This is a genomic window from Arthrobacter sp. MMS24-T111 (assembly GCF_054888995.1).
In genome coordinates this window covers 3,128,789-3,186,459 of the sequence record NZ_JBTZRO010000001.1, presented here as the reverse complement: position 1 = coordinate 3,186,459, position 57,671 = coordinate 3,128,789, and the positions used below count along the sequence as shown (strand labels likewise).

At 64.9% G+C, this 57,671-nt stretch carries 51 protein-coding genes and 4 pseudogenes (2 of these 55 running past the window's edge); 30 read left to right on the top strand and 25 right to left on the bottom strand.

The features are described 5' to 3' along the window. Positions 1-816, bottom strand: partial view of a PAC2 family protein gene (locus ACX5I6_RS14965; protein ID WP_018761337.1) — the 5' portion only. 90 nt of this gene lie to the left of the window's left edge; 816 of the gene's 906 nt are visible here — the first part of the coding sequence; it begins with the start codon at positions 814-816; the stop codon falls past the left edge of the window. A 151-nt stretch (positions 817-967) separates the two neighbouring features. Here ACX5I6_RS14965 and ACX5I6_RS14960 point away from each other — a divergent pair, with 151 nt between their 5' ends. From ACX5I6_RS14960 to ACX5I6_RS14875, 18 genes and pseudogenes are all read left to right on the top strand, one after another. Further along, positions 968-1,699, top strand: a complete 732-nt coding sequence (locus ACX5I6_RS14960; protein ID WP_461840980.1) for an HAD family hydrolase — start codon at positions 968-970, stop codon at positions 1,697-1,699. Further along, a pseudogene (locus ACX5I6_RS14955) lies at positions 1,692-2,881 on the top strand (site-2 protease family protein). The gene ACX5I6_RS14960 and the pseudogene ACX5I6_RS14955 overlap by 8 nt, the downstream one beginning before the upstream one ends. 99 nt (positions 2,882-2,980) lie before the next feature. Continuing rightward, a complete protein-coding gene (locus ACX5I6_RS14950; protein WP_461840979.1) occupies positions 2,981-4,045 on the top strand; it encodes a tRNA (adenine-N1)-methyltransferase in 1,065 nt (354 codons plus the stop codon). Between the two features lie 82 nt (positions 4,046-4,127). Continuing rightward, entirely contained in the window at positions 4,128-5,879 is a 1,752-nt protein-coding gene (gene arc, locus ACX5I6_RS14945; RefSeq protein WP_461840978.1) for a proteasome ATPase, read from the top strand. Beyond that, a complete protein-coding gene (dop, locus tag ACX5I6_RS14940) occupies positions 5,876-7,549 on the top strand; it encodes a depupylase/deamidase Dop (RefSeq protein ID WP_461840977.1) in 1,674 nt (557 codons plus the stop codon). The genes arc and dop overlap by 4 nt, the downstream gene beginning before the upstream one ends. Positions 7,550-7,633: 84 nt before the next feature. Further along, positions 7,634-7,837, top strand: a complete 204-nt coding sequence (locus tag ACX5I6_RS14935; protein ID WP_018761343.1) for a ubiquitin-like protein Pup — start codon at positions 7,634-7,636, stop codon at positions 7,835-7,837. A gap of 79 nt (positions 7,838-7,916) precedes the next feature. After that, on the top strand, positions 7,917-8,738 hold the full coding sequence (gene prcB, locus ACX5I6_RS14930; protein ID WP_018761344.1) for a proteasome subunit beta: 822 nt from the start codon (positions 7,917-7,919) through the stop codon (positions 8,736-8,738). 1 nt (position 8,739) lies between these two features. Further along, a complete protein-coding gene (gene prcA, locus ACX5I6_RS14925; RefSeq protein ID WP_461840976.1) occupies positions 8,740-9,450 on the top strand; it encodes a proteasome subunit alpha in 711 nt (236 codons plus the stop codon). A gap of 9 nt (positions 9,451-9,459) precedes the next feature. Continuing rightward, on the top strand, positions 9,460-10,824 hold the full coding sequence (gene pafA, locus ACX5I6_RS14920; RefSeq protein ID WP_461840975.1) for a Pup--protein ligase: 1,365 nt from the start codon (positions 9,460-9,462) through the stop codon (positions 10,822-10,824). A gap of 113 nt (positions 10,825-10,937) precedes the next feature. Next, positions 10,938-11,906: an FKBP-type peptidyl-prolyl cis-trans isomerase gene (locus ACX5I6_RS14915; protein ID WP_018761347.1), complete on the top strand. Its 969-nt coding sequence runs from the start codon at positions 10,938-10,940 to the stop codon at positions 11,904-11,906. 66 nt (positions 11,907-11,972) lie between these two features. Then, positions 11,973-12,368 (top strand): FKBP-type peptidyl-prolyl cis-trans isomerase, encoded by a 396-nt coding sequence (locus tag ACX5I6_RS14910; protein ID WP_285243018.1) that lies wholly within the window; start codon positions 11,973-11,975, stop codon positions 12,366-12,368. Positions 12,369-12,471: 103 nt separating this feature from the next. Then, positions 12,472-14,457 (top strand): helix-turn-helix transcriptional regulator, encoded by a 1,986-nt coding sequence (locus tag ACX5I6_RS14905; protein WP_461840974.1) that lies wholly within the window; start codon positions 12,472-12,474, stop codon positions 14,455-14,457. A 9-nt stretch (positions 14,458-14,466) separates the two neighbouring features. Next, complete coding sequence (locus tag ACX5I6_RS14900; protein WP_461840973.1) at positions 14,467-14,814, top strand: hypothetical protein; 348 nt, start codon at positions 14,467-14,469, stop codon at positions 14,812-14,814. 32 nt (positions 14,815-14,846) lie between these two features. After that, a complete protein-coding gene (gene tatA, locus ACX5I6_RS14895; protein WP_018761351.1) occupies positions 14,847-15,119 on the top strand; it encodes a Sec-independent protein translocase subunit TatA in 273 nt (90 codons plus the stop codon). 48 nt (positions 15,120-15,167) lie between these two features. Continuing rightward, entirely contained in the window at positions 15,168-15,962 is a 795-nt protein-coding gene (gene tatC, locus ACX5I6_RS14890) for a twin-arginine translocase subunit TatC (protein ID WP_461840972.1), read from the top strand. 20 nt (positions 15,963-15,982) lie between these two features. Beyond that, positions 15,983-18,907 (top strand): DEAD/DEAH box helicase, encoded by a 2,925-nt coding sequence (locus tag ACX5I6_RS14885; RefSeq protein WP_461840971.1) that lies wholly within the window; start codon positions 15,983-15,985, stop codon positions 18,905-18,907. Between the two features lie 57 nt (positions 18,908-18,964). Beyond that, positions 18,965-20,614 carry an amidohydrolase gene (locus tag ACX5I6_RS14880; RefSeq protein ID WP_461840970.1) on the top strand — a complete coding sequence of 550 codons (1,650 nt, stop codon included), beginning with the start codon at positions 18,965-18,967 and terminating at the stop codon, positions 20,612-20,614. Between the two features lie 95 nt (positions 20,615-20,709). Beyond that, positions 20,710-21,453: a polyprenol monophosphomannose synthase gene (locus tag ACX5I6_RS14875; RefSeq protein WP_461840969.1), complete on the top strand. Its 744-nt coding sequence runs from the start codon at positions 20,710-20,712 to the stop codon at positions 21,451-21,453. 73 nt (positions 21,454-21,526) lie between these two features. On the opposite strand, the gene ACX5I6_RS14870 is transcribed toward ACX5I6_RS14875, so the two are convergent. From ACX5I6_RS14870 to ACX5I6_RS14850, 5 genes and pseudogenes are all read right to left on the bottom strand, one after another. Further along, positions 21,527-21,874, bottom strand: coding sequence for an RNA polymerase-binding protein RbpA (locus ACX5I6_RS14870; protein WP_018761356.1), 348 nt, complete (start codon positions 21,872-21,874; stop codon positions 21,527-21,529). 237 nt (positions 21,875-22,111) lie between these two features. Then, a complete protein-coding gene (locus ACX5I6_RS14865; RefSeq protein ID WP_109044588.1) occupies positions 22,112-23,056 on the bottom strand; it encodes an SPFH domain-containing protein in 945 nt (314 codons plus the stop codon). Positions 23,057-23,078: 22 nt separating this feature from the next. Beyond that, a complete protein-coding gene (locus ACX5I6_RS14860) occupies positions 23,079-23,552 on the bottom strand; it encodes an NfeD family protein (protein ID WP_285246109.1) in 474 nt (157 codons plus the stop codon). A 128-nt stretch (positions 23,553-23,680) separates the two neighbouring features. Beyond that, positions 23,681-24,562, bottom strand: a complete 882-nt coding sequence (locus ACX5I6_RS14855) for a putative RNA methyltransferase (RefSeq protein WP_461840968.1) — start codon at positions 24,560-24,562, stop codon at positions 23,681-23,683. 65 nt (positions 24,563-24,627) lie between these two features. After that, positions 24,628-25,307 (bottom strand): annotated as a pseudogene (locus ACX5I6_RS14850) (peptide deformylase). A gap of 53 nt (positions 25,308-25,360) precedes the next feature. Between ACX5I6_RS14850 and ACX5I6_RS14845 the strand changes: the two are divergent. Continuing rightward, a complete protein-coding gene (locus ACX5I6_RS14845; protein ID WP_285246112.1) occupies positions 25,361-25,771 on the top strand; it encodes a nuclear transport factor 2 family protein in 411 nt (136 codons plus the stop codon). A 23-nt stretch (positions 25,772-25,794) separates the two neighbouring features. On the opposite strand, the gene ACX5I6_RS14840 is transcribed toward ACX5I6_RS14845, so the two are convergent. Genes ACX5I6_RS14840 through ACX5I6_RS14830 form a run of 3 tightly spaced genes read right to left on the bottom strand, consistent with a single transcriptional unit; the run spans position 25,795 to position 28,854 of the window. Continuing rightward, entirely contained in the window at positions 25,795-26,952 is a 1,158-nt protein-coding gene (locus ACX5I6_RS14840) for an FAD-dependent oxidoreductase (RefSeq protein ID WP_461840967.1), read from the bottom strand. Next, positions 26,945-27,640 carry a class I SAM-dependent methyltransferase gene (locus tag ACX5I6_RS14835; RefSeq protein ID WP_461840966.1) on the bottom strand — a complete coding sequence of 232 codons (696 nt, stop codon included), beginning with the start codon at positions 27,638-27,640 and terminating at the stop codon, positions 26,945-26,947. Before ACX5I6_RS14835 ends, ACX5I6_RS14840 begins: the two co-directional genes overlap by 8 nt. 14 nt (positions 27,641-27,654) lie before the next feature. Next, positions 27,655-28,854 (bottom strand): type III polyketide synthase, encoded by a 1,200-nt coding sequence (locus ACX5I6_RS14830; RefSeq protein ID WP_461840965.1) that lies wholly within the window; start codon positions 28,852-28,854, stop codon positions 27,655-27,657. A 531-nt stretch (positions 28,855-29,385) separates the two neighbouring features. Between ACX5I6_RS14830 and ACX5I6_RS14825 the strand changes: the two genes are divergently transcribed. Next, the gene (locus ACX5I6_RS14825; RefSeq protein WP_461840964.1) at positions 29,386-29,787 is read left to right on the top strand and encodes a DUF3054 domain-containing protein; all 402 of its coding nucleotides are present in this window, start codon (positions 29,386-29,388) and stop codon (positions 29,785-29,787) included. A 129-nt stretch (positions 29,788-29,916) separates the two neighbouring features. Beyond that, the gene (locus tag ACX5I6_RS14820) at positions 29,917-30,198 is read left to right on the top strand and encodes an Lrp/AsnC family transcriptional regulator (RefSeq protein WP_018761366.1); all 282 of its coding nucleotides are present in this window, start codon (positions 29,917-29,919) and stop codon (positions 30,196-30,198) included. Between the two features lie 6 nt (positions 30,199-30,204). On the opposite strand, the gene trpD is transcribed toward ACX5I6_RS14820, so the two are convergent. Next, entirely contained in the window at positions 30,205-31,260 is a 1,056-nt protein-coding gene (gene trpD / locus ACX5I6_RS14815) for an anthranilate phosphoribosyltransferase (protein WP_461840963.1), read from the bottom strand. Positions 31,261-31,408: 148 nt separating this feature from the next. On the opposite strand from trpD, the gene ctaE reads away from it, so the two are divergent. From ctaE to qcrB, 4 genes are all read left to right on the top strand, one after another. Beyond that, entirely contained in the window at positions 31,409-32,047 is a 639-nt protein-coding gene (gene ctaE, locus ACX5I6_RS14810; protein WP_196803315.1) for an aa3-type cytochrome oxidase subunit III, read from the top strand. Between the two features lie 86 nt (positions 32,048-32,133). Next, complete coding sequence (qcrC, locus tag ACX5I6_RS14805; protein ID WP_461840962.1) at positions 32,134-32,922, top strand: cytochrome bc1 complex diheme cytochrome c subunit; 789 nt, start codon at positions 32,134-32,136, stop codon at positions 32,920-32,922. A gap of 99 nt (positions 32,923-33,021) precedes the next feature. Then, positions 33,022-34,092, top strand: coding sequence for a cytochrome bc1 complex Rieske iron-sulfur subunit (gene qcrA, locus ACX5I6_RS14800; RefSeq protein WP_285246119.1), 1,071 nt, complete (start codon positions 33,022-33,024; stop codon positions 34,090-34,092). Beyond that, positions 34,070-35,740, top strand: a complete 1,671-nt coding sequence (gene qcrB, locus ACX5I6_RS14795) for a cytochrome bc1 complex cytochrome b subunit (RefSeq protein ID WP_461840961.1) — start codon at positions 34,070-34,072, stop codon at positions 35,738-35,740. Before qcrA ends, qcrB begins: the two co-directional genes overlap by 23 nt. 106 nt (positions 35,741-35,846) lie before the next feature. On the opposite strand, the gene ACX5I6_RS14790 is transcribed toward qcrB, so the two are convergent. Further along, complete coding sequence (locus ACX5I6_RS14790; protein ID WP_461840960.1) at positions 35,847-36,617, bottom strand: GntR family transcriptional regulator; 771 nt, start codon at positions 36,615-36,617, stop codon at positions 35,847-35,849. Positions 36,618-36,798: 181 nt separating this feature from the next. Here ACX5I6_RS14790 and ACX5I6_RS14785 point away from each other — a divergent pair, with 181 nt between their 5' ends. After that, positions 36,799-37,080, top strand: coding sequence for an HPr family phosphocarrier protein (locus tag ACX5I6_RS14785; RefSeq protein WP_461840959.1), 282 nt, complete (start codon positions 36,799-36,801; stop codon positions 37,078-37,080). Between the two features lie 63 nt (positions 37,081-37,143). Here the strand turns inward: ACX5I6_RS14785 and ACX5I6_RS14780 are convergent, their stop codons facing one another. From ACX5I6_RS14780 to ACX5I6_RS14760, 5 genes are all read right to left on the bottom strand, one after another. After that, positions 37,144-37,545 (bottom strand): cytochrome c oxidase subunit 4, encoded by a 402-nt coding sequence (locus tag ACX5I6_RS14780; RefSeq protein ID WP_018761374.1) that lies wholly within the window; start codon positions 37,543-37,545, stop codon positions 37,144-37,146. After that, complete coding sequence (gene ctaD, locus ACX5I6_RS14775) at positions 37,542-39,269, bottom strand: aa3-type cytochrome oxidase subunit I (protein WP_018761375.1); 1,728 nt, start codon at positions 39,267-39,269, stop codon at positions 37,542-37,544. The genes ACX5I6_RS14780 and ctaD overlap by 4 nt, the downstream gene beginning before the upstream one ends. Positions 39,270-39,279: 10 nt before the next feature. Further along, positions 39,280-40,152, bottom strand: a complete 873-nt coding sequence (ctaC, locus tag ACX5I6_RS14770; RefSeq protein ID WP_461840958.1) for an aa3-type cytochrome oxidase subunit II — start codon at positions 40,150-40,152, stop codon at positions 39,280-39,282. A 185-nt stretch (positions 40,153-40,337) separates the two neighbouring features. Further along, complete coding sequence (locus ACX5I6_RS14765) at positions 40,338-40,727, bottom strand: HesB/IscA family protein (RefSeq protein ID WP_133831571.1); 390 nt, start codon at positions 40,725-40,727, stop codon at positions 40,338-40,340. Positions 40,728-40,885: 158 nt separating this feature from the next. Further along, the gene (locus ACX5I6_RS14760; RefSeq protein ID WP_461840957.1) at positions 40,886-42,325 is read right to left on the bottom strand and encodes a M20/M25/M40 family metallo-hydrolase; all 1,440 of its coding nucleotides are present in this window, start codon (positions 42,323-42,325) and stop codon (positions 40,886-40,888) included. Positions 42,326-42,418: 93 nt separating this feature from the next. On the opposite strand from ACX5I6_RS14760, the gene ACX5I6_RS14755 reads away from it, so the two are divergent. Next, on the top strand, positions 42,419-43,021 hold the full coding sequence (locus ACX5I6_RS14755) for a DUF3043 domain-containing protein (protein WP_461840956.1): 603 nt from the start codon (positions 42,419-42,421) through the stop codon (positions 43,019-43,021). 71 nt (positions 43,022-43,092) lie between these two features. On the opposite strand, the gene ACX5I6_RS14750 is transcribed toward ACX5I6_RS14755, so the two are convergent. Then, positions 43,093-44,163: a quinone-dependent dihydroorotate dehydrogenase gene (locus tag ACX5I6_RS14750; protein WP_461840955.1), complete on the bottom strand. Its 1,071-nt coding sequence runs from the start codon at positions 44,161-44,163 to the stop codon at positions 43,093-43,095. A 93-nt stretch (positions 44,164-44,256) separates the two neighbouring features. On the opposite strand from ACX5I6_RS14750, the gene ACX5I6_RS14745 reads away from it, so the two are divergent. Next, entirely contained in the window at positions 44,257-45,216 is a 960-nt protein-coding gene (locus ACX5I6_RS14745) for an alpha/beta hydrolase (RefSeq protein ID WP_461840954.1), read from the top strand. On the opposite strand, the gene ACX5I6_RS14740 is transcribed toward ACX5I6_RS14745, so the two are convergent. The 3 genes from ACX5I6_RS14740 to leuA form a co-directional block, all read right to left on the bottom strand. Then, the gene (locus tag ACX5I6_RS14740; protein WP_461840953.1) at positions 45,207-46,055 is read right to left on the bottom strand and encodes an isoprenyl transferase; all 849 of its coding nucleotides are present in this window, start codon (positions 46,053-46,055) and stop codon (positions 45,207-45,209) included. The genes ACX5I6_RS14745 and ACX5I6_RS14740 overlap by 10 nt on opposite strands. A 2-nt stretch (positions 46,056-46,057) precedes the next feature. Then, positions 46,058-46,810, bottom strand: coding sequence for a DNA repair protein RecO (gene recO / locus ACX5I6_RS14735; protein WP_285246128.1), 753 nt, complete (start codon positions 46,808-46,810; stop codon positions 46,058-46,060). An 85-nt stretch (positions 46,811-46,895) separates the two neighbouring features. Continuing rightward, the gene (gene leuA / locus ACX5I6_RS14730; protein WP_461840952.1) at positions 46,896-48,635 is read right to left on the bottom strand and encodes a 2-isopropylmalate synthase; all 1,740 of its coding nucleotides are present in this window, start codon (positions 48,633-48,635) and stop codon (positions 46,896-46,898) included. 252 nt (positions 48,636-48,887) lie between these two features. On the opposite strand from leuA, the pseudogene ACX5I6_RS14725 reads away from it, so the two are divergent. Further along, a pseudogene (locus ACX5I6_RS14725) lies at positions 48,888-50,838 on the top strand (M13 family metallopeptidase). A gap of 105 nt (positions 50,839-50,943) precedes the next feature. Here ACX5I6_RS14725 and ACX5I6_RS14720 read toward each other — a convergent pair. The 5 genes and pseudogenes from ACX5I6_RS14720 to ACX5I6_RS14700 all read right to left on the bottom strand — a co-directional run bounded on the left by ACX5I6_RS14720 (position 50,944) and on the right by ACX5I6_RS14700 (position 56,452). Further along, positions 50,944-52,530, bottom strand: a complete 1,587-nt coding sequence (locus ACX5I6_RS14720; protein WP_461840951.1) for an LCP family protein — start codon at positions 52,528-52,530, stop codon at positions 50,944-50,946. A gap of 91 nt (positions 52,531-52,621) precedes the next feature. Next, positions 52,622-53,581, bottom strand: coding sequence for a GTPase Era (gene era, locus ACX5I6_RS14715; protein ID WP_018761387.1), 960 nt, complete (start codon positions 53,579-53,581; stop codon positions 52,622-52,624). After that, a complete protein-coding gene (locus ACX5I6_RS14710) occupies positions 53,565-54,896 on the bottom strand; it encodes a hemolysin family protein (protein WP_285246132.1) in 1,332 nt (443 codons plus the stop codon). The genes era and ACX5I6_RS14710 overlap by 17 nt, the downstream gene beginning before the upstream one ends. Further along, complete coding sequence (gene ybeY / locus ACX5I6_RS14705) at positions 54,893-55,366, bottom strand: rRNA maturation RNase YbeY (RefSeq protein WP_018761389.1); 474 nt, start codon at positions 55,364-55,366, stop codon at positions 54,893-54,895. Before ybeY ends, ACX5I6_RS14710 begins: the two co-directional genes overlap by 4 nt. After that, positions 55,363-56,452, bottom strand: a pseudogene (locus ACX5I6_RS14700) (PhoH family protein). The gene ybeY and the pseudogene ACX5I6_RS14700 overlap by 4 nt, the downstream one beginning before the upstream one ends. A gap of 419 nt (positions 56,453-56,871) precedes the next feature. On the opposite strand from ACX5I6_RS14700, the gene ACX5I6_RS14695 reads away from it, so the two are divergent. Then, positions 56,872-57,671, top strand: partial view of a GerMN domain-containing protein gene (locus ACX5I6_RS14695; RefSeq protein WP_461841727.1) — the 5' portion only. It continues 85 nt past the right edge of the window; 800 of the gene's 885 nt are visible here — the first part of the coding sequence; the start codon lies at positions 56,872-56,874; its stop codon lies beyond the right edge, outside the window.

The following is a 57,671-nucleotide window of genomic DNA, read 5'->3' as shown; positions in this document are numbered from 1 at the left end:
CTTGGCTTCCTCCAACTGGCGTACGTAGGCGGCGATCTCCGGGTCCTCCGTGGCCAACTCATCCACACCGCGCTCCCACGCCTCTGCCTCCTCGGCCAGCTCATGGGTATCCAGGGGAACCTGGAGGAGTTCCTCAATCCGGTGCAGGAGAGCGAGCTGGGCCTTGGGTGACGGCGCCTGGGCCACATAGTGCGGTACGGCAGCCCACAAGGACACGGTGGGAATGCCGGCCAGCAGGGACACCTCGGACAGCACGCCGACAATGCCCACTGGCCCTTCGTACTGGGAAGCTTCCAAGTCCATCCGCTCCCGGAGCGGGGCGTCGTCGGAGGACGTGCTCACCGGAATCGGGCGGCTGTGCGGGACATCCGCCAGGAGCGCTCCGACGAGGACCACGTAATCCACGTGCAGCGCTTCCGCATGAACCAGCAGCTCAGCGGTGTAGGCGCGCCATTTATAGGATGGCTCGGTGCCCTGCACAAAGATGACATCCACATTGGAATTTGGCGCGCTGGCCTTGTAGATCCGGGTGGAAGGCCACTTGATCTTCCGTTCGCCTGCCGCGTTCCGGCGGACGGTGGGGCGCGTGAACTGAAAGTCGTAGTACTCGTCAGCATCGATGGATGCCACTTTCTTGCCGCCCCACAATTTGTTCAGATAGCGCAACGAATCGCTGGCCGCTTCTCCGGCGTCGTTCCACCCTTCAAAGGCGGCAAGCATCACCGTTACGCGCTGTCCGTCTGCCACCGGCTGGAGGAACCGTTCCCGCTCGGGTCCGGCACCCTCTTCCGCCGTGGCTCCCTCGAAGCTATTCATTTCTTCACCCTACGTCCAAGGTGCTTGGTCGTGCATGGATTGAAGCGCCGCAAATCCCCGTAAACCCGTCCTTGTGGCACCCCTGCCGCGTCATATTCGCCAAGGGCGTAGCCCACAGCCTCCGCCCAGCCACGCCCCGTAGACTGGCTATATGTCAATACCTGCCGCCAGTTCACCGCTCAAGGCCGTCCTGTGGGATATGGACGGGACCATCGTGGATACCGAGCCGTACTGGATCGCCGCTGAGCGGGCACTGGTTGAGGCGCACGGAGGTACTTGGAGCCACCAGCAGGCCATGCAGCTGGTTGGACAGTCATTGACTTTTTCTGCCGGACTGTTGCAGCAGGCGGGTGTGGAGCTGGAAATCCGTGAGATCATCGACGCCCTGACCGCCCAAGTCATCAGCAGCGTCCAGCAGCAGGTGCCGTGGCGGCCCGGTGCCCGTGAGCTGTTGGAAGAACTCCACCAAGCCGGGGTGCGGTGCGCCCTGGTCACCATGTCCGAAGGCCCACTTGCCCGGGAGGTGGTGGCCAACCTTCCCAGGCCCTACTTCGAAGTGCTGGTCACCGGTGACACCGTCACCCAGGGCAAGCCGCATCCGGAGGCCTACCTGACGGCAGTGGAGTTGTTGCAGGAAGCCGACCCCGAGCTCGGCATCCACCATTGCGTCGCGCTGGAAGATTCCGTGCCGGGCGTGGCTGCAGCGGTTGCCTCCGGGGTCGCAACGGTGGCAGTGCCGCACATCGTTCCCCTGCCCGACCATGACAGCTACGAACTCTGGGACTCCCTGGCCGGCCGGTCACTGGGAGAGCTGGAAGCCCTGCTGGTGGGTGCGGGTTCCCATGGCCGCGCGGCACCCGCCCCGGGTGATCCCCGTGGCTGACCACAGCGCGAAGCCCGGCACTGGCCAGGATGCCCCCGCACGCCGCGAGGGGATCCCGCTGGGACGGATCGCCGGCGTCCCCGTGGTCCTTGCCTACTCATGGTTCGTCATCGCAGCCTTTACCGTAATCGTGTACGGACCGGTCCTGGCACGGAACAACCCCGTGCTGGGCGCCAGTGCCTACGTCGTCGCTTTCGCCTACGCCGTCCTGTTGCTGATCTCTGTGCTCGTGCATGAACTGGCCCACGCCCTCACCGCGAAGATCTACGGCTGGCCCACCCAGAAAATCGTCCTTAACCTCTGGGGCGGCCACACCCAGTTCGAGAGCTTCACAGCGTCCCCGGGACGCTCCGTAGTGGTGGCCCTTGCCGGACCGGCGGCCAACTTCATCCTCGCCGGGGGTGCATGGCTGGTGCTTGGCACCAACAGCCTCGGGAGTGTCGCCGAGATCCTGACAAACATCTTCATGTGGGCCAACTTCCTCATCGGTGTCTTCAACGTCCTTCCGGGCCTTCCGCTGGACGGAGGCCGCATGGTCGAGTCCATCGTCTGGAAAGCCACCGGCAGCCAGGCGAAGGGCACCGTGGCCGCCGGCTGGGGCGGACGGATCATCGTCCTCGCCATCGCCTACTGGTTCCTGGTACGCCCCTTACTCGCCGGTGACCGCCCCGACTTCAGTTTCCTGATGATCACCATCCTTGTGGGTGGCTTCCTGTGGATGGGCGCCTCGGCATCCATCCAACAAGGGACACTGCGCGGCAGGCTCCCACTGGTCAGTGCCGCGGCTTTGTCCATGCCCGCTGCCGGCCTGCCCGCCACCGCAACTGCCGGAGACGCCGTCCGCCTCTCCGAAGGCGGGGCAAGGGCAGTGGTGGTCTGCGGACCGGACGGACGGCCGCAAGGCGTGGTGGACCCGGAGGCACTCAACTCAGTCCCCGCCGCCGCGGCGGATTCGACGCCGATTGATGCCGTCTCCTTCCCGCTTGCGGGCGGCGCGTACGTTCCTGAGTGGTCCAAGGGGCAGAGCTGGTCCAGTTCCTGTCCCAGGTTGCGGGCCGCCACTACGCCGTGGTGGACCACAACGGACAGGTCACCGGGCTGTTGACGCAGGAAGCCGTCCTCGCAACCATCACAGGCAAGAGTCTGAGAAACGATAGCTACCCTCAGGGCCAGAACCGGTAGAGTTACCTGCCGGTCATGCATTGCCGCCGCCAACGCCAACTGGAGCCCCGAGGGGCCAAGGGAGCGGCACAACCAGGTTTACAGGAGCGAGGAAAAATCATGAGCAGCGAAACTGCCGTCAACGACGCCAAGGGCGCAGCACAATCCGGTGTTGCCGCCAGCGGCTCGCAGCCGGTGGGAGCCGCCCGTCGCCGCGGCCCTTTCCGCGAGGGCGAACGCGTCCAGCTGACTGACGAACGCGGCCGGATGAACACCATCACCCTGGAGCGTGGCGGCGCCTTTCACACGCACCGCGGCTTCCTGAACCACGACGAGATTATCGGCCAGGTGGATGGTTCCGTCGTGGTGAACAATGTGGGCCAGCAGTACCAGACACTGCGCCCGCTGCTTTCCGACTTCGTCCTCTCCATGCCGCGTGGCGCCGCCGTCGTCTACCCCAAGGACGCAGGCCAGATCGTCACCATGGCGGACATCTTCCCCGGCGCACGCGTGGTGGAAGCCGGCGTCGGCTCGGGTGCCTTGTCCATCTCCCTGCTGCGTGCGGTCGGCGACAACGGCTACCTCCACTCCTTCGAACGCCGCGAGGAATTCGCCGACATCGCCCGCGGCAACGTGGAAACCATCTTCGGCGGCCCGCACCCTGCGTGGCAGATTTCCCTCGGCGACTTCCAGGAGGAAGTGGTCAAGGCCGAGGCCCCCGGCTCCGTCGACAGGGTGGTCCTGGACATGCTGGCACCGTGGGAATGCCTCGACGCCGTGGCCACGGTCCTCGCACCCGGCGGCGTGTGGATCAACTACGTAGCCACCGTCACGCAGCTCTCCCGGACGGCCGAGGCCATCCGCGCCGACGGTCGCTTCACGGAACCCGATGCCTGGGAGTCAATGGTCCGCGGCTGGCACCTTGAAGGCTTGGCCGTTCGCCCCGACCACCGCATGGTGGCCCACACCGGTTTCCTCCTGGTCACCCGCCGGCTCGCCGACGGCGTCACCGGCATCTCCGTGAAGCGCCGCCCTTCGAAGACCGAATTCAACGAAGAAGACGTCAATGCCTGGACCCCCGGTGCCGTAGGGGAGCGGGCGGTGTCGGACAAGAAACTCCGCCGGGCCGCCCGGGACGCCATTGCCGGCACAAATGTCGTGGACACCCCCGAGGTTACGAACTAGTCCATATTTCGGGAGTCTCCATCCCTACCCGCCCTCTTGGGACTAATGTCTTAAGAGAAGCGCAGGAAGGGGCTGATACATCATGGAGACTCCAAACCAGGACTCCGGACGTACACCGGCAGAGCAGTCTGCCGCCAACGACCTCTCGGTTGCTGACCGCCAGGTCAACATACTTCGGGACAAGCTCAGGCACATCGACCGCCAGCTCGCAGCGGCAACCCAAAACAACACCAAGCTGGTCACCATGCTTGAGACCGCGAAAGCGGAAATCCTGCGGCTTAAGAACGCCTTGGACCAGGAAGGACAGCCGCCGTACAGCTTCGGCACCATCCTCCAAATCAACCCGAAACGGCAGCCCGCCCCCGGCAACAGCGGCCAGGCTGCCACCGAGGAATCGGTGGACATCTTCAACGCGGGCCGGAAGATGCGCGTGGGCATCAGCCCGCTGGTCAACATCAACCAGCTTGCGGTCGGCCAGGAAGTGCTGCTGAACGAGGCACTCCTGATCGTCGCGGGGCTGGGCTACGAGCGGGCAGGTGAGCTCGCCACCCTGAAGGAAATGCTCGGACGGGACCGCGCCCTTGTGGTTGGCCGCGCGGACGAAGAACGCGTTGTCCGGCTCTCCGGTGCGCTCCTGTCCGAAAAACTGCGGGTCGGCGATGCCCTCTCCGTCGATTCCCGGACCGGATACGCGCTGGAGAAGGTTCCCCGCTCAGAGGTGGAAAACCTTGTCCTCGAGGAAGTTCCGGACATCACGTACGAGGACATCGGCGGCCTTGGCCCCCAGATCGAGCAGATCCGGGACGCCGTGGAACTGCCGTTCCTGCACCCGGACCTCTACCGGGAGCACGGCCTCAAGGCTCCCAAGGGCATCCTGCTGTATGGCCCTCCCGGCTGCGGCAAGACCCTGATTGCCAAGGCCGTTGCCAACTCGCTCGCGGCCCGCGCCGCGGAGCGGTCCGGGAATGTCGACCTGAAGAGCTACTTCCTGAACATCAAGGGCCCGGAACTCCTCGACAAGTACGTTGGCGAGACCGAGCGGCACATCCGCCTGATCTTCGCCCGCGCCCGGGAGAAGGCCTCGGACGGCAGCCCCGTCGTGGTGTTCTTCGACGAAATGGACTCGCTGTTCCGCACCCGCGGCACCGGCATTTCGTCCGACGTCGAAACCACCATCGTGCCCCAGCTCCTCAGCGAGATCGACGGCGTCGAGCGCCTGGACAACGTGATCGTCATCGGCGCATCCAACCGCGAGGACATGATCGATCCCGCCATCCTGCGGCCCGGCCGGCTTGACGTGAAGGTCAAGATCCAGCGGCCCGATGCGGAGGCAGCGGCCGACATCTTCAACAAATACATCACTCCGGACCTGCCGTTCCACGAATCAGACCTGGCCGAACACAACGGTGATGTCCAGGCCACCGTCGACGCCATGGTCCAGCGCACCGTGGAGGCGATGTACTCCACCGACAAATCCAACGAGTTCCTGGAGGTCACCTACGCCAACGGTGACACGGAAATGCTGTACTTCAAGGACTTCAACTCCGGTGCCGTGGTGCAGAACGTGGTGGACAGGGCCAAGAAGTATGCCATCAAGGACCTGCTGACATCACACCAGAAAGGTCTCCGGATCGAGCACCTGCTGCGCGCGGTCGTGGACGAATTCCGCGAACACGAGGACATGCCCAACACCACCAACCCTGACGACTGGGCGCGCATCTCCGGGAAGAAGGGCGAACGGATCACCTATATCCGGACCATCGTCCAAGGCAAGGCCGGGCAGGAGCCCGGGAAGTCGATCGAAACCATGCCCACCACGGGACAGTATCTATGACGGGTGGATCAGGACCCGCCGTCGGGGGCGCCCTCCCTGCCGGCGGGGCCATGCGGGTCATGGGCGCGGAAACCGAGTACGGCATCCATGCTCCCTCCGCACCCTCGGCCAACGCCACCATGATGAGTGCCCGCGTGGTCCAGGCCTACGCCCAGGTCACCCGGCAGCGGGCCGCCGGGGGAGCGGAAACCCGGTGGGACTACACGGATGAAGAACCCCTGCATGATGCCCGGGGCTGGACGGTGGACCGCGGATCGGCGCACCCCAGCCAGCTGACCGACCAGCCGCCGGTGCTTGACGCCGAGTCCGTAGCGTTGGCTTACGGCCGCGAGGAACTTGAGCTGGACGGCCAGGACGAGTCGGGGTCCCTGCTGATGAACATGGTCCTTGGCAACGGGGCACGGCTGTACGTTGACCATGCCCACCCGGAGTACTCAAGCCCCGAGGTGACCAACCCGCGCGACGCCGTGGCCTGGGACGCAGCGGGCGACCTCGTCGCCCTGGCCGCGGTTCGGCGCCTGGCAGCCGACCCTGCCCTGCCCCAGGTCAATCTCTACAAGAACAACACCGACAACAAGTCCGTTTCCTATGGGTCGCATGAAAACTACCTCATGCCCCGATCCGTGCCATTTGGCGACATTGTCCGCGGACTGACACCCTTCTTCGTGAGCCGGCAGGTGGTGTGCGGAGCCGGACGCTTGGGTCTGGGCCAGGACAGTTCCACTCCCGGTTTCCAGGTCAGCCAGCGGGCCGACTTCTTTGAGGCGGAAGTCGGGCTGGAAACCACCATCCGCAGGCCCATCATCAACACCCGGGACGAGCCGCACGCCACCGCGGACAAGTATCGGCGCCTGCACGTAATCATTGGGGATGCCAACCTCAGCCAAGTCTCCAACTACCTCAAGTTCGGTACCACCGCACTGGTCCTCAGCCTGATCGAAGCCGGGCTGGCACCAAAAATCGAGGTCTACGAGCCTGTCACCGCACTGAAGACGGTCAGCCACGACACGTCGCTGACCGCCAAGCTGCGCCTCCTGGACGGCCGTCGGGTGACGGCGCTGGACCTTCAGTGGATGTACCACGAGGCCGCCGCAAAACTTGCGCAGGACACCGGTGTGGGCGACGCCCTGGACGGCGACGGCCACACCCACAACGTCCTGGAACGGTGGGCCACCGTCCTGACGCAGCTGGACAACGACCGGACGGCGGCCGCGGGGTCCGTGGAGTGGCTGGCGAAACTCTCCCTGCTGGACGGCTACCGCCAACGCGACGGACTGGAATGGAGTGATGCCCGGCTCGGCTTGGTGGATCTGCAGTGGTCTGACATCAGGCCTGAAAAGGGCCTGTACTACCGCATGCTCGCCAGGGGCCGGATGCAGCGTGTGGTGGACGACGCCGCCATCGCCGCCGCAGTGGCGGAGCCTCCGGAGGACACGCGGGCGTTCTTCCGCGGCAAGTGCATCAGCAGCTTCGGCAAGGACGTCGTGGGCGCCAGCTGGGATTCGGTGATCTTCGACGTACCGGGTTACGGACGGCTCCAACGCGTGCCCACCCGGGAGCCCTTGAGGGGAACCAAAGAGCTGACCGGAGCGTTGTTTGAGCGCTACCGGGAAGCAGGACCGTTCCTGGGAGAACTGCTGGGACACAACAGCACTCCGCCTGCGGCGTAAACCGCGCCGGAATGCCCGTCCCGTGGCAGGATGGGGATATCGGAGGATCCGCCGGATCCGCCGGAAGAACGAGGAGGGAAACCGATGGCAGGCCAGGAGCAACAGCAGCCGCAGTCACGTGACAGCCAGGTCGAAGACGACATTCCCGAGGCACCCCCGGCACCGCCCGAGGCGCAGGCATCGGCGTCGACCGAAGGCGTGGACGACCTCCTGGATGAAATCGACGGCGTGCTGGAATCGAACGCCGAAGAATTCGTCCGGGCCTTCGTCCAAAAGGGCGGCCAGTAACCCGGACTGATGGGTGGCGGAAGCCGCGGCCGGCCGGAATCTGTACCGACGTTGAGGTACCACGTTCAAGGAGTGATGAGTGCAGGAATCAACCGCCAACCAGGTAGCCGCCAACGCCACCTCGTCCTTTACCGAGCATCTGCAGCGGGACCGGCCGGAGCTATTGCCCTTTAGCCGGTCCTTCTCCGGCAGCGCGTCAGCGGCTGCCCCCGTGCAGGTTCCCCACGCCACCACGATCGTAGCGATGAGCTACACCGACGGTGTCCTGATGGCGGGCGACCGGCGGGCCACCATGGGCAATGTCATTGCCAGCCGGCACATTGAGAAGGTTTTCCCCGCCGACCGCTTCTCGGTCCTTGGCATCGCCGGAACCGCAGGCATTGCGATCGACCTGACCCGGCTCTTCCAGGTTGAACTTGAGCACTACGAAAAGATCGAGGGCACCCAGCTCAGCCTTGAGGGAAAGGCAAACCGGCTGGGCGCCATGATCAGGGGCAATCTGCCCATGGCATTGCAGGGCCTGGCAGTGGTACCGCTCTTCGCCGGCTTCGACACGGGCGCCAACGTGGGCAGGTTGTTCTCCTATGACGTCACCGGGGGCAGGTACGAGGAACACGAACACCACACGGTGGGCTCGGGTTCAGTCTTCGCCCGCGGGGCCTTGAAGAAGCTTTGGCGGCCCAACCTCACCGCCGCCGAGGCGCTGTCCGTGGCCGTGGAATCCCTATACGACGCGGCGGACGATGACTCCGCCACCGGCGGTCCGGATACCGTCCGGCAGTTGTGGCCGGTGGTCTATACCGTGGACAGGACGGGCGCCCGGCGGGTTCCGGACGCCGAACTATCGGCCGCGTCGCGGAACATCATCGAATCCCGCACCATCGCCGGACGGGAGGCCTGAGATGACGCAGCAGTTCTATGTCTCGCCTGAACAGCTGATGAAGGACCGCGCGGACTTCGCGCGGAAGGGCATCGCCCGCGGCCGCTCGGTGGTGGTGATCAGCTGCGCGGACGGCATCGCCTTGGTCGCCGAGAACCCTTCCCCGTCACTGCACAAGATCGGCGAGATTTACGACAAAATCGCTTTCGCAGCCGTAGGGAAATACAACGAATTTGAAAGCCTCCGCCAGGCAGGTGTCCGCTACGCCGACGTTCGCGGCTACTCCTATGACCGCGAGGACGTCACCGCCCGCGGGCTGGCCAGCGTGTACGCGCAAAGCCTCGGAGCAGTCTTCACCGCCGAGCAAAAGCCCTTCGAGGTGGAGCTTGCCGTCGCCGAGGTGGGCCCCACCCAGGCCGACGACCACCTGTACCGCCTGACCTTCGACGGCTCGATCGCAGACGAACACAGCTTCGTCGTCATGGGTGGGCAGGCCGAGAAAGTCTCCTCCGCCATCGACGCCGGCTGGCAGGCCTCCCTGGGGTTCGCCGACGCCGTCCGCCTGGCCCTGAAAGGGCTGACCCCCGCCCCGGACACGGACCAACCGCCCACCCCGCTGCCCGCAAGCGCCCTCGAGGTGGCGGTCCTGGACAGGCATTCCGAAAGCTCCCGCGGGACACGGCGCGCCTTCCGCAGGCTGAACGACGCGGACATTACGGCATTGCTGGCCTAGGAGGACCACATGGACAAGAGAATCTTCGGCATCGAAACCGAATTCGGGATCTCGTATTCAAGCCCGGATTCGAGGCCTCTTGCTCCTGAAGAGGTGGCGCGGTACCTCTTCCGTAAGGTGGTCAGCTGGGGCCGCTCATCCAATGTTTTCCTCACCAACGGCTCCCGGCTCTACCTCGATGTTGGATCCCACCCCGAGTACGCCACCGCCGAGTGCGATGACCTTGCCCAACTGATCGCCCACGACCGTGCGGGTGAGTTGATCCTCGACGACCTCGTGGACGAAGCCCAGGCGAGGCTTGCAGCAGAAGGCTTCAACGGCACCGTCTACCTGTTCAAGAACAACACGGACTCCGCCGGGAACTCCTACGGCAGCCACGAGAACTACCTCATCCCGCGGCGCGGCGAGTTTTCCCGCCTCGCCGAGATCCTGATTCCCTTCCTGGTGACCCGCCAGCTCATCGCAGGGGCCGGAAAGATCCTGAAGACGCCGCACGGGGCCACGTACGCGTTCTCCCAACGTGCCGACCACATCTGGGAGGGCGTCTCCTCGGCCACCACCCGGTCGCGTCCCATCATCAACACCCGGGACGAGCCGCACGCGGATGCCGAGTTCTACCGTCGGCTCCACGTCATCGTCGGGGACTCGAACATGTCAGAGGCCACAGCGCTCATGAAGGTGGGCACCGTGGACCTGGTCCTGCGGATGATCGAGGCAGGCGTGATCATGCGCGACATGCGGATGGAAAACCCCATCCGGAGCATCCGCGAAATTTCCCATGACCTCAGCGGAAGGGCACTCGTGCGGCTCGCCAACGGCCGCCAGCTCGCCGCCCTTGAGATCCAGCAGGAGTACCTCACCAAGGTCACCGCTTTCGTCCAGGAACATGGCGCGCACAACCCGCACGTTCCAGTCATCCTGGACCTGTGGGAACGGACCCTCCACGCGATCGAAACCGGCGATACCAGGAGCATCGATACCGAAATCGACTGGGCCATAAAGAAGAAGCTGATGGACAATTACCGCGAACGCCATGGCCTGGGCCTGGAGGCGCCCCGCATCGCCCAGCTCGATCTGACGTACCACGACATCTCCCGCAGCCGGGGCATCTACTATCTGCTGCAGTCCCGCGGTGCCGTGCGCCGCATCGTTGACGATACCGTCATCAAGGGAGCCGTGGACGCGCCGCCGCAAACCACGCGCGCCAAGCTGCGGGGCGACTTTGTCCGCCGGGCCCAGGAGTTGGGACGCGACTATACGGTGGACTGGGTGCACCTGAAGCTCAACGACCGTGCCCACCAGACCATTCTCTGCAAGGATCCGTTCCGCAGCGTGGATGAGCGCGTGGATGCCCTGCTGGACTCTATGGGCTGACGTCCAGCTTCAGGGTCTATTCTGGATAAGGTCCTTTTAACGGGACCTTCCACGGCATTGTCCGCTGCCATGCGGACTGCCGTATCCATCTTGCCCCGACGAAAGTTTCCTACGTGCGCCGACTACTAGCAATCCTCCTTCCCGGCCTGCTGCTGCTGACCGCCTGTGGAGGCACAGCTTCACAGCCTGAGCCCACCAGCCAGTCTGCCGGGGAGACTGCAAAGTTCGACTCCCTCAAACTCACGGACAACGGGGACAAGAAGGCCCCTGGTGTGGACTTCGACAAGCCCCTGTCCGTCACCGAACCGACCATCAAGGTCGTTTCCCAAGGCAGCGGCGACGCCGTCAAGGCAAACCAGGTAGCCAAAATTTCAATCCTGGCCCTGAACGGCACGGACGGATCCCAGCTGGAGGACACGTTCCCCAGCGAGCCCGAGAGCCTCGAGCTGACCGACGACCTCAAGACCAGCAGCCCGGTCATCTACAACGCGTTCGTTGGCGCGAAGGTCGGATCCAGCCTGGCCTTGGCCGTCCCCGGCCAGCAAAGTGCCCCGTCGGCAAGCCCCAGCCCGTCCGACGGCGCCAGCCCCAGCCCTAGCGCCGCAGCTGATCCCACCCAGTTGCTGATCATCAAGGTCATTTCCGCTGCCGACTCCACGCCCGTCCTGGACAAGCCCCAAGGCGAGACCGTGACGCCGCCTCCCGGCCTGCCCACCGTGACGGAAAAAGACGGCAAGCCGGAAATCAACGTTGCGGGTGCCCCCGCGCCCACATCCCTCGTATCGCAGGACCTGATCAAGGGCACGGGCGCCACCGTCAAGGAATCCGACACCCTGACCGTGAACTACGTTGGCGTCAACCTCGCCGACGGCACAAAGTTTGATTCCAGCTTCGACCGCGGCCAACCGGCAACCTTCCCGTTGACCGGTGTCATCAAGGGCTGGACCCAGGGCCTGGCCGGCAAGACCGTAGGCTCCCGTGTCCTGCTCGTCATCCCCAAGGACCTGGCTTACGGCGACGCCGGCCAGGGCCAGGCGAAGGGTGACCTTGTCTTCGTAGTGGACATCCTCGGGGTCAAGTAGCAACACTTACAAGGAGGCCGCATCCTTTCGCGGCACCCACCAGAACACTCACGCAGAGGAGCAAGCATGTCGTTTGGACAGCGGGAATTCGACCGCCAGAAGCCCGAGATCGATTTTCCGGAAGGCGACGTCCCCACGGAACTGGTCATCACCGACCTCATTGAGGGCGACGGCCGGGAAGCCCAGGCTGGCGACACCGTCTCCACCCACTACGTTGGCGTCGCCTGGTCCACGGGTGAAGAATTCGACGCCTCTTGGGGCCGCGGCGCACCGCTGGACTTCCGGGTCGGCGTCGGCCAGGTCATCCAAGGCTGGGACCAGGGCCTGCTGGGCATGAAGGTCGGCGGCCGCCGCCGCCTCGAAATCCCCTCAGAACTGGCATACGGTTCCCGTGGAGCCGGTGGAGCGATCAAGCCCAACGAGGCACTGATCTTCGTGGTGGACCTCGTCGGGGTCCGCTGACTTTCAGCACACCGCACCAACCACAGGCGCGGCAGCACAGGGATGTTTCCCGGTGCTGCCGCGCTTTCGGTTTTAGGCGGAGGAGTTTAGTAACGTAGCCAAGGTGTCCGTATCCCGCACTGAACGACTCCTCAACCTGCTGATCGCGCTCCTGAACACCCGCTATGGGCTGCGGCGCAGTGAACTCCGGGAAAAGGTCTACCATGATGCTTCCGGCAACGACGTGGCATTTGGACGGATGTTCGAGCGCGACAAGAACGACCTGCGGGCAATGGGCTTCGAGGTTGAGACCCTCACGGACACCGGCTGGAGCGAAGACGATCCCGCCACCACGCGCTATCGGATCGGCAAGGAATCCAACAGGCTCCCCGACGTCCAGCTGGGACCGGAGGAATGGACCGTCCTGCTGCTCGCCTCGCAGCTTTGGGAGCGGGCCGCCCTGGGCACGGCGGCACAGAGCGCACTGCGCAAAATCCAGGCCTCCGGGAGGCTGGCGGACGTTGAACTGCCCGCCGGTGTCCAACCCCGGATCAAGCCCGCCGGGCAGGCCTTCGATGACATCGTGGCCGCCATGCATGCCCGGCATCCCGTCAGCTTCACTTACTTGGCCGGCAGCACCGGCAAGGAGGAAGAACGGGTGGTGGAACCCTGGGGCCTTGGCAGCCGCTTTGGCCAGTGGTACCTGATGGGGCTGGACCGCACCCGCAACGCCCCCCGGCATTTCCGCCTGTCCCGATTCACCAGCGCCGTCACGGTAATGAGCAAAGACCAGTACGCCCCGCCTGCGGACTTCAGCATCCGCGCCGCCTTGGACCGGCTGCCTGAATTGCCGCAGCGCACCGCCGTCGTGGACGTCAGGAAGGGGCGCCTCCTCGCCCTGCGCAGCCGTGCCGGAGCCGCCGCAATGCAGGTGCCGGGCGGACGGCCCGCCGACGGCTTTGACCGGCTTGTGCTGGAGTACAGGGATCCGGAAGTGCTGGCCGAGGAACTCGCCTCCTACGGGCCGGACGCGCTGGCAGTGGACCCGGAAGACCTCGCCGCTGCCGTGCGCCGCCGCCTTAGGGCCGCCGCCGCCTTCAGCGCCGCACCTGTCCCCGCGTACACGTTCGTCGACGTCCCCGCCCGGGCCGCCCGCAAGGGAACCTCCGAGGACCAGCTCAAGCGCATGCTCCAACTGGTCCCCTTCCTGGTCCACAACCAGGGCCTGCACATCCAGGATGTCGCAAAACATTTTGGGATCACCCGCGAGGAGCTGGAGGCTGATCTCCAGATCCTCATCTGCTCCGGGCTGCCCGAGGGTTACCCGGATGACCTGCTTGATATCCAGTGGGAAGACGGCCACGTCTTCATTTCCCAGGATCTGGACCTGAAGCGGCCCGTCCGATTCACCGTGGAGGAAGCCTGCGCACTGCTGACCGGCCTCGAAACGCTCAACGGCTTGCCCGACCTGCCAGGCGGAGGGGCATTGGAATCGGTCACCCTCAAGCTGCTCGCCGCAGCCGGTGAGGAGGGCCTCCAGGCGGCCTCCATCGCCGGCCCACAGGTGGCACCTGCAGACGCCCAAACCCATGCCACCGTCCGGCAAGCTATTGAAACCCGCTCCCAACTCCGGCTGACCTACCTCTCGCCCCAGCGGGACGCGGTCACGGTCCGGGATGTCGATCCCCTACGGCTCTATTCACTGGACAACACCTGGTACTTCGAAGCCTGGTGCCACAGTGTGTCAGGGCTCCGGAACTTCCGCCTGGACCGGGTGCAGGAGGTACACCCCAACGGCGCACCTGCCGGCGGCCACGCCACGCCCCGCGGCGGGGTGCCCGCCAAACTCTTCACCCCCAACGACGACGACACCACAGTGGTCATCCAGCTCACCCGGCAGGGGAGGGGCCTGGCGGACGACTACTACGCGGAGCGCACCGCGGAATTGCCCGACGGCGGCCTGGTGGCCGAGATCAGGTTTGGCAACACCGCCTGGCTGCCCATGTTCGTGGCCCAGCACGGGGGCACGGCCAGGATCCTGGCGCCGGCGGAAGTTGCCGGTGCGGCGAGGGAATGGCTCGCGGCGTCGCTGGCAACCTACGGCGGATAGACTTCCAGCATGCCTTGGTGGTCCTGGATCCTGATTTGGATAGCGCTTGTTGCGGTGTCCCTGCTGTTCTATGTCCTGTTGGGCATCCGCCTCTACCGCCAGTTCATGGCCACGGTAAGGGACCTCAGCGATGCTGCCGTAAGGCTGGGAAGCCTGGGTCCGGCCGGGTTGCCGGAGGAACACTCCGCTCCATCAGGTGTCGCGCCGGGTTCGGCTGTTTTTGCCTCGCCCGCTGTCATGAGACATGATTACGAGGCATCCAAATCGGCCAGGCAGGAAGAACGCCGCCGCCGTCGAGTGCAGCGCAAAAAGGACCGGGGCCAGCCGCAGGCGCTCGGAGATCTCGACTTCACATAGAAGTAGGATGTATTTAGAGGAAAGGATTTCCCGTGGGAAGACTCTTTGATGGCCCCTGGCCAATCGTCATTATCATCGTCGTAGCTTTGCTTCTTTTCGCCGCCCCCAAGCTTCCGGCCATGGCCCGCAGCCTGGGCCAGTCAATGCGGATCATCAAATCCGAGGTCAAGGAAATGAAGAACGACGGCAAAGCCGAGCCCGCCGAGCCCTCCGGGCCGGTGGAAGGCACCATCGTGAACCACCCCAAGGCGAAGCCCGGTGAGCCGACAGACGGCACTGACGTTCCGCCGTCGACCCGCGCCTGACCTCCCGTGGCACTGTCGCGGGCCCGTAAAGCCAATCCAGAGGGACGGATGTCCCTCTGGGAGCACCTCAAGGAGCTGAAGAACCGGCTGATCAAGTCGGCCATTGGCGTTGTCGTCGGCGGCATCGGGGGCTGGATACTTTACGATCCGCTGTTGAAGGCCCTGGCCGAACCGGTCAACAGGATCTCCGATGAGACCGGTGGCCTGGCCGCCATCAACTTCGGGACCATCGCCTCACCCTTTGACTTCAAACTCCAGATGTCGCTCCTCATCGGGGCAGTGATTTCCAGCCCCATCTGGATCTACCAGCTGTGGGCGTTCATCACTCCCGGCCTGACATCCAAGGAACGCCGCTACACCCTCGGCTACATGGCCGCCGCCATCCCGCTGTTCCTTGCCGGCATCTGGGTGGGGTGGCTGGTGGTTCCCCAGGTGGTGCATGCGCTGACGCAATTCACCCCCGCAGGCTCCTCAAGTGTGATCGATGCACGCACCTACATCGAATTCGTCACGCGCATGGTGCTGATGCTGGGCCTCGCCTTCCTGGTTCCGGTGGTCCTGGTCGGCGTCAACATGGCCGGACTTGTGGCCGGCCGCACCATCCTCAAGGCGTGGCGAATTACGGTGTTCCTCGTTTTCGTCCTGGCAGCCATTGCCGCCCCGGGCGCGGATGCCATCTCGATGTTCATGCTCGCCGGGCCCCTGCTGGCATTATTCTTTGCCGCCATCGGGATCTGCATCATGAATGACAAGCGGCGGGAGCGCCGCCAGGCCAAACAGGTTGCCGAAACAGAAGCCACCGCAGACGTAGCCACCCCGAGCAGTGAACTCAAGAAGCTCTAGCCTGCCGCTAGGCTTGGGATATGTCTTCCAACACCGGGCCGTTCTCCACCGGGCCCACCGATTCAGAAGAGCTGTCTCCCGCTGAAAGGTACCGCGCCAGCGCCGAACGCAGGGCTGAGGCCGCCACGTACCTGGGACAGTTTTCCGGGACCCTTGAGTTCGAGCTTGACGACTTCCAGCGGCAGGCCTGCCGTTCACTGCAGGAAGGCAGGGGAGTCCTGGTGGCGGCCCCCACCGGCGCCGGCAAAACCATCGTTGGCGAGTTTGCCATCTACCTGGCCCTGCAACGGGGCCTGAAGGCGTTCTACACCACGCCCATCAAGGCGCTCAGCAACCAGAAATTCAGCGAACTCGCCGCCAAGTACGGCGCGGACAACGTGGGGCTCCTCACCGGCGACACCAGCATCAACGGCGACGCGCAGGTGGTGGTGATGACCACCGAGGTCCTCCGGAACATGCTGTATGCCGACTCGGCCACGCTGGGCGACCTCGGCTACGTGGTCATGGACGAAGTGCACTACCTGGCCGACCGGTTCCGCGGGGCGGTCTGGGAAGAAGTCATCATCCATCTGCCCAGCGAGGTCCAGGTGGCTTCGTTGAGCGCCACGGTCTCCAATGCCGAAGAATTTGGGGCATGGCTGGATACCGTCCGCGGCGACACAGACATTATTGTCTCGGAGCACCGGCCGGTCCCGTTGTGGCAGCACGTCATGGTGGGCCGCCGGATCATGGACCTCTTCGCCGGCGAAACCACTTTCGACGAGATCGCCCCGCCGGGTGGGGACGGGATCGATGAGGTGCCCCCGCAGGCCAAACCCCGCGAAGACGCCAAGGGCCGCGGCTTTGACGTCAACCCTGAACTGCTTGATGTGGCGCGCCGCGAAATCCAGCAGAGCTTCCGGAGCCGGCAGGGGCCGGGTAAACGTGGCCAGCGAGGCCGGCGCGGAGATGACCGTCCGGTCCGTGGCGGCGAACCCGCAGGGGTTCGCAGGGCCAGCCGTCCCCAGGTGATCGCCAGCCTCGACCGGATGGACCTCCTGCCGGCCATCACCTTCATCTTTTCCCGTGCCGGGTGTGAGGGGGCAGTCGCCCAGTGCGTCGCATCCGGCCTGTGGCTCACCACGGAAACCGAACAACGGATCATCGCGCAGCGTGTTGACGAAGCCGGGCAGGACATTCCCCCGGACGATCTCGATGTCCTGGGTTTTTGGACCTGGCGGGACGGACTGCTCAGGGGCTTCGCTGCCCATCACGCCGGAATGCTGCCCACCTTCAAGGAGGTGGTGGAAAAACTCTTCGCCGACGGACTGGTCAAGGCCGTCTTCGCCACGGAGACCCTGGCCCTGGGCGTGAACATGCCCGCGCGTTCGGTGGTGCTGGAGAAGCTGGACAAGTTCAACGGTGAGGCCCATGTGGACATCACCGCGGGTGAATACACCCAACTCACCGGCCGCGCCGGCCGGCGCGGCATCGACGTCGAAGGCCACGCGGTGGTGCTGTGGCAGCCCGGGGCTGATCCGACGGCGGTCGCCGGCCTCGCCTCCCGGCGCACCTACCCGCTGAACTCGAGTTTCCGGCCCACCTACAACATGAGCATCAACCTGCTTGCACAGTTTGGCCGGTCCCGGGCCCGCGAAATCCTCGAATCGTCGTTTGCCCAGTTCCAGGCCGACCGTTCCGTGGTGGGCCTGGCCAGGCAGGTCCGAAGCAGGGAAGAATCCCTCGCCGGCTACGCCAAATCCATGACCTGCCACCTGGGCGACTTCACCGAGTACGCCCGGCTGCGGAGGGAATTGTCGGATGCCGAGAACGCCACGTCCCGGACCAAGTCCCGGGTGCAGAAGTCGCTCAATGACGACTCGCTTGCCCGGCTGCTGCCCGGTGACGTGGTCAACGTTCCGGGTGGACGCGCGCCAGGACCCGCCGTCGTCCTTAGTTCCGACCACGGCAGCCGCGAACCGCGGCCGGCCGTCCTCACGCTGGACAACCAGCTCCGCCGGATCGGCACGGACGACCTCGAAGGTCCCATCGCGCCCGTAACCCGGATCCGGATCCCCAAGTCCTTCAACGCCAAAGTGCCCAAGTCACGCCGGGACCTCGCCTCCTCGGCGCGGAATGCGCTGCGGGAGAACCGCCCACCCGCTCCCGGCCAGAACCGCAACCACGACTTCGGCCGGGGCGCGGCGCTGCCCAACCAGGAAAAGCGCATTGCCGACCTCCGGCGTGCCCTCCGGGCGCACCCCTGCCACGGGTGCAGCGAACGCGAAGACCACGCGCGGTGGTCCGAGCGCTGGTGGAAGCTGCGGCGGGAAACGGACGGGCTGGTCCGGCAGATCCAGGGGCGCACCAACACCATCGCCAAAACCTTCGACCGGGTCTGCGACGTGTTGTCCGCCTACGGCTACCTGGAAGACACGGGAGACGGCCGGCTGCTCATCAGCCCCGATGGGCAGCGGCTGCGCCGGATCTACGGCGAGAAAGACCTGCTCATCTCCCAGTCCCTGCGGTTGGGCGCCTTCGACGACCTCGACGCCACGGAGGTGGCAGCACTGGCCAGCGTGCTGGTGTACCAGGCCAAGCGGGAGGACCGGGGACTGCGGCCACGGATGCCCAGCGTCTCCCTGGAGACCGCCGTGGACATTGTGGTCAGGGAGTGGTCCGCCCTGGAGGACGTGGAGGAGGAGAACAAGCTTCCGCTGACCGGCGAACCCGAACTCGGACTCGTCTGGCCGCTCTACAAATGGGCCCGGGGGCGGCATCTGCAGGATGTCCTGAGCGGGACAGACCTCGCGGCCGGCGACTTTGTCCGTTGGGTCAAGCAGGTAGTGGACCTGCTTGACCAGCTGGCCAAAATTCCCGGCCTGGATCCACGCCTGTCCCGGCTGTGCGTTGAAGCCATCAACCTGATCCGCCGCGGCGTGGTCGCCTACTCGTCTGTTCTCTGATCTTTCTGCCCCGCCGGCCGGCGCCGGCCTGTTCCCACCCCAGGAGTCCTGCCCACCATGCCCCATCCCGATGCCTCGTCCCGTCCCGCCCCGGTCCTGTACCGCAACGGATCCGTCTACACCGCTGCGGACCCGTTCGCCACAGCCATGCTGGTGGATGGCGACACCGTCGCCTGGGTTGGGTCTGAACAGGCGGCTGCCTCCATCGCCGACAGCTCGATGGAGGTCATCGACCTCCGTGGCGCCCTGGTGGCACCGGGCTTCGTGGACTCGCACATGCACCTGACGGAAACCGGCATCGCACTGGACTCTCTGCAGCTCGGCTCAGCTATGTCCGCCCGGGCGCTTCTGGACGCCGTCGCCGGCGCCAAGGGCGAAGGCCCGGTGCTGGGGCACGGCTGGGATGAGACCACATGGACGGACCCCACGCTGCCCACGGCGGACGAACTGGAACGGGCGGCCGGGGGCAGGCCGGTCTACCTGTCCAGGATTGACGTGCACTCGGCGCTCGTCTCACCGTCGCTTGCCCAGTCAGCGGACCTTCAGGGCCAAGACGGGTTCGACGGCGGGGCCAGGGTCATCCGGGCAGCCCACGCCGCGGCGCGGCTGGCAACACGGAAGCTGCCGCCCGGGGCACTGAAGCAGCACCAGACCCGCGCCCTGGCCGAAGCTGCCGCCAACGGGTACGTCGCCCTCGCCGAGATGGGGGCGCCCCACATCGGCGGCCTGGACGATCTCAGAAGCGCCGCCGCATGGAACGCGCAGGATGCATCGGCCCGGCCCGTTCCGGAAATCCTGCCGTACTGGGGCGAGGCGGTATCTTCCGAGGAGCAGGCCCGCGCCCTCGTTGCACAGTTCGGCGGTGTCATCCGCGGGCTCGCCGGGGACCTGAATATTGACGGATCGCTTGGCTCCCGGACTGCCGCCCTGCGCGCCGGGTACAGCGACTCGGACCACGAGCGCGGCGCGGTGTACCTGGACGTCGAGCAGGCCGCAGCCCATCTCGCCGCCTGTTCTCTGGCCGGTATCCAAGGCGGCTTCCACGTGATTGGTGACGCCGGGCTGGACGTTGCCCTGGAGGCGCTCGACCGTGCTGCCGAGGCGGTAGGCGCACAGCGGGTGCGTGCCGCCGGCCACCGCTTTGAGCATGTTGAAATGGTGGATGCCGCCGCAGTCGAAAAACTGGCTTCCTATTCGGTGACTGTGAGCGCCCAACCGGCGTTCGACGCAGCCTGGGGCGGACCCGGCGGGCTTTATGAGCGACGGCTGGGGGAGCGGAGCCGGTCCATGAATCCGTTCGCCTCGTTCTACGCGGCAGGGGTACCAGTCTGCTTTGGCAGCGACAGTCCGGTGACCCCGCTGCGTCCCTGGTCCAGTGTCCGAGCGTGCGTGGAGCACCACAACGAGGGCGAAAGAATTTCCGCACGTGCCGCGTTCCTGGGCCACACCCGGGCCGGCTGGAGGGCAGCCCGGCACTCCAACCCGATGGCCGGGCAACTCGTCCCCGGAGCCCCGGCAAGTTTCGCCGTGTGGGAGGTGGAAGAACTGATGGTCCAGGTGGCTGACGGTCGGGTCCAATCATGGAGCACGGATCCGCGTGCCAGGACCCCGCTGCTGCCGGCGCTGGACACGGGTTCGGATCCCTTGTGCCTCCAAACCGTGAAAGACGGAGCCGAACTGTTTGCCAGCCCGGCCTTGCGTTCCTAAGCCAGGTTTCTACCGCCCTATAATGGGTAGTTGCGCCCACCGCCGGCCAGCCCGGCACCAGGTGCTCCGACCACTTCCACCAGGAAAGGCCCTTCGTGCGCGTCCTTACGATCATTCCCACCTACAACGAACTGGAATCGCTGCCCAAGACGCTCCAGCGCCTGCGGACGGCTGTTCCGGCGTCGGACGTACTGGTGGTCGATGACAACAGCCCCGACGGTACCGGCACCCTGGCCGACGGCTTCGCCGCGGAGGATTCCCAGGTCCACGTCCTGCACCGCAAAGGCAAGGAAGGCCTTGGGGCGGCCTACATCGCCGGTTTCAAGTGGGGACTGGAAGCCGGCTACGACGTCCTCGTCGAAATGGACGCCGACGGCTCGCACCAGCCCGAACAGCTCCCGCAACTCCTTGAAGCCATCGAGCAGGGTGCCGACCTGGCCATGGGTTCCCGCTGGGTCCCCGGCGGCAGCGTGGTCAACTGGCCGCTCTACCGGCAGGCAATTTCCCGCGTGGGCAGCACCTACGCCCGGCTGATGCTCGGCCTCCGCATCAAGGACGTCACCGGCGGCTACCGCGCCTTCCGCCGAAGCACTTTGGAAAAGCTCAACTTGGACCAGGTGGACTCGGTTGGCTACGGCTTCCAGGTGGACCTCGCCTGGCGGGTCGCCAAGCTCGGCCTCCGGATCGAAGAACGCCCCATCACCTTCGTCGAACGCGAACTGGGCGCCTCGAAGATGAGCGGCAACATCGTGGTGGAAGCCATGATCAACGTCACCAAATGGGGACTCGCGGCTCGCTGGAACACGCTCGCCGGCAAGGCGAAAAAAACGAACTCGTAGCCCTTAGCAACGGCTAAGGAAAGGGGGCGTCCCCGCACTGGAAGTGCGGGGACGCCCCCTTTGTTTGCGTGGCCTAAGCGGAGCGGCGCTCTCCACGGCGTTCACGCAGAATGGTCAGGCGGTCCTCGAGGATCTGTTCCAGCTCAGGAAGGGAACGGCGTTCCAGCAGCATGTCCCAGTGGGTGCGAACTGCCTTGTCGTTGCTCGTATCCGGCTTCTCGCCGTCTACCAGGAGCGCTTCCTTGCCGGTCTTGGAGACCCACACCGGAGGAATTTCCGCCTCGGAGGAGAACGTGACGAAGACCTGCTCGCCATCCTCGCAACGGTACTCGACCCGCTGGCGCGGAGCCGGCTCAACTCCGGACTCGGTCTCCATGCTCTGCGCACCAAGGCGCATGCCCCGCAGGCTGCGATCGCTCATGATTTCTCCCTCTGGTCGGTTCGCGGATGAAAACTCCGCGACTGCCGGTGGTGACGATGCGCCGCCGGACTCTTGTGTGCACTGTGCTGCATCATTGGATTCAACGCATTGCGAAGCTGTGTTGTTCCAGCTGGTGGTATCCTGCCGGACAAATACACAATTATACGGGCTTTTTGCCGCCGGAACCAAAACAGGGAGGGGCCCGCGGCGCGGGTCCCTCCCTGTTTCAGGGTCTGGTTAGGGCTCGGTCCGCTGGGCCGGAACGTCGTCGAACAGTCCGTTCGCCGCCTGTTCAGGTGCGTTGCCTCCCAAGGCGCTTCCGATTCCCTTCAGGGCCTCACCGACTTCACTGGGGATGATCCACAGCTTGTTTGCCGAGCCTTCGGCCAGTTTCGGCAGCGTCTGGAGGTACTGGTAGGCGAGGAGCTTCTGGTCCGGGTTTCCCTTGTGGATGGCATCGAAGACCTTCTGGATGGCCTGCGACTCACCGTCTGCCCGGAGGATGGCGGCCTTGGCCTCGCCCTCGGCCTTGAGGATGGCGGCCTGCCGCTGGCCTTCAGCGGTAAGGATGGCGGACTGCTTGGTCCCTTCAGCGGTAAGGATGGCGGCGCGCCGGTCGCGTTCGGCCCGCATCTGCTTCTCCATCGAGTCCTGGATGGAGTGGGGCGGATCGATTGCCTTCAGCTCCACCCGGGACACACGGATGCCCCAGCGGCCCGTCGCCTCATCAAGAACGCCGCGAAGCTGACCGTTGATCTGGTCGCGCGAGGTCAGGGCCTCTTCGAGGTTGAGCCCGCCCACCACATTGCGCAGGGTTGTGGTGGTGAGCTGCTCCACCGCCTGGATGTAGTTGGCGATTTCATAGGTGGCGGCGCGGGGATCGGTGACCTGGAAGTAGACCACCGTGTCGATGGACACCACCAGGTTGTCTTCCGTGATCACCGGCTGCGGTGGAAAGGAAACCACCTGTTCACGCAGGTCCAGCAACGGCAGGAGCCGGTCCACAAAAGGAATCAGGATGGTCAGCCCCGGGTTGAGCGTCCTCTGGTATTTGCCCAGGCGTTCGACGACGCCGGCACGTGCCTGCGGGATGATCCGGACCGACCGGACCAAAACGATGATGACGAACACGATCAGGACCACCAACACAACGGCCAGTGCGGTTCCGCCTGCGTTTTCCATAAAACTCCTTATCCCCCAAATGTCAGGCTGTTTCAGGGCCGGTGGCCGCCGCGGGCGGTACCGAAACCACTGCTGTTGCGCCATCAATGGCCGAGACGACCACTTTTTGGCCTGCGGGAAGTACTCCCGCGGCGGAGCGTGCGCTCCAAATATCACCGCCGATTTTCACCAAACCGCCGTCCGAGGTCACGGCCTCCATGACGATTGCGGGTTCACCGATGAGGCGGTCAACGTTGGTCCGCTGCTCGGACGGGCCCTTCTTCAGATGCGAGAGCGCCACCGGCCGCACGAACGCGACCATGAGCAGGGATACGATGCAAAAGACCACCACCTGGAGCCAGGGTTCGGCGCCGGCGAAGTCGGCTGCCAGGGCGGCAAGAGCGCCGCCACCAAGCATGATGAAGAACAGGTCAAGGGTGATCATCTCGATCACGGCAAACGCCAGGAACGCCGTGAGCCACAGCGCCCACCAGTTTTCCCCAAGCCAATCGAACATCCTGTTTCCCCCTTCGTCACGGGGGAGCCGCGTCTGCGGACCCGCCTGCAACTGTCTTTTCATCCTAGTCCGGGGACCGGGCAAGCGCGCCGGACGCAGGCGCCGGCCCGGGGATAGTGGCCAAGTCGTTACGCGGCGCCGCGTTTCCTGGGCCGGAACACCATCAGCCTGAACCGTGCCCCCGCCGTCACGGGTTCGGGGCGGCTCTCCAGCCGTTCTGCGATGTGCCCGGGGTCCAGGTGGTGCCCCGCCGGTCCCATGAAGGCCAGGTCCGCCGCGGCCCCGCGGGTCAACGTGAGGGCTATGTCGACGTCGGAGGTGCTGTCCAGGTCGAAATGGCCGGCCATGCCCTCCGCCAGGCGGTCATCCTTCCCCTCTTCGATGCCGAGCATCCCGGTGACCGCGGCGAGTTCTCCGAGGTGGCCGGGCCGGGGGGTCACCACCACCAGCGCCCCGGCAGGGCGCAGTACCCGGGCGAATTCGGCCGGATTCCGCGGGGCAAACACCACCGTGACAGCGTCCACCGAGGCGGTGGACACCGGGAGGGGTTGCCAGATGTCGCAGACCATGTTGATGGCTTCCGGGTTGAGCCGCGCGGCGCGGCGCAGAGCAAACTTGGATATATCCAGGCCGATGGCCGCCACGTGCCGCCCGTCAGCTTCCGCGGCGTCCAGGATCTCGCGGAGGTAATGGCCGGTTCCGGTTCCGGAATCCAGCACGGCCGCGCCGGTGGCCGAGAGATGAGGGACGACGGCGGAGGCTACGGCGCGTGCCAGCGGCAGGTAATGGCCGTTCCCCAGGAAGTTGACGCGGGACTGCACCATGGCGGCGCTGTCCGCCTCAAACGATGTTCCTTTGCCAACCAACAGGTTGAAGTAGCCTTGCCGGGCCGCATCAAAGTGGTGCCCGGCAGCGCAAGCCAGCCGGGGTTGCGTCCCGGCGCCCGGTCCGAAGAGAACCAACGGATCCGAGCAGACGGGGCACAGGAGGGGGAAATCCGCGGATGGCATGGACACCAGTTTATGGTGGCCTGCCCGTCCTGCTGCCTCGTCACTTGGCAGGGGTGCACCCGCGGTCAGCCGAGGGATATTCCCGCGGGGCCGGCGTCGAACCCCAACCCGGTGCTGGCCCTGCCGATGCCGGGTTCCGCCCAGTGGGCCGCATACTCCGCGTTGCTGCTGAGGGAACGGAGCTGGGCACGGTCGATATAGAGGATGCCGTTGAGGTGGTCCGTCTCGTGCTGGACGATGCGGGCCTGCCAGCCGGAAAACACGCGCTGCGCCGCCGCGCCGCCGGGCGTCAGGTAGTCCAGCAGCACGGTGTCCGGCCGCGACACCACGGCCTGCAGCCCGTTGAGGGAAAGGCATCCCTCGTAGAACGCTGCCTGCCCGGACCCCTGGGGGTGTAGCGGGGGTTGAGGATCGCCAGGAATTCCAGCGGGCTCCGGTGCCGCAGCGCTGCGGAGTCGGGGTCGACGTCGTACAGGTCTTCCAGGACCGCGAGTTGCAACGGGATGCCAAGCTGGGGCGCGGCCAGGCCCACACCGGGGGCTTCGTGCATGACCTGGCGCATGACCTCGATGAGGCGGCCCAGCTGCTCCGCCGAAAGTTGGCCGTGGAACTCGGCGGCCTGCTGGCGCAGCGCCGGGTGGCCGGCCTGGACGATCGGCGGCAGGGAACCGGCAGACAGGATCCGTTCCACGGCCTCGCGGATGTCGTCGGGTCCGGCAGTGGCCGGGGGAATGCTCTGGGTCATGGGGAAAGCCTAATGGCGGACGGCCTGCGGAAACCTCGGCTAGGGTCGATTGCATGGTTGATGAGTTGGCGCAGGGGTCGCCGCTGGGGCGTGTCCTGGATTTTATCCGTGTCCTCGAAGCGGGCGGTGGCGCCGCTGAAATCCGCCCGTTCCTCTCCGAGGGATTTGTCCTCACGGAGGCGCCGCACCTGCTGGCACCGGAGGGAGCCACCCGGACGTTGGAGGGCGTGCTTTCCGGTGCTGACCAGAGCCGCCAGGTGGTGGAGGACCAGGAGTTCGTGGTCCGCCGGACTACCTGCGAGGGCGGCCGCGTGGCTGTGGAAGCCGATTGGTCGGCCACACTGCTGATGGATCTGCGGTACTGGGATCGCGGCGAAACCATCCGGGCCAGGACCTCCTCCGTCTTTGAGGTCAAGGACGGCCTTATTGTGAGCCAGGACAGCTACGACTGCTATTTCCGCTAGGGCCGCCCAGGCCCAGCACTTGGTCATTGCATGGTGAACCGCCTGGCTGCCCACCGGTTGACTGCCGGAATGGAGGCGGCAGTACCGAGTGCAGCCGTTCGGATTCGAAGCAGCGGAGCCGGCAGGGGCCGGCCGAGCGCCATATTGATTTCGGCTTGGCGGCGCGCACGGACCGCTGCCCTCCGCCGGGTCCTTTCGAACTCCCGGAACTGGCTGTGCTCCGGCCCGCAGCGAAGGGCCGCAGAAACCAGCGGGGCGAGTGCTTCGGCATCAAGCCAGCCCAGGTTCATGCCTTGGCCGCCAATGGGGCTGATCTCGTGTGCCGCGTCGCCCAGCAGGATTGCCCGTCCAGCCACAGTACGGCCGGCGATGGCCGAACTGACGCTGAACGCGCTCAGCATGGAAGTGGTGGCCGGGTCGGGTTCGATTCCGGTCCGCCGGCCTACCAGGCCGGCCAGGTCGGCGGCCGTTGCGGCGCCGGCCGGGCAGTTGAGCCGCACCACCCACCGGCGGATTCCGCCGGGGAGCGGGAACGATTCCACGATGCCCGGCTGCTCGAGGAAAAGGGCAGCTTTCTCGGCCAGGCCGCTGTCGTCGTCGAAATCTCCCATGAGGTAATGGTCCGGATACGTCCTGCGGGCGGCAGCCACGCCCAGGGCGGCCCGAAGCCGGGATCGGGCACCGTCCGCGGCCACCAGCAGCGCGGCCGTGGCCCGGGCCGGCCCCTGCGACTGATGATCAGAGGACTCGAACGCGACGGTGACCCTGGCGCCGTCGTCGATGAACCCCGTAACGTTCGCACCCCGGACCAGGGCGTCCGGGTCCAAAGCCTGGACGCGGTCCGCCAGGATTTGCTCCGTCCTGAACTGGGGCAGCGCAAGGACGAAGGGAAAGGTGGCTGACACGGTGCCGAAAGCCATGGTGCCGACTGTTCTTCCCCTGCTCAGGGCGACGCCTTCACGGATCCGGACACCCTCCCGAACCAGGGTTGGTACCACGCCGATCCGACTCAGTGCCTGCAGCGCCGGCGGGTGGATACCGATGGCCCGGGTGTGCTGGTTCCGTGACGTACGCTGTTCCAGCACCTTGACGGTGACGCCCTCCTGGAGCAGGAGCCCGGCAAGGAACAGCCCAACAGGGCCGCCGCCGGCGATGACAACATCGGCAGCCAGCTCAGCCATGTCGCCACGTCAGGACTTGATGGAATGCCGACGACCGTTCCACGAACCAGCCCGGGGGAGCGGCGGCGGACAATTCAGCGGGTTTATAGCTGCGCCGGATGGAGGTCAGGCCGTCCTCGCGGATGAAGGAGTGCCGGAACGGCAGCGCGGCAACGCTGAAGAGGGCGAAGGCTGCCGGGCTGCGGATGAGGTCGTTATGCAGCGATGTCCTTTCCGCGAGGATTTCCGAATCTGCCAGCAGGTGCCGGAGCTCTTCGGGAGACAGGTGGTGCAGGACATGGTTGGAAATGACGACGTCGAACCGGGCCCCCTCGCGGACGAGGTCGCTGCTGTGGGCCTCCCGGAAGTCCACACCGGAGGCAGCAGCACGCTGCCGGGCAAAGCGGGCTGCGCGGGGATCCGGGTCGATTCCCATGATGTGCATGTTTTTCCCGTCCCGGGCAGCCCAGCGGGAGAGCATGACAGCGAGGTCGCCGCCGCCGCATCCGACATCGAGGATGGTCAGCGGGCGTGGCTGCGGTGGAACGATGGGCCGAAGCTCCCTGGCGTAGAGTCCCCGCCAACCGGACAAGACCCTGTTAATGAGGCCGAACTGGCGGTAGGTGTTGTCCAGGAGCCGGGCATCACAGTCGGCGCGGTCCATCTGCTCCACCGCAGCGGCAGCGCGGCGACCCAGCAGGAACTCCATCGCCCGGGGCCCGTTCAGCCGACCGCCGCTGCCTCGGAGATGGCCGCATCCGACGTCTTTTCGTGTCTTGCGACGGCCTGACGGAGCTTGGTAAACAAGCCTGTTTCCACGGTGAGTCCCGGGCCAAAGGCCATGGAACAGATGCGTTCACCCCCGCCGGTTCCGTCCCGGAGGGGTTGTTCCAGGATGTGCTTGAGTACGAAAAGCACGGTGGCGCTGCTCATGTTGCCATAGTTGCGAAGGATTTCGCGGGCGGGCACCAGCTGCTCCTCCGTGAGGGCCAGCCGCGACTCGACCTTGTCCAGGATGCTGCGGCCGCCCGGATGGATGGCCCAGTGGGGGATTGAGGCGTAGGGGAGTGCCGCGAGTTCAGGCTCCGTTGCCAGGAGGGGCTCCAGGGCACCCACGATGTGTTCGTCGATGATGTGGGGCACGTAGTTGCCGAGCACCATTTCGAACCCGTTGTCGCCGATGTTCCAAGCCATCGAGTCTTCGCCGACAGGGGTGAGGACAGTTTCGAAGTGGTCCAGTGCGAGCAGTGCGGTGTCGCCGGCTCCGGACCGGGCCGTGACGACGGCGGCCGCGGCTCCGTCGGCGAACAGCGCTGAGCCCATGATGGCATCCGGATCGTTGGACGTGCGCACATGCAGGGAGCACAGTTCCGCGCAGACAACCAGGACGACGGCCTTGGGATCGGCTTCGCAGAACAACTTTGCGGCGCGCAACGCGGGAAATGCCGCGTAGCAGCCCATGAAGCCCAAATGGTAGCGCTGGACGGCCGGGTTCAGGCCAAGCTCCCGGACCACCTTGTAGTCCGGGCCCGGGTTGAAGAATCCCGTGCATGAGACGGTGATGAGATGAGTTATGTCAAGTAAATCAAGGTCCGGTACGGCATCCAGGGCAGCGCGGGCTGCCTCAATAAAGAGCTTCGTGGCTTCCCTGGCAAAGATATCGTTGCGGACCTTGGTGCTGGGATTTAACAGGAGTCCGGTTTCCTGGTCGTAGAACTGCGGGTTGTCCGTGCGGAAAGCATTCGTCATTTCCTGTACGGCGGTAAACCGTGTCTCGATGGCAGCACCGTCAAAGCAGGTGTTCACGAGCCGTGAGCCCAAACGCGACAATCCCGGCTGCGCAGCGAAGACATCGCGGGCTTCGGACTGGATCAGCTTGGTCGCCGGGACTGCAATTTCCAGGGAACACACATAGGCCGTCATTGGTTCATTCTTGACGGGCACCGCACCAAAGACAATGGGTCCCATGCCGATTGACCAGCCGATTCGCAGGATTGGGCTTTGGGCGTACCGCTCCGCTCGCGCATATTCCCAAAGCGCCGATAATCTACATTATGTCAAGTAACGTGTTGGTGAGACTGGGCTGGAGCGCCTGACAGCCCTCTCCCGGCTCGGGACTTTGGCGGCCGCTCAGTGGCGCCGGCGTATGGAGGCCCCGACCACGCCTCCGAGGGCGAGCCCGGCAGCGCAACCCCAGAAAGGGCTCTGAAACAGGGCCAGGCCCAGGCTGAATCCCATGGCGGCACCAACGAGGATGCAGATCCACAACGGTTTGTTCACTATCTCTCCGGATGCAGGCAGTGACGTCGATCCCTGCTGACATTACTGCATGCCTTCATGCCTGCTCCGAAGGAGCTGGAACTCCCCTCTGGAGCCTGCCTGGCACTCCGGTCCCCTGGTTTCGCCAACCAGGCCACGGGCCGGGTTCTCCCCTGGACGGCTAGACTTAAAGCCATGGATTCCCTCAAGACGAAGCCTGCACCGTCAGTTGTGGCGCGAACCGTCATCCTGGCCGCTGCGGCTGACCTCATCCTCATCCTGGCGTTTGCGGCCATTGGACGTGATGCGCACCACCGGGAAGAACCCGTCCTGGGTGTCTGGCTCACGGCGTGGCCGTTCCTCGCCGGCGCAGCGGCCGGCTGGATGGCCGCGCGGGCCTGGCGGAATCCACTGTCAGCAGTCCGGGCAGGGGTTCCTGTGTGGCTTGGCAGCCTGATTGGTGGCATGGTCCTGCGGGCGCTGACCGCACAGACCGTGGTCCTGCCCTTCATTATCGTGGCCACGTTGGCCCTGGCCGTCTTCCTGGTCGGCTACCGGCTGTTGCTCTCCGGCGTGGCACGGCTGCGCCGGAGGTAAAGCCTCTGCCCAACGCGGGAAATGCGCGGCTTCCAACGCATCTGGAAGATGCCCGCCTGTGTAATAGGCTGGCAGCAGAGAAACGCTGCCGGGCTCCGCCGCGGCGGAACTGATTAAAGGGGTTCAAACGTGGTCACCGCATTTGTTCTGATCAAGACTGACGCCGCACGCATTCCGGAGACGGCGGAGGAAATATCGGCCATTGAAGGCATCAGTGAGGTGTACTCCGTCACCGGGGAATGGGACCTGATCGCCGTCGCGAGGGTGCCCCGGCACGAGGACCTGGCAGATGTCATCGCTGACAAGCTCTCCAAGGTGCCCGCAGTGGTTCACACCACCACGCACATCGCCTTCCGTGCCTACTCACAGCACGACCTCGACGCCGCGTTCTCGCTTGGCTTCGAACAGTAAGCGGGCTTAGGCGCGGGACAGCGAAACCCAGCGGTCCAGCACCGCAGCGGCTTCGCCGGAATCAATTGAGTTCCCCGCCCGTACGAAAGCCGCCTGCATGCGGGCCAGGAACGGACCACTTGCGTCGAGATCGAAGGCAACGAGCCCGGCGGCCGCATTGACCAGGACCGCGTCCCGGGCCGGCCCTTGTTTGCCGGAGAGCACATCCCGGACAACACCGGCATTTGCGATGGCGTCTCCCCCGCGCAACTGCTCCACGGTGGCCAGGTTGATGCCCAGGTCTTCCGGGGAGAAACGAAGTTCACTGACGGCACCGTCGCGGATTTCCCACACGGTCGACGGACCGGTCGTCGTCAGTTCATCGAGGCCGTCGTTTCCCCGGAACACCAATCCCCTGCTCCCCCGCCGCGCCAGGACGCCGGCCACGAGGGGCGCCATCCGTGCGTTGGCAACGCCGACGGCCGACGCTTGGACGTTCGCGGGGTTTGTCAGCGGCCCCAGGAAGTTGAACGCGGTGGGAATCGCCAGCTCTCGCCGGGGAACGGCGGTGTGCCGGAATGATGGGTGGAAGACCTGGGCAAAGCAGAACGTGATGCCGGCTTCCTCCGCGTTGCGTGCCACCCGGTCGATAGGCAGGTCAAGGCGGACGCCCAGCGCCTCGAGCACGTCGGCCGATCCGGACGACGACGACGCTGCCCGGTTGCCGTGCTTAACCACCTTGGCGCCGGCACCCGCCGCTACCAGGGCGGCCATCGTCGAGATGTTGACAGTGTTAAGTTGGTCACCACCGGTGCCGACGATATCGAGCTTCTCCCCGGAAATTGCCACCGGATTGGCGTGGGCCAGCATGGCTTCCACCAGGCCGGAAAGCTCGTCCACCGTCTCCCCCTTGGCGCTGAGTGCCACGAGGAAACCGGCGATCTGGGTTGGCGTCGCTTCGCCGGACATGATCGTGTCCATGGCCCACGACGTGTTGTCGGCCGTAAGATCGGCGCCCTTGATCAGCGCCGAGATGAGCCGGGGCCAGGTGTTGCCGGACGCTGCAGATGCCTGTGAAGTCACCTGCTGATGCTATCGAGCGATGGTGCGCGCTGACCAATATGAACGTCGGCCGGAAGTTTTCGGGGCGAATTCGCGTCTTTGTAGAAAAAGTCCCCCGAAAAGGCGGTTTGCGTTGGGCAGCACGGACTTTTGCAGACATAATGTCTATGTGACATCTGCGACCCATGCCCCCAGTACCCCGGCGCACCCCACGCTGAACCGCCCCAATATGGTTTCTGTCGGAACCGTAGTGTGGCTGTCCAGCGAGTTGATGTTCTTCGCCGGTCTCTTTGCCATGTACTTCACGCTGCGCTCAACGAGCGGTCAGATGTGGGCGGAAGAGACAGCCAAGCTCAACTTCCCCTTTGCGCTCGTAAACACGATCGTCCTCGTGGCCAGTTCCTTCACTTGCCAGATGGGCGTGTTCGCCGCCGAGCGGCTGCAACCCCGCCGCGCCGGTGGAGCCCTGCAGTTCGCCCGCTGGGGAATGAACGAATGGTTCACCCTGACGTTCCTGATGGGCGCGTTCTTCGTTGCCGGCCAGACCACCGAGTACGCAATGCTGGTTTCCGAGCACGTCTCGCTCTCCTCCAACGCCTACGGCTCAGCCTTCTACATGACCACCGGCTTCCACGGCCTGCACGTCATCGGCGGCCTGATTGCCTTCCTGCTCATCATGGGCCGGTCCTTCGCCGCGAAGAAGTTCGGACATTTCGAAGCAACGTCCGCAATCGTCACCTCTTACTACTGGCACTTCGTTGACGTCGTGTGGATCGGCCTCTTCCTGGTCATCTACGTACTCAAGTAGCCAGCTTTGATTCTTTTTCTACAAGAGGCAGAATTTCAGGTAGCGGCTCCCGGAGCCGGCGCAGGATCGAATAAAGGAACCACCACGTGAAGGCACTCTCACAAAAGCGGCGTCACCCACTTGCAGCAATAGCGCTGCTCCTGATGGGGCTTCTCATCACTGGTGGGCTCTACGCCGTGGCCACCAGCATGAACGAGGCCAAGGCGAGCACCACCACGGCAAGCGCCAGCGACGTCGGAGAGGGCGGAAAGCTCTTCGCGGCGAACTGCGCCACCTGCCACGGCATGGGTGCCAGCGGTTCCAAAGATGGTCCCTCGCTGGTGGGCGTAGGCGCCGCAGCTGTTGACTTCCAGGTTGGCACCGGACGTATGCCGATGCAGATGAACGGACCCCAGGCGATGAAGAAGCCTGTCCAGTTCAACGAACAGCAGACCTCACAGCTTGCAGCCTACGTTGCTTCCCTGGGAGCCGGCCCGGCGATTCCTGCAGACGACCTGACAAACGGTGGCGGCGACGCTGCTGCTGGTGGAGAGCTGTTCCGCACCAACTGCGCCATGTGCCACAACGCCGCCGCCGCCGGCGGTGCGCTGACCCGCGGCAAGTTCGCACCTGCTCTCGCCGACGTAACCGGCAAGCACATCTACGAGGCCATGGTCACGGGCCCGCAGAACATGCCGGTGTTCAACGACGCCAACATCACCCCCGAAGGCAAGAAGGACATCATCACCTTCCTGAAGCAGATCGAGTCCACCGGATCCCCGGGCGGAGCCGACCTCGGATCCCTTGGCCCGGTAGCCGAAGGCCTGTTCGTGTGGGTTGCCGGTCTCGGCGTCATCATCGCCTTCACCATCTGGCTGACCTCCAGGACTTCCTGACGTCCCGCAGGACACACAAAACTTCTGCTGCCCTGTCAGCAGCTTGAAATTAGAAACTAACCCGGCAACTGCCGGGACGAGAGAAGGATGAGGCGAATTATGGGCAACCATAGTGACGGCAGTCCGAACCACTCGGGCACCGTAGCTACGGCTGGTCAGAATGAGGTGGAGAAGTTCCAGGATCCTGGGATTCCCCCGCATCGTTTGCGCCTGGCTGACACGGACCCGAGAGCCGCAAAGCGGGCAGAACGGCAGGTCGCCTTACTGTTTGGCATTTCTGTTGTTGGCACCCTGATCTTCCTGGTGGCGTACTTCGCCATCGATCTGGGTGATGACTCCAGCATTGCCACCATCCGGCTCCAGAACGCCCTGTTGGGCATTGGCACTGCCTTTGCCATGCTGGGTATCGGAACCGGAATCGTGCACTGGGCCAAGGCCCTGATGCCCGACCACGAAGTCTCCGAGGAGCGTCACGCGATCCGTTACGAAGAAGACCGCCAGGCTGCGGTCCGCATCGTCGACGACATCGTTGAAGAGACCGGCATCAAGCGCCGTCCGCTGATCCGCAACACCCTCCTGGGTGCGGTGGCCCTGGCTCCGCTTCCTGCAATCGCCATTTTCGGCGATCTCGGACCCCGCCCTGACGACAAGCTCGCACACACCATGTGGGCTCCCCAGGACGGCAAGCGCAAGCGCCTGACCCGTGACCCTGACGGAACCCCCATCAAGGCTTCGGATGTCACTATCGGCTCGGCGTTCCACGTCATCCCTGAGGGACTCAACGAACTCAGCGAAGGCAAACTCAACGAGAAGGCCAAGTCGGTTGTCCTCCTGATGCGCCTCGACCCGGCGTCGCTGAACCCCTCCAAGGGCCGCGAAGAGTGGGGCTACAACGGCATCGTTGCCTACTCAAAGATCTGCACCCACGTTGGCTGCCCCGTTGCTCTCTACGAGCAGCAGACGCACCACCTGCTGTGCCCGTGCCACCAGTCCACCTTCGACCTCACGCAAGAGTGCAAGGTGATCTTCGGCCCCGCCAGCCGTCCTCTCCCCCAGCTGCCGATCGCAGTTGATGACGAGGGCTACCTCGTCGCTACCAGCGACTTCCATGAACCCGTAGGACCAAGTTACTGGGAGCGTGATTCGCATGAGCGCAGCATCAACAGCTGAGCCGGCTTTCGTCGCCAAAACCAAGACAGGCCGGATCACCGACTTCGTCGACTCGCGTGTCGGCGGTTCCGGGATCCTCCGCGAGTTCGGCCGCAAGGTCTTCCCCGATCACTGGTCATTCATGTTCGGCGAAGTGGCGCTGTACTCGTTTGTCATCCTGCTGCTGTCCGGAACCTTCCTGACGTTCTTCTTCGACCCGTCCATGGCGGAGACCCACTACGACGGTTCCTACGTCCCCCTCAAGGGCGTGGAAATGTCGGTGGCGTACAGTTCGTCACTGAACATCTCGTTCGACGTCCGCGGTGGCCTCTTCATGCGCCAGGTCCACCACTGGGCAGCACTGCTGTTCGTGGCATCCGTGGCCGTGCACATGCTCCGCGTCTTCTTCACCGGCGCGTTCCGCCGCCCGCGTGAGATGAACTGGGTTGTGGGCTGCGTCCTCCTGATCCTGGCCATGGCGGCCGGCTTCACTGGCTACTCGCTTCCCGACGACCTGCTCTCCGGCAACGGTCTGCGCATCATCGACGGCGTGATCAAGTCGATTCCGGTCATCGGCACGTACATCTCGTTCTTCCTGTTCGGTGGGGAATTCCCGGGCACGGCCATCATCAGCCGCCTGTACATGCTGCACATCCTGCTGGTGCCTGCTCTCATCCTGCTGATGATCGTCATGCACCTCTTCATGGTTGTGGTCCACAAGCACACCCAGTACCCGGGCCCCGGCCGCAACGACAACAACGTTGTCGGCTACCCCCTCGGACCCGTGTACGCGGCCAAGGCCGGTGGATTCTTCTTCATCGTCTTCGGCGTGATCGCCCTGATGGCTGCGTTCTTCACCATCAACCCCATCTGGAACTACGGACCTTACGATCCCTCCCCGGTATCCGCAGGCACCCAGCCTGACTGGTACATCGGGTTCGTCGACGGCGCCCTCCGGCTCATGCCCGGAACGCTCGGCAACTGGCACGTCGAGCAGATCTTCTTTGGTCACGTGTTCACGTTCAACGTCCTCCTGCCTGCACTGGTACCGGCCGGCATCCTCTTCACCGTGATGTTCACCTACCCGTGGATTGAGCGCTGGGTCACCAAGGACGACCGTGAGCACCACGTCCTGGACCGTCCGAGGAACGCTCCGACCCGCACCGCCATCGGCATGGCCGGTTTCGTTTGGTACTGCGTTATGTGGGCGGCCGCAGGTTCCGACCTCATCGCAACCCACTTCGGTGTCTCCCTGAACGACGTCACCTACTGGTTGCGTGCACTGTTCTTCGTCGGCCCGATCATCGCGTTCCTTGTCACCAAGCGCGTTGCGCTTGCCCTGCAGCGCAAGGACCGTGAAATCGCCCTTCACGGCCGCGAGACCGGCCGGATCGTTCGGCTTCCGCACGGTGAGTTCATCGAGGTGCACGCGCCCCTGGATGAATACAAGCGCTACAAGCTGGTTGGCTTCGAATCACCCCAGGTCCAGGCGGCTGTTCCCAACGAGCACGGCGTGGTCACCCGCAAGGAAAAGCGGCGGGCACTGCTCTCCCGCTGGTTCTTCGAGGACCGCGTTGCTCCGGCAACTCCCGCAGAGCTGGAAGCTGCACACGGCCACGGCCACGAGGCTGTGGAAGCTGCAGAGGGCACGAAGACTCTGACGCACTAGGCAACTTCAGTTGTGCTGAAGGGCCCGATCCATACCGGATCGGGCCCTTCATTTGTCTTCCGGGCTTTGTACCCTGAAATGCGCCCGCGGCACTTCCCGTGCTGTTTCAGTGGGTGCGCGTCCTGCGGGCACCAGGCCGCTGCAGCGGAACCCACAGCTTGTACCGGTCCGCGCGGTAGTACGAGACGGAGTAGTCGACCATGGCGCGGGCCACGAACGCGTGCCGCTGGATCTTCAGCAGAGGAGCCCCCACTTCGACGTTCAGCAACCGCGCCGTGGAGGGGGATGCCGCCGTTGCCTCGATCATGTCCTCGCCCCACTCCATCACCAGGCCAAACTGCTCGCTGAGGACGTTGTACAACGACGTGGGAGGTTCATGGTCAAGCAGGCCCGGGACGCGGTGGGCAGGAATGAAGTTCTCGTCCACACTCATAGGCTCCCCGTCTGCCAGCAAGAGCCGGCGAAAGCGGACCACGGGTGTTCCCTCGTCGAGCTGGAGTTCGCGTGCCAGGAAGGCACTGGCTCCTATTTGCTCGAAACTGAGGACTTTTGCCGCCGGAACCATGCCGCGGCGCTGCATCTCTTCGCTATAGGACGTCAGCTTGACCTGCAGGTCGAGTTTCGGCCGCCGGACGAACGTTCCCAGCCCGACAACACGTTCGATGACCTCCTCCCCCACCAAGGCATCGATGGCTTGCCGGACGGTCATCCGCGCAAGTCCGAATCGTTCGGCAAGGTCACGCTCAGACGGAAGCGCTGAACCCGGAAGGCACGATTCGGCAATATAGGCCCTCAGGATCTCGCGGAGCTGCACATAGATCGCGGTGCCGCTGGTGCGGTCTATCTCGCCGGTGATGGCGGTGGCGCCAGCTGCCATGATCCCTCTTCCTGCCGATGGTTGTCCTCACTCATTTTAGGACGGTCTAGACCAGTGGGTGACCGCTGTCCGTTTTAGTGCCGTGGGTTGCCCGCCCGCTATATTTAGTCTGGAAAATTGACCGCCGACGGATGGGGCCGTCGTGACGAAGGAGTCCCCTTTGCCAACATTGAATGCCGTCGTGACAGCACCTGAGGGCCTGCACGCACGCTCTGCCGCCGTGTTCGTCCGCGCCGTTACTGACGCGGGGTTTCCCTTGACAATTCGGAAGGCCGGCGGCGGGCTTGTAGACGCACGTTCCCTGCTCCAGGTGATGGCAGCCGACTTCCGGCAGGGTTGCGAAGTGGAACTGGTGGTCAGCGACGACGCCTTAGGCGGCGATCAGGACGATTGGCGTGCCATGGAAGCACTCACGGTCATTGCCAGGCTCCTGGAGTCCCAGGGGGCTACCCAGGGCGTCTAGGGAACGCAAAAACGTCGGGCCCCACCTTTCGGTGGGGCCCGACGTCGTTATTGGTGCAGCTGCCTAGTGCGCGTGGTCACCGCGGCTGTATTCGTAGACCCAGCCTACGAGTGCCACAACGGCGATTCCGCCGGCGATGAAGACGATCCAGAAACCGACTGCCATGCCGAGGAAGCCGGTGGCGCAGGCAATCCCGAGGACCAGGGGCCACCAGCTCCAGGGGCTGAAGTGTCCCTGTTCGCCGGCACCCTCGTGGATCTCGGCATCGCTGCGGTCTTCAGGCCGCAGCCCGACCCGCTTGCCGGTAAATCCGAGGTAGGCGCCGATCATGCCTGCCAGGCCGCCGACGAGGAGAATGCCCAGGATGCCGACCCATTCGCTCCAGTTGGTCAGGAAGCCGTAGACCAGGGCGACGGGGACGAAGAAGAAGACTCCAGAGCCAAAGATCCAGGATTCAATTTTCACTGTGCGGTGTCCTTCTGGTCAGCGTTGCCGAGCACTGCGGCTGCGGGGGCAGGCGAATCGACGGTGTGTACCTGCCGGAGTTCCGGGTGGTGCAGGTCCAGTGCAGGACGCTCTGAACGGATCCGGGGCAGGGACGTGAAGTTGTGGCGCGGCGGCGGGCAGGACGTGGCCCATTCCAGCGACGCTCCGAAGCCCCAAGGGTCGTCCACCTGGACCTTTTCGGCATTCCGCCACGTGATGTAGACGTTCCAGAAGAACGGAATCAGGGAAGCGCCGAGCACGAAGGACGCCACCGTGGAGAACTGGTTCATCCAGGTGAAGTTGTCCTCCGGCAGGTAGTCGGCATAACGACGGGGCATGCCCATGACGCCGAGCCAGTGCTGGATCAGGAAGGTGCCATGGAAGCCCAGGAACAGCAACCAGAAGTGGATCTTGCCCAGGCGTTCGTTGAGCATCTTGCCGGTCCACTTGGGCCACCAGAAGTAGAACCCGGCGAACATGGCGAACACGACCGTGCCGAACACCACGTAGTGGAAGTGCGCAACCACGAAGTAGGAGTCCGATACGTGGAAGTCCAGCGGCGGGGAAGCCAGGATGATGCCGGTCAGGCCACCGAAGAGGAACGTGATGAGGAAGCCGATGCTCCACAGCATGGGCGTCTCAAAGGTCAGCGACCCGCGCCACATGGTCCCGATCCAGTTGAAGAACTTCACGCCGGTGGGCACCGCGATGAGCATGGTCATGAACGAGAAGAACGGGAGCAGGACTGCGCCGGTGACGTACATGTGGTGGGCCCAGACGGTCACCGACAGCGCAGCAATGGCGATGGTGGCGTAAACCAGGCCCTTGTATCCAAAGATCGGCTTGCGGCTGAAGACGGGGAAGATCTCAGAGACGATACCGAAGAACGGCAGCGCAATGATGTACACCTCGGGGTGTCCGAAGAACCAGAACAGGTGCTGCCAGAGGACCGCACCGCCGTTCGCGGGATCGAAGATGTGCGCACCGAACTTCCGGTCCGCGCCGAGGGCGAAGAGGGCTGCGGCCAGCGGCGGGAAGGCCATGAGCACCAGGATCGCCGTGATCAGGGTGTTCCAGGTGAAGATGGGCATCCGCCACATGGTCATGCCCGGGGCACGCATGCAGATGATGGTGGTGATGAAGTTGACCGCGCCGAGGATGGTGCCGAAGCCGGACAGCGCCAGGCCGAAGACCCACAGGTCACCGCCGATGCCAGGGGTAAACGTGGTGTCCGAGAGCGGCGCGTAGGCGAACCAGCCGAAGGAGGCAGCACCCTGGGGGGTGATGAAGCCCGACACCGCAATGGTGGAGCCGAAGAGGAAGAACCAGAACGCAAGGGCGTTCAGGCGCGGGAACGCGACGTCGGGGGCACCGATCTGCAGCGGCATGATCACGTTCGCGAACCCGGCAAAGAGCGGGGTGGCGAACATGAGGAGCATGACGGTGCCGTGCATGGTGAACAGCTGGTTGTACTGTTCCTTGGTCTGCAGGATCTGCATGCCGGGTTCGAAGAGCTCGGCGCGGATCAGCAGCGCCATCACGCCGCCGAGGCAGAAGAACACAAACGATGCGATCAGGTACATGTACCCGATGGTTTTGTGGTCTGTGGAGGTGATCCAGTTGACGACGATGCGTCCCTTAGATTTGGGTACCACGGGCGCCGACAGGGCTCCCGCAGGTGCGGATTGGGTGTACGTAGCCACGTCGCTCCCCTTACTTGGTTTCGTTCAGGTTCGGGTTGCGGTCGTACTCAGCACCAAGCAGGCCGGTGTTGCCTTCAGCCTTGAGCTGGTCCATGTGTGCCTGGAAGTCGGTTTCCGACACCACCTTGACGCGGAACAGCATTTCGGAGTGGTACTCGCCGCAGAGTTCGGCACACTTGCCGTCGTAGGTGCCCTCTTTAGTGGGCGTGAACCGGATGTAGTTGGTCTTGCCGGGGATCATGTCGCGCTTCTGCAGGAAGGCGGGAACCCAGAAGGAGTGGATGACATCGCGGGAATTGAGTTCAAGGTCAACGGACTTGTTGACCGGCAGGTACAGCGTGGGGAGCTGTTCCATGTCGATGTTGTTGCCGGTCAGGTGCGCCTGGACGCCGGCCTCGTGGAGGTCTTCCTGGATGACGTCGCCGGACTTGTAGTTGAAGTCCCACGCCCACTGCTTGCCGCGGACGTCAACGACGACGTCGGCAGGCTGCGAACGGTCATCGATCGCCTGCTGGTCACGGTCGGTGAAGTAGAAGAACACCAGGACCATGAAGATCGGGATGGTGAGGTAGAAGACCTCGAGGGGAAGGTTGAAGCTGGTCTGCCGCGGGAAGCCCACGGTTCCCTTGCGGCGGCGGTACGCCACCAGGCACCAGATGATCAGGCCCCAGGTAATGGTGCCCACCACGAGCGCAGCAATCCATGAGTTGACCCAGAGGTCCATGATGCGGTCGGTGTTGCTGGTGGTGCCACGTTCAGTGGGCATCCACCCTTTCTCTACCTCTGGCGAACATCCGGTCAAAACCAACGCGCCGGCAATAGCCAAGCTTGAGATCGTTGTGATCGTTTTGCGTCGGCTGCCGGTTCGGTTCTGCGAACTCACAGACGGCCCTTCCTACTTGTTGCTGTTGTCCGGGCTGCCATGGGCGCTCCGGGCACACTAAAAGTTTTACTACTCGGTGTAGAGCTTACCGCTCTGCCGGCGTTTCGCCCACATGTCAGCGCCGAGCCCCCGTGCCGTTTTGGACGGCGGGAAGCTCGGCGCGGACATCGGGCGAAATAACCGGGTTAGTGGAACGAATCACCGCAGGCGCAGGAGCCTCCGGCGTTCGGGTTGTCGATGGTGAAGCCCTGCTTCGAGATGGTGTCCTCGAAGTCGATGCTGGCTCCGCTGAGGTACGGAACGCTCATCTTGTCCACGACGACCTCGACGCCGTCGAAGTCGCGGACGGCGTCGCCGTCGAGGAGCCGCTCGTCGAAGTAGAGCTGGTAGATCAGCCCCGAGCAGCCGCCGGGCTGCACAGCCACGCGGAGCCGCAGGTCCGTGCGGCCTTCCTGCTCGAGGAGGCTGCGAACCTTGCCTGCAGCGACGTCGGTCAGGTCAACCTCGTGAACGGGCAGTTCTTCACTGGCCGCAGCGGTGGTCGCGGTGCTGTTTTCGTTGGTTGCGGTGCTCATTGGCCTACCTTCTTAGGACGGTCTGGCGGCGCCGCGTAACGGCGCCTGCCCCTACGGATACGGTATGGGCTATAGCTACATGCTACGCGCGGCAGTCCTGTAGCTCTAACTCCTGACGTAACCGTCAAAACCTGCCGGTTGTTCCCTGGGAGCGCCGCCTAGGCCAGGCCTTCGCTGTTGAGCCGGGCCAGCATCAAGGCTTCAGCCAGGACGGCGTTGCGGAAGTCCCCGATGTGCAGGGATTCATTGGCGCTGTGGGCGCGGGAATCAGGGTCCTCCACACCCGTGACCAGGATCTGCACGTCGGGGTAGACCTCCGTCAGGTCGGCGATGAACGGGATGGAACCGCCTATTCCGGTTTCGACGGCGGGAACTCCCCAGGCCTCGCCCAAGGCCCACATGGCCAGCGAAGCGGCCGCCGAAGAGGTGTCGGTGCGGAACGGATTCCCGGCCTCCCCCGGCGTGAAGACCACCTTCGCGCCGAAGGGGGCGTTCGCTTCCACGTGGCGGCGTACCGCTTCCATGGCGTCCGACGGCACCTGGCCCGGCGCCAGTCGGAGGCTGAACTTCGCCCGCGCCCGCGGAATCAGGGTGTTCGAGGCAACATCGACGGCGGGCGCGTCGAACCCGATGATCGACAACGCAGGTTTGGTCCACAGCCGTGAGGCGATGCTTCCGGTGCCGGCCAGGCGCACTCCGTCCAGGACCGACGCATCGGCGCGGTAATCGGCCTCGGGCATCTCGACGGACGCCGTGTCGGTGGCGACCAGCCCCTCGATCGCGACGTTCCCGTCGTCGTCGTGGAGGGTGGAGATCAGGCGGGACAGCAGGGTCGGTGCGTCGAGGACAGGGCCGCCGAACATGCCCGAATGCACGGCATGTTCGAGGACCTGGACTTCGATGACGCCGTCAACCAGTCCGCGGAGGCTGGTGGTCAGGGCAGGTATCCCAACTTTCCAGTTGCTGGAATCCGCGACCACGATGACGTCAGCGCGCAGCAGTTCGCGGTTGGCCTCCAGGAAGGAACGGAACGTTGGCGAACCGGCTTCCTCCTCGCCTTCGATGAAGAAGGTCACGCCGAGTCCGAGGGAGTCGGAAAAGACCTCGGAGACGGCGGCATACGCGGCAATGTGCGCCATGATGCCGGCTTTGTCGTCGGCGGCGCCGCGCCCGTACAGCCGGCCGTCCTTTTCGACGGCGGTGAACGGTGCGGTCTCCCACAGGGCTTCGTCGCCAACAGGCTGGACGTCGTGGTGGGCGTAGAGCAGGATGGTCGGCTTCCCTTCCGCCGCAGGGCGCCGGGCGACGACGGCGGGGCCGCCGGGGGCGCCGTCCTCCTTGTTGACGGTCAGGACCTGGACCTCGGGCAATCCTGCTTCACGGACGAGGGCGGCGACAGCGTCCGCGCTGCGTTCAAGCGGGGTACGGTCAAAACTGGGCCAGGCAATGCCTGGAATGGCCACCAGATCCTTGAGCCGGGCGAGGGTCTGGTCAAAGGACCGGTCTACCGCCGAACGGAGATCGTCCGTCCAGCCGGCAGCGCCCTGTCCCGATGTTTCTGAAGTGCTGTGCGGGGTCGCCGCAGGTGATGAAGTCATGGCCAAAACATTACCCCCGTCACATTCGGCCGCAGGCCGCCGGCAGCCGGGCGGACAGGCGGCGGGTGGGTTCCCGCAAGGTATTCTGGTCAGGTGTTCGGACGTAGAAAAGAAGCGCCCTCGGCGCAGGAAACAGTAGACCAGCAGGCAGCGGAAGCGGCGGCCCGGCAGAACAGCGTGGTGGGCAAGGGTGCCCCGACCCCCACCCGGAAGGCCCAGGAAGCTGCCCGCAAGCGTCCGCTGGTGCCGGAGGACCGCAAGGCGTCCAAGGCCGCCGAACGCCAGGCGGTCCAGGACCAGCGCTTGAAGATGCGCCGCGCGCTGGACACCGGAGACGAGAAGTTCCTCCCGCTGCGTGACAAGGGGCCGCAAAAGCGCTTTGCCCGCGACTATGTGGACGCGCGCTTCAATCTCGGCGAATACCTGATGTTCGGCGCGCTGCTCTTTGTCCTGGTGTCCTTGGTGGTTCCGGCCTCCAGCGACATGATGGTCTACGTGCTCGGCGCGTTCTGGGTAATGTTCCTGGCAGTCTTCGTTGACGTTTTCATCCTCTCCCGCAAGCTCCGGAAGACCCTGGCCCAGAAGTTTGGTGAGGTGGAACGCGGAACCGTCTGGTACGGCTCCATGCGCTCCCTGCAGTTCCGCAAGCTGCGCCTGCCCAAACCGCAGGTTGGCCGCGGGCAGTACCCGTCCTGACGCGCGGGACGACTTAAACGCAGGAACCCCGGTGGTCAGCCCACCGGGGTTCCTGCGTTTAACGCTGAGGGTCAGCGGCGGCGGCGCTTCGCCAGCTGCCTGTTGATCCGTGCGGCCCAGAACGGTCCTTCAAACAGGAACGCGGTGTATCCCTGCACCAGGGTGGCTCCTGCGTCAAGCCTGTCCTGAACGTCCTGGGCGGACTCCACGCCACCGACCGACACCAAGGCCAGCGCATCATCAGTGGCGTCTTTGAGCCGCTTCAACACCTCCAGTGAGCGCTGCTTCAGGGGGGCCCCGGACAGTCCGCCGGCTCCGCACTTTTCCAGGTCGCCGGCGGCCGAGGAGAGCCCCGTCCTGGCGATCGTCGTATTGGTGGCGATGATGCCGTCCAACTTCAGGTCCAGTGCCAGCCGGGCAACGTCGTCGATGTCTTCATCGCTCAGGTCCGGGGCGATCTTCACCAGCAGCGGGACGTGCCGCCCGGCGGCGCGGTCGGCTTCCTGCCCCACGGCAACCAGGAGCGGGCGGAGCGTTTCCACGTCCTGGAGCAGCCGCAACCCCGGAGTATTGGGGGAACTGACGTTCACCACCAGATAGTCGGCGGCGGGGGCCAGGCTGCGGGCGCTGACCAGGTAGTCGTCCACGGCGTCGGCCAGCTCCACCACCTTCGTCTTGCCGATATTCACACCGATGACGGGACGAACGTCCGGGTACCGGCGCTGAAGTGCTGCGCGCGCGGCCTTGAGCCGGGGCGCGACAGCTGCGGCGCCGTCGTTGTTGAATCCCATCCGGTTGATCACTGCCCTGTCCTGGACCAGCCGGAAAAGCCGGGGCTTCTCATTGCCGGGCTGCGCCTGGCCGGTGATGGTTCCCACCTCCACGTGGCCGAATCCAAGCTCGCTGAGGGCTTCGATGCCAAGCCCTTCTTTATCGAACCCCGCAGCAAGGCCGAATGGGGAGGCGAAAGTTACGCCAAAAGCCGTGGTCCGCAGCGACGGCGCGGGAGCCGTCAGCTTCTGCAGTACCCTTCCCGCGCCGGTGGCATGCGCGAGCCGGATCCCCTTGAATCCGATTTTGTGGGCGCGCTCGGCGTCCATCCATGAAAAGGCCAGCTTGAAGAAAGTGGGATAAACGCGCATGCCTCCAGTTTCCCGTCTGGTGGCGTCCCACACCAAAACGGAGAAGCTCCCCGGCAGGCGGCCGTGCCCGCCGCGCCGGATTAGCATGAGGGCATGCACTGGCAGCAGGACATCCTGGGTGGGGACTTCGAGTCCTGTTCCTTCGTGGCCACCGGTGCCGACGGCGTGGAGCGGACGGCAGCCTTGGTCCGGCTCCGGCCGGCCAAGGATGTGGGCGCTCCGGATGGCCCCCGCCGGTCAGTGCTGTTCCTTCACGGGTGGAGCGACTACTTCTTCAACGCAGACCTGGCCTATTTTTGGGCGCGGGCCGGGTACGACTTCTATGCGCTGGACATGCACAACCACGGGCGCAGCCTGCGGCCGGATTTCCCGGGCGGCTATGTTGGCGACCTGGCCGCCTATGACGCGGAAATACAGGAGGCGTTCCGGCTCATCGCCCTTGCCGGCGGGCCCGGGCCCGTGGCACTGATGGGACACTCCACCGGCGGTCTGGTGGCGGCGCTGTGGACGAGCCGCCACCCCGGGGCCGTGTCCCAACTGATCCTCAACAGTCCTTGGCTGGAGATGCACGGGAGCGCACTGGTGCGCCGCGCCGCGTCAGGCATGGTTGGGCCGGTGGCCCGCTTCCGGCCCCAGGCGGTGCTCCGGCTTCCACCGCGGGGCCACTACTGGCGCACCATCAGCAGTGCGGCCGACGGCGAGTGGCCGCTTGACGAGCGGTACCGCCCGCGCATGGCATTCCCTGTGCGTGCGGGCTGGTTGAGGGCCGTGCTCGCCGGCCACGCCCGGGTGGCACAGGGACTCGGGATCCAGGTGCCCATCCTGGTGCTGCTGTCCGCGGGAAGCGCCAACGGGCTCTTCTGGTCGGAAGACATGCGGCGGACCGATGCGGTCCTGGACGTGGCGATCATCGGCGCGCGTGCCCTGACCCTGGGCACCACAGTGACCGTGGAACGAATTGACGGCGCCCTGCACGACGTCTTCCTGTCCCCAGAGGCGGTCCGAACCGACGCCTACGCGCGGCTGGCGCGCTGGCTGCGGGCTTACGGCTGAGGCTGCTCCGTTTCCGAACCAGCCGTAGCGGCAGCATCGACAGCCCCGCCGTAGCGGCGGTCCCGGCGCGCATATTCTTCGACGGCGGCCCACAGGGTGCGCCGGTCCACGTCCGGCCAGAGCGTGTCCATGAAGACGAACTCGGCGTAGGCGGACTGCCAGAGCAGGAAATTGGACAGCCTTTGCTCGCCCGAACTGCGCAGGAAGAGATCCACGTCCGGCAGGTCCGGTTCATCAAGGTACTTCTGGATGGTCCGTTCCGTGATGGAACCCGGCTTGAGCCTTCCCGCGGCCACATCCGCGGCAATCGCCGACACTGCGTCTGTGATCTCGGCCCGGCCGCCGTAATTAACACACATGGTCAAATTACAGGTGCTGTTGGCTGCCGTGAACTCCTCGGCTTCCTCCAGTTCGCGGATCACGGACCCCCACAGCCGGGGCCGTCGGCCTGCCCAGCGGATCCGCACGCCCCACTCGTCCAACTGGTTCCGCTGCCTGCGCAGCACATCCTTGTTAAATCCCATCAGGAAGCGGACTTCTTCCGGAGACCTGCGCCAGTTTTCCGTAGAGAAGGCGTAGACGCTGACGTACTCGATACCGAGTTCGATGGCACCAGCCATGACGTCAAGAAGGGCCGGCTCCCCCGCCTTGTGCCCTTCGATCCGAGGAAGGCCCCGCTGGTTGGCCCAGCGGCCGTTGCCGTCCATCACGATGGCCACGTGCCGGGGAATGAATTCCGCCGGGATGGTGGGCGCCACCTCGCCTGAAGGATGCGGGTAGGGTGCCGCTGCCGGATGGGTCCGCCTGCGGGCTGCATTGTTCTTCTTACCCATGGCCACTGTCAGGTACGCTCCACGTGTTTGAGGGATTTCAGGACTCGTTCCAAATGCCATTGCAGGTAGGCCGCCACCAGGCCCGCCGCTTCCTTGCGGTGCTGGGCCAACGATGCGTCCGCCGTCGTCCAGTCCCCGGTCAGCAGGGCAGCGAGCAGGCTGACGGTCTCGGGCGCCGGGGCCGGGGACCCGGGGGGCCGGCACTGGGCACACACCATGCCGCCAAGGGGTGCCGAAAATGCCGAGTGCGGCCCCGGCGCGCCGCAGCGGGAACAATCAGTGAAGCTCGGCGCCCATCCGCCAGTGGACAACGCACGCAGGAGGTAGGAGTCCAGGATCAGGCCGGCAGCATGTTCATCCCGGCTCAACGCAGCCAGGGCACCCACGAGCAGGTTGTACTGCGCCGTCCCGGCTTCGCCGTCGACGTCCGTCAGCTTCTCCGCAGTCTCGGTCATGGCGGCGGCCACCGTGTACCGACCGTAGTCCGCTGCGATGCTGCCGCCGTAGGCACCCTTTGCCACCGCCTGGGTGACGATATCAAGGGTTCGTCCGGAAACCAGTTGCAGGTCAGCGACCATGAACGGTTCAAGCCGGGCACCGAACCGGCTGCTGGTGCGGCGTACGCCTTTGGCGACTGCCCGGACCTGGCCGTGGTGTTTCGTGAGGAGCGTGATAATCCGGTCTGCCTCGCCCAGCTTGTGGGTGCGGAGCACCACGGCGTCGTCCCGGTACGCCCGGGAGGCAAAAGACTGTTGGACCACGCTCTATCTTCCCATCCTGCCCGGCCGTACGTCGCCAGGGCGCGGTTGTGCCGCCGGCGGAACCGGCGGCACAACCTCAGAGGTGTCAGGCCTGGGCGTCGCGGATGGCGCGGTTGACGGCCGAAATGACGGCCTTCAGCGATGACATGCTGGTGTTGGCATCGATGCCGACACCCCACAGGACCCGCTCCCCCACTGCGCACTCGACGTACGCGGCAGCCATGGCGTTGCCGCCTTCGGACAAGGCATGTTCGCTGTAGTCCAGCACCCGGACGTCCACGCCGTCGTCGTGCAGGATGCTCAGCAGGGCGGCGATCGGACCGTTGCCGGTGCCGGTGCGCCGGACCTGCGCGCCATCAATGGTGAGCGAGGCGTGGAGCGTCATGCCGCCGTCGTCATCTGTTTCCGTCTTGACGGCACCCAGCGAGTAGCGGCCCCACTGCCCCTCGGCCTGGCCGGAAGGCAGGTACTCGTCCTGGAAGATCTGCCAGAGCTGGGCGCCGCTGACCTCCCCGCCGACGGTGTCGGTACGGCGCTGGATGACGCCGGAGAACTCGATCTGGGCACGGCGCGGCAGGTCCAGGCTGTGCTCGTTCTTGAGCAGGTAGGCAACGCCGCCCTTGCCGGACTGGGAATTGACCCGGATCACGGCTTCGTAGCTGCGTCCCAGGTCCTTGGGATCCACCGGCAGGTACGGCACCTGCCAGGTGAAGTCGTCCACAGCCTTGCCAGCCGCAGCGGCATCCCGCTCCAGGGCTTCGAAACCCTTCTTGATGGCGTCCTGGTGGGAGCCGGAGAATGCGGTGAACACCAGGTCCCCGCCATAGGGCGAACGCTCAGGGACGGGCAGCTGGTTGCAGTACTCCACGGTCCGGCGGATGTCGTCAATATTGGAGAAATCGATCATGGGATCGATCCCCTGGACGAACAGGTTCAAGCCCAGCGTTACAAGGTCCACGTTGCCGGTGCGCTCGCCGTTGCCGAAGAGGCAGCCTTCGATGCGGTCGGCGCCGGCCATGTATCCCAGCTCCGCGGCGGCGACACCGGTGCCGCGGTCGTTGTGCGGGTGCAGGGACAGGATGATTCCCTCGCGCGGGTGCAGGTGGCGGCTCATCCACTCTATGGAGTCGGCGTAGACGTTGGGCGTTGCCATTTCCACCGTGGCGGGGAGGTTGATGATGACCTGGCGGTCAGCGGACGCCTCGAAAACATCGGCGACGGCGTTACAGACGCGGACGGCGTACTCGAGTTCCGTGCCGGTGAAAGACTCCGGCGAGTACTCGTAAGTCACGTGCGTGTCAGCGAGCGTTTCCTCGTACTTCTTGCAGAGCCGTGCACCCTGCAGGGCGATGTCCAGGATTCCGTCCTCGTCCTGGTTGAACACCACACGTCGCTGCAGGACCGACGTGGAGTTGTACAGGTGCACGATGGCCTGCTTGGCGCCCACCAGGGACTCGTAGGTCCGCTCGATCAGGTGCTCGCGGGCCTGGGTCAGGACCTGGATGGTGACATCGTCGGGGATGTGGTTTCCCTCGATGAGCTGGCGGACAAAGTCGAAGTCCGTCTGCGACGCGGACGGGAAACCGACCTCAATTTCTTTGTAGCCCATGCGGACCAGCAGGTCGAACATCTTCATCTTGCGTGCCGGGCTCATGGGATCGATCAGCGCCTGGTTGCCGTCGCGGAGGTCCACCGCGCACCAGCGCGGGGCCTTGGTGATGACCTTGTCCGGCCAGGTGCGGTCCGGCAGTTCGACCGTGATCTGGTCCTGGAACGGGGTGTACCGGTGGGCAGGCATTCCGGAGGGCTTTTGTGCGTTACGCATGATGTTCGTGGCCTTTTCTATCGATCTTCAGTGAAAGGGTGGCCGGGCAACACAAACTCCGCAGCGAGGGTGGGCCGTGCGCTAGATAGCGTCTGTGGCCTCGCCGCGGCAGCTAAGGAGAAGGAGCTCTGCACGCACACTTTGAGGGTAACACGGGTGCGTAAGATGAAAGGGCACTACCGTCCGTAAAGTCCAGCATGCAGACGCCTCCGTGTTCGCCCGGCAGCGGCGTCGCAGCAAAAAGGAGTTTCAGTGCCCATTTCGGGGATCGATCTGTCCACCATTGATCACACAGTCCGGCCGCAGGATGACCTGTACCAACATGTGAACGGCGCCTGGTTGAAAGCCACCGAGATTCCCGACGACCGGCCCCTGGAAGGTACGTTCACTGCCCTCCGCGACGGGTCCGAGATCGCAGTCCGGGACATCATCGAGGAAGCGGCAGACAAGGGCGCGGATGCCACGGGGATCGAGCGGAAGATCGGCGACCTCTACAACAGCTTCATGGACGAGGCAACAGTTGAGGGCAAGGGCATGGAACCCATCCGGGCCCGTCTGGCCGACGTCTTCTCCACCGCGTCGGTCGAAGAGCTCATGGCGCTGGCCGGCCGGCTCTTCCGCGCCGACGTCGGCGGCCTCTTCTACATCTACCCGGCACCGGACGCGGGAAACCCGGACCGGGTCCTGCTCTACACGGGCCAGGGCGGCCTGGGCCTGCCCGACGAGTCCTACTACCGCGAAGAGAAGTTCGCCCCCATTGTGTCGGCATACACCGGACACGTGGAGAAAATGTTCGAACTGGCCGGCGTGGCTGATCCGAACGGCGCGGCAGACCGTGTGGTCCAGCTGGAAACGAAACTCGCCGCCCACCACTGGGACAACGTCACCCTGCGGGATCCGCAAAAGACCTACAACCTGAAAACGGCAGATGAAGCAGGCGCTCTTCCCGCTCCTGGGTACCTGGTTTGAGGCAGCCGGGATTGAGCCGGCCAAGCGGGCCGAAATCGTGGTGAGCACACCTGACTTCTTTTCGGGGGCCACGGCGCTCCTGGACGAAGTGCCGCTCTCCACGTGGCAGGAATGGCTGGCGATGCGGGTCGTCAGCGCCGCCGCACCGTACTTGTCCTCGCCGTTCGTGGACGCCAACTTCGCCTTCTACGGCACCACGCTCAGCGGCACCCCGCGGAACAAGGACCGTTGGAAGCGGGGGGTCGCGGTGGTCGAATCCGGTCTCGGCGAGGCCGTGGGCCAGATCTATGTGGCACGGCATTTCCCCGAAACCCACAAGGCCCGGATGCAGACCCTGGTGGCGAACCTGACCGAGGCCTACCGCCGGAGCATCAACGATGTCGCTTGGATGGGTGAGGACACCAAGGCGGAGGCCCTCCGCAAGCTTTCGGCCTTCCGTGCCAAGATCGGCTTCCCGGATGAGTGGATCGACTACTCAGCCGTGGAGATCAAGCCCGATGACCTGCTGGGCAACGTGGAGCGCGCCCACAACGCCGATGTGGACCGGCACCTGGATGAGGTGGGCAAACCCGTGGACCGCAACAAGTGGCTGATGACGCCGCAAACGGTCAACGCCTACTACCACCCGATGATGAACGAGATTGTCTTCCCGGCAGCCATCCTGCAGCCGCCGTTCTTCACGGCCGACGCCGACGACGCCGTCAACTACGGCGGCATTGGTGCGGTGATCGGGCACGAGATTGGCCACGGTTTCGATGACCAGGGCTCCCAGTTCGACGGCGGCGGGGCGCTCCGCAACTGGTGGACGGACGAGGACCGCCAGGCATTCGAGGCCCTGACGGCCCGGCTCGTGGCACAGTATGACGCCCTGTCCCCCACGGCGGCACCCGGCCACCACGTCAACGGCAGGCTCACGTTGGGCGAGAACATCGGCGACCTTGCAGGGCTCACCATCGCCTACAAGGCTTACCTGATCAGCCTGGACGGAAAGGAACCCGACGTCCTGGACGGCTTCACCGGGCAGCAGCGCTTCTTCGCCTCCTGGGCCGCGGGCTGGCGCCAGGTCATCCGCCAGGAGGAAGCCGTCCGTCGCCTGGCCACGGACCCGCATTCCCCCAACGAATTCCGCACCAACGCGATCGCCAGGAACCTCGACGCGTTCCACGAGGCCTTCGACGTGACGGAGGCTGATGGCATGTGGATGCCCGCCGCTGAACGCGTCAGCATCTGGTAGCGGCAACGCGAAATTCCGGGCTAACAGAGCAGGCCCCGCCGGTACCGGCGGGGCCTGCTGTGTGTTGACCGGCACCTTGGCCTGCTCCGGGCAACGCGCTGCCTGTTACTGCCGCACGATCAGCGCAGGGTTAGCCTGCTGGCAGACCTTGTCGCCTGCGGTCTGGTTGACGATGTCAGACGGCAGCGCAGGCGCCCCGGAACCGAAGGCAGTGCCCGTGGTGAAGTCACTGCCCACATAGACCTGTACGCCCTGGATGGCCGGCAGCTGAATCACCTGTTCGGCGGGTATTCCCAGCAGGGCGGCGACGTCGGTGGCCACATCGGCGAAGTTGGGGCCGTAGTAAACGGCCGTCTTTGCCACCGGCTGTGCCTGGAACTGCGACGTTGCTGCGAAGCCGCCGTTCACCAGCGCCTGCACAAGTTCCTGCGCCCTGCCGGGCACGCCACTGCCATTGGCAACGGTGACGGGCTGGATCGCCTTGTTGTACGGGGGTACCGGCGCCGCTGTCTCCGTCGGCGAGGGCGATGGCGTGGCAGACTCGCCAGGCGCCGGTGCGGTGGTGGTGGGTGCTGTCGGGTCGGTCAGGTCGACGTTCTTCCGGAGGGCCGAGAAAAGCTGGGCTCCCGCAGGTTCGGCGATCACCAGGCGGTTGGGGTCGGTGGGTGCCGGCGTGGTGGGCACGGCCACGAACGCAACCTTGCCGATGTCGATGTTCTTCAACCGGTTGCCGATGGTGAGGAGGGCCGGAACGGAGGCAAGACCATTGTCCACTGTCAGGTTCTGGGTGACGACGTCGGCGATCTTGAGCATCTTGGCGGGGTCGGACAACGTCCCCTCGTCCTTGATCTTGCGGGTCAGCGAGGACAGGAACCCCTGCTGGGCCTTGATCCGGCCCAGGTCGCCGCCGTCGGCGAACGCGTGGCGGGTCCGGAGGTAGGAAAGAGCCATCTCGCCCTGGACGGACGATGTCCCGGCGGGCAGGCGAAGCCCCGAGTCGGGGTCGAAGACGGCGTCGCTGATGCATACCTCCACGCCACCGACGGCGTTGGAGAGCTCCTTGACCGCATTGAAGTCGGCCATCATGAAGTGGTCCACCTGCATGCCGGTGAGTTTGTTGACGGTATCCACGGCACACCCGATGCCGGCCTCACCCATGGCCTCATTGATCATCACGCCGCTGCGGGCAGGATAGACCTTGTTGGTCTTCTGGTCGGTGCACTGCGGGATGTCCACCAGGAGGTCGCGCGGGAAGCTGATGACGTTGACGCGCTTGTTGTCCTCGGAGATGTCCATCAGCATCATCACGTCCGACTTGCCGTAGCCGGTGGAATCGTCAGCGGACCCGTACTGGGAGTTCTTCCCGTCCCGGGTGTCCGAGCCGAGAATCAGGATCTGCATCCGGCCCGTGGCATCGTTGGCAGGCGATTCGGTGCTGCCACCGCCGGCGTTCAACGGCGCCTTCGAAATGTTGCCCTGCAGACGGAAGAACCAGAAGCCGGCGAAGGCGATCCCGCCGACCAGAACTGCGGCCACCACGACCGTGAGGATCTTCAGCCACAGGGGCATGGTGCGCAGCGGCCCCAGGTGGCGCGCCGCCCCTGCGGCACCGCCGTCCGCGTGCCGGGATACCGGTCCCGGTCCGGCTGAGAGGTCAGCCTCGTTGTCGCGTTCGTCGCGGCCTCGACCCACGTGGTGAACCTTCCTCTTAATACAAAATCCGGCCCGTTTAATGGTCCAGGTCTGGAGATGTGGCGGGACGCCTTGGCACCCTGTCGGTTGGTCAGAAACCCAGTTTGACCAGCTGCTTCGGGTCGCGCTGCCAGTCCTTGGCTACCTTGACGTGGAGGTCGAGGTAGATGCGGGTTCCGAGGAGCGCTTCGATGCCCTTGCGGGCATTGGTGCCCACTTCACGCAACCGGCTGCCGCCCTTGCCGATAATGATGGCCTTCTGCGAGGGCCGTTCCACGTAGAGGTTGACCCGGACGTCCAGCAGCGGGTTGTCATCGGGACGGTCTTCCCGGGGAACAATCTCTTCGACGACGACAGCCAGGGAGTGGGGAAGCTCATCCCGGACGCCTTCCAGCGCCGCCTCGCGGATGAGTTCGGCCACCATCACGGCCTCGGGCTCGTCCGTGAGCTCGCCGTCCGGGTACAGCGGAGGCGACGGCGGCATGTGGCTGATCAGAACGTCGGCCACGGTCTCCACCTGGAAACCGTCCGCGGCTGAGACGGGCACGATGTCCTTCCAGCCGTCCTCCCCCATCACCTCGCGACCCAGGGCCGCCACGGCGAGGAGCTGCTCGGTCAGAGCCTGCTTGTCCACCAGGTCAGCTTTGGTGACGATGGCGATGACCGGTTTGCGCCCGACGGCGGCAAGCTGCGTGGCGATGAACTTGTCACCGGGGCCGATCTTCTCGTTGGCGGGCAGGCAGAATCCGATGGCATCAACTTCGGACAGGGTGTCGGCGACGAGGTCGTTGAGGCGCTTGCCCAGCAGGGTGCGTGGCCGGTGCAGTCCAGGGGTGTCCACCAGGATCAGCTGGGCGTCTTCACGGTGGACGATGCCCCTGATGGTGTGCCGGGTGGTCTGCGGTTTGGCCGAGGTGATGGCCACCTTCTTGCCCACCAGCGCGTTGGTCAGGGTGGACTTGCCGGCGTTCGGCCTGCCGACGAGGATCGAAAACCCTGCGCGGAAGCCGCCGAAATCGTCCGGCGCCGCGTCCTTATTTTTCTTGCTCACGTGGAACTCCCTGCTGGGTTGATTCGGCCTCTTCCAGGAGGCCTTCAAAGTCAGTCTCTACTCTTGGTACGGGCGCCGCAATGATGTGGCTGACCCTGTTGCGTCTGCCTTCCAGCCGCTCAGCGCGAAGGGACACTCCCTGTACTTCCACGCTGCTGCCCACGATCGGGACCCGGCCAAGCGCCTTGGCCAGCAAGCCACCGACGGTGTCCACCTCGTCGTCGTCGAGCTCCAGGTCGAAAAGTTCGCCGAGATCGTCGATGCCCATCCTGGCGCTGACCCGGTAGGAGCCGTCACCCAGCGCCACAGCTTCGGCGCTCTCGGTGTCGTATTCGTCCACGATCTCGCCCACGATTTCCTCGATCAGGTCCTCCAGCGTGACCAGGCCTGCGGTACCGCCGTACTCGTCAATAACGATTGCCACGTGGGTGGATTCCTTCTGCAATTCGCGCAGGAGGTCACTGACGGGTTTGGACTCGGGCACGTAGCGCACTTCCCTGGCCAACGCCTCCACTACAGGTGGCTCCTCACCGGCTTCCAGCTGGTGGATGACCGCTGCGACGTCCTTGAGGTAGATGATCCCCAGGATGTGGTCGGTGTTTTCGCTGATCACCGGGATCCGTGAATATCCGGACCGGAGGAACAGTGACATCGCCTGGTGAAGGCTGGAACCGGCGTCGATGCTGACGATGTCGGTCCGCGGCACCATCACGGCCCTGACCAGGGTGTCGCCGAAGTCGAAGACCGATTGGATCATCTCCGCCTCGGTGTCCTCGATCATGTCCGATTCACTGGCCCGGTCCAACAACTCACGGAATTCCTGCTCACTGAAGAATGCGTCATCCCCGCCCGGGGCTCCTGGGGCCGCGGAACTGCCCAAGGCCACGAGCCAGCCGGGAATGGGGCCCAGCACACTGGTGAGGAAACGGACCATCGGGGCAGTGAACCGCACCACGGTGGTGGAGTGCAGCCTCCCGAGCTGTCGGGGTGAGACACCTACGATCACGAACCCGAGAACGGCCATGATTCCGGTGGCCACGAGGCCTGCCAGCCAGACGTTGTCCAGGAGGCTGGCCACCAGGACGGCCACTGCCACGGCCGAAGCCATCTCGAACCAGACACGCCAGAACCGGAGCGCCCGCGTATGCGCCACCGGCTCCGCGAGGATACGCCGCATGGCCGTGCCGCGGCTTTTGTGCAGTGCCGCTTCCGCGTCGTGCCTGGGAAGGAAACTGAAGGCGGCTTCGGCCGCTGTCAGCAGGGCCGCGACGGCAAGGAATACCAGTGCCACCGCGACGAGGAGCAGTTGCGTCACTGGGTCGTCTCGGCGGGTGCTTCTTTGCCGGTGAATCCGGTCAGGAGTTCGCGCTGCAGGCCGAACATCTCCGCCTTCTCCTCCGGTTCCGCATGGTCGTAGCCCAGCAGGTGGAGGATTCCGTGGGTGGTCAGGAGCAGCATTTCGTCCTGGAGCGAGTGGCCGGCGTTCTTGGCCTGGACCTTCGCCACCTGCGGGCAGATCGCGATATCGCCCAGCATGCCTTGGGGGGTGGGCCGCCCCGGGGTTCCGGGTGTGAGTTCGTCCATGGGGACCGAGAGCACATCCGTGGCGCCGGGTTCGTCCATCAGTTCAATATGCAGCTTTTCCATGGCCGGTTCGTCCACCAGGAGGATGGACAGCTCGGCTTGGGGATGGATGTAGAGCTGTTCAAAGATGTACCGCGACAATGCAACGAGTTCAGCTTCTTCGACGTGGACGCCGGACTCGTTGTTCACCTCGATGCTCACGCGTGTTCCCCCCGCTTTTCCCGGTTGACTGAGTGCTTGACGCGGTTCCGCTGGGCTTCGTCCCAGATGCTGTAGGCGTTGACGATGTCCCCCACCAACCGGTGACGGACGACGTCCGCGGCGTCAAGGACGGAGAAGTTCACGTCCTCGATGCCCTGCAGGATTTCCTCCACGATCCGCAGACCCGAGCGCGTACCAAACGGCAGGTCCACCTGGGTGACGTCTCCGGTGACCACCATCTTGGAGCCGAACCCGAGACGGGTCAGGAACATCTTCATCTGTTCCGGCGTGGTGTTCTGTGCCTCGTCAAGGATGATGAAGGCGTCGTTGAGTGTCCGGCCGCGCATGTAGGCCAGGGGTGCCACCTCGATGGTCCCGGCGGCCATCAACCGCGGGATGGACTCGGGGTCCATCATGTCGTGCAACGCATCGTAAAGCGGCCGGAGGTATGGATCGATCTTGTCGCTCAGCGTTCCGGGCAGGAACCCAAGGCGCTCCCCTGCCTCCACGGCAGGGCGGGTGAGGATGATGCGGCTGACCTCTTTTTGCTGCAGGGCCTGGACGGCTTTGGCCATGGCCAGGTAGGTCTTGCCGGTGCCCGCGGGGCCGATCCCGAAGATCACCGTGTTGGCGTCGATCGCGTCGACGTAGTTTTTCTGGTTCAGCGTTTTGGGCCGGATGGTCCTGCCGCGGCTGGAGAGGATGTCATGGGTCAGGACGTCCACGGGGTTCTGCAGTGACTGGGTGCGCAGGAGCGCCACCAACTGCTGCAGCACGGCCGGGGTGATCACCGTGCCGCGGGCCACGAGGCCACGGACCTCCTGGAGGAGCCGCATGATACGGGGGACGTCGCTGGCCGGTCCGCTGATGGAGAAGCTCGTTGCCGCGCACGTGGAAGTTGACATCCGGGAACTGGACTTCGATGAACCGCAACGCCTCATCGTGGCTGCCAAGTGATTGAACCATCTGGTCCGAGTTCTCAAACAGGACAACTTCGGTCCTCGTGCCCGGCAGTGAGTGGGGAAACTCCCCCGGGCTGCCGTCGCCTGTGTTGAGCCGGCGCTTACCATTTGCTGATTCAGTCATGGTGCTGGCCCGCAGGCCTGTGGTCCCCTCGAAGTTCTTCAATCCAATTTTCCGTGCCGGAAGGGGCGCCCGTTGCACGGTGCTCCTTGCCCAGCGATCCCTTCATCTTACGCCAGCAGCAGGCGGCTACGGGTACGGGCCGGCTGCTGAACGTCCTGCGGTGCGGCCGTTTGATATCAACTTCATATCGGCCTCATATCGTTCCCGTTGCAGTTGGGGCGTGACGGCCACAGAACCGCTGCTGGGCCTTACCGCTGTGTAATGCTGGAAATCCAGCAACTGCTGGGACTTCCAGGCCGCCAGGGGATCGGCCCGCCACGCCACGAAAGGACAAGGGCAGGACAGTGCCGGATACCTCTGTGCCCAAAAGGGCAGGCCGAACGAAGGGCCCCTTGCGCCCGGCGGTCCTGGCAGGCGTCCTGGTGCTTGTTCCCATACTGGCAGGCTGCACCGCAGAGGGCGGCCCATCGCCGACCGGCACGCTCGCCTCGGTCCCGGCGTCCGGCGGGACCATGCCGGATGCACCGTCCACCAGCGCTCCGCTGGAGACCACCCAATCCTCCAACAAGGCGCCCGTGTACTGGATCGGCCGCAGCGGCGGCAACATCTTCCTGTACCGCGAATTCCGCGACGTCCCGGAGCAGGACAACCCGGTGACGCGCGCGTTGCGGGCCATGATGTCGGAGAAGCCGCTCGATCCTGATTTCTTCACGCCATGGCAAAATCCGGACAAACTGGCGACCTCGATTTCAGGCAAAGACGTCATCACCGTGGACGTTTCGGCTGACGCGTTCAACAGCAACCTCGACGCCGACATGGCTGCCCGCGCCATCCAGCAACTGATTTATACGGCCACCGCGGCGGCCGCCAGTTCGGGGCTGATCGACACCAGCCAGCAGGTCCGGGTCCGGATCCTCGTGGACGGGCACACGGACTACGTCGCTTTCGGCAAGGTCCAGTTGGGCGCCCTGATGACTCGTGCCGCCGGCCTGGTGGCGCCGGTCTGGATCATCGATCCGCAGGAGAATACCGAAGTCCCGGCAGGCAGCGTGAAGATCACCGGGCGCAGCACGTCGCCGGGAGCCAAGCTCCACTGGCAAATCCTGCAGGTGGCGGACAACGGCGGCGGCAAGACGCCTTTCCTGACCGGCGAAACGACGGCGGCCGCGGAACAGGGCCAGGCAGGGGCGTTCACACTGGCCCTTAACCTGCCGGCCGG

What these genes read in the sequence shown, in the direction of transcription:
- ACX5I6_RS14960 (WP_461840980.1), top strand. Translation starts at nt 968, where the DNA reads ATGTCAATACCTGCCGCCAGTTCACCGCTCAAGGCCGTCCTGTGGGAT.
- ACX5I6_RS14950 (WP_461840979.1), top strand. Translation starts at nt 2,981, where the DNA reads ATGAGCAGCGAAACTGCCGTCAACGACGCCAAGGGCGCAGCACAATCC.
- arc (WP_461840978.1), top strand. Translation starts at nt 4,128, where the DNA reads ATGGAGACTCCAAACCAGGACTCCGGACGTACACCGGCAGAGCAGTCT.
- dop (WP_461840977.1), top strand. Translation starts at nt 5,876, where the DNA reads ATGACGGGTGGATCAGGACCCGCCGTCGGGGGCGCCCTCCCTGCCGGC.
- ACX5I6_RS14935 (WP_018761343.1), top strand. Translation starts at nt 7,634, where the DNA reads ATGGCAGGCCAGGAGCAACAGCAGCCGCAGTCACGTGACAGCCAGGTC.
- prcA (WP_461840976.1), top strand. Translation starts at nt 8,740, where the DNA reads ATGACGCAGCAGTTCTATGTCTCGCCTGAACAGCTGATGAAGGACCGC.
- pafA (WP_461840975.1), top strand. Translation starts at nt 9,460, where the DNA reads ATGGACAAGAGAATCTTCGGCATCGAAACCGAATTCGGGATCTCGTAT.
- ACX5I6_RS14910 (WP_285243018.1), top strand. Translation starts at nt 11,973, where the DNA reads ATGTCGTTTGGACAGCGGGAATTCGACCGCCAGAAGCCCGAGATCGAT.
- ACX5I6_RS14900 (WP_461840973.1), top strand. Translation starts at nt 14,467, where the DNA reads ATGCCTTGGTGGTCCTGGATCCTGATTTGGATAGCGCTTGTTGCGGTG.
- tatC (WP_461840972.1), top strand. Translation starts at nt 15,168, where the DNA reads ATGTCCCTCTGGGAGCACCTCAAGGAGCTGAAGAACCGGCTGATCAAG.
- ACX5I6_RS14885 (WP_461840971.1), top strand. Translation starts at nt 15,983, where the DNA reads ATGTCTTCCAACACCGGGCCGTTCTCCACCGGGCCCACCGATTCAGAA.
- ACX5I6_RS14880 (WP_461840970.1), top strand. Translation starts at nt 18,965, where the DNA reads ATGCCCCATCCCGATGCCTCGTCCCGTCCCGCCCCGGTCCTGTACCGC.
- ACX5I6_RS14870 (WP_018761356.1), bottom strand. Translation starts at nt 21,874, where the DNA reads ATGAGCGATCGCAGCCTGCGGGGCATGCGCCTTGGTGCGCAGAGCATG.
- ACX5I6_RS14865 (WP_109044588.1), bottom strand. Translation starts at nt 23,056, where the DNA reads ATGGAAAACGCAGGCGGAACCGCACTGGCCGTTGTGTTGGTGGTCCTG.
- ACX5I6_RS14860 (WP_285246109.1), bottom strand. Translation starts at nt 23,552, where the DNA reads ATGTTCGATTGGCTTGGGGAAAACTGGTGGGCGCTGTGGCTCACGGCG.
- ACX5I6_RS14855 (WP_461840968.1), bottom strand. Translation starts at nt 24,562, where the DNA reads ATGCCATCCGCGGATTTCCCCCTCCTGTGCCCCGTCTGCTCGGATCCG.
- ACX5I6_RS14845 (WP_285246112.1), top strand. Translation starts at nt 25,361, where the DNA reads ATGGTTGATGAGTTGGCGCAGGGGTCGCCGCTGGGGCGTGTCCTGGAT.
- ACX5I6_RS14840 (WP_461840967.1), bottom strand. Translation starts at nt 26,952, where the DNA reads ATGGCTGAGCTGGCTGCCGATGTTGTCATCGCCGGCGGCGGCCCTGTT.
- ACX5I6_RS14835 (WP_461840966.1), bottom strand. Translation starts at nt 27,640, where the DNA reads ATGGAGTTCCTGCTGGGTCGCCGCGCTGCCGCTGCGGTGGAGCAGATG.
- ACX5I6_RS14830 (WP_461840965.1), bottom strand. Translation starts at nt 28,854, where the DNA reads ATGACGGCCTATGTGTGTTCCCTGGAAATTGCAGTCCCGGCGACCAAG.
- ACX5I6_RS14825 (WP_461840964.1), top strand. Translation starts at nt 29,386, where the DNA reads ATGGATTCCCTCAAGACGAAGCCTGCACCGTCAGTTGTGGCGCGAACC.
- qcrA (WP_285246119.1), top strand. Translation starts at nt 33,022, where the DNA reads ATGGGCAACCATAGTGACGGCAGTCCGAACCACTCGGGCACCGTAGCT.
- qcrB (WP_461840961.1), top strand. Translation starts at nt 34,070, where the DNA reads ATGAGCGCAGCATCAACAGCTGAGCCGGCTTTCGTCGCCAAAACCAAG.
- ACX5I6_RS14790 (WP_461840960.1), bottom strand. Translation starts at nt 36,617, where the DNA reads ATGGCAGCTGGCGCCACCGCCATCACCGGCGAGATAGACCGCACCAGC.
- ACX5I6_RS14765 (WP_133831571.1), bottom strand. Translation starts at nt 40,727, where the DNA reads ATGAGCACCGCAACCAACGAAAACAGCACCGCGACCACCGCTGCGGCC.
- ACX5I6_RS14760 (WP_461840957.1), bottom strand. Translation starts at nt 42,325, where the DNA reads ATGACTTCATCACCTGCGGCGACCCCGCACAGCACTTCAGAAACATCG.
- ACX5I6_RS14750 (WP_461840955.1), bottom strand. Translation starts at nt 44,163, where the DNA reads ATGCGCGTTTATCCCACTTTCTTCAAGCTGGCCTTTTCATGGATGGAC.
- ACX5I6_RS14745 (WP_461840954.1), top strand. Translation starts at nt 44,257, where the DNA reads ATGCACTGGCAGCAGGACATCCTGGGTGGGGACTTCGAGTCCTGTTCC.
- leuA (WP_461840952.1), bottom strand. Translation starts at nt 48,635, where the DNA reads ATGCGTAACGCACAAAAGCCCTCCGGAATGCCTGCCCACCGGTACACC.